Source organism: Streptomyces sp. NPDC005878 (assembly GCF_040629815.1).
Taxonomy (GTDB): domain Bacteria; phylum Actinomycetota; class Actinomycetes; order Streptomycetales; family Streptomycetaceae; genus Streptomyces.
In genome coordinates this window covers 1-56,095 of sequence record NZ_JBEXWK010000020.1, presented here as the reverse complement: position 1 = coordinate 56,095, position 56,095 = coordinate 1, and the positions used below count along the sequence as shown (strand labels likewise).

General features: G+C 68.9%; 52 protein-coding genes and 11 pseudogenes (1 of these 63 cut by a window edge). 33 read left to right on the top strand and 30 right to left on the bottom strand.

Annotated features, from left to right (window positions below):
• The 3 genes and pseudogenes from ABZ404_RS26130 to ABZ404_RS26120 all read left to right on the top strand — a co-directional run.
• Positions 1–148 carry the 3' end of an alpha/beta hydrolase gene (locus ABZ404_RS26130; protein WP_358834728.1) on the top strand. The gene continues 242 nt to the left of window position 1, outside the view, so 148 of the gene's 390 nt are visible here — the last part of the coding sequence; the start codon falls outside the window, past its left edge; it ends in the stop codon at positions 146–148.
• 94 nt (positions 149–242) lie between these two features.
• On the top strand, positions 243–902 hold the full coding sequence (locus ABZ404_RS26125) for an MSMEG_1061 family FMN-dependent PPOX-type flavoprotein (protein ID WP_358834729.1): 660 nt from the start codon (positions 243–245) through the stop codon (positions 900–902).
• A gap of 684 nt (positions 903–1,586) precedes the next feature.
• Positions 1,587–1,697: pseudogene (locus ABZ404_RS26120) on the top strand (transposase); the annotation flags it as partial.
• 79 nt (positions 1,698–1,776) lie between these two features.
• Here the strand turns inward: ABZ404_RS26120 and ABZ404_RS26115 are convergent.
• Positions 1,777–2,643 (bottom strand): hypothetical protein, encoded by an 867-nt coding sequence (locus ABZ404_RS26115; protein WP_358834730.1) that lies wholly within the window; start codon positions 2,641–2,643, stop codon positions 1,777–1,779.
• A 668-nt stretch (positions 2,644–3,311) separates the two neighbouring features.
• Between ABZ404_RS26115 and ABZ404_RS26110 the strand changes: the two genes are divergently transcribed.
• Both ABZ404_RS26110 and ABZ404_RS26105 read left to right on the top strand, forming a co-directional pair.
• A complete protein-coding gene (locus tag ABZ404_RS26110; protein WP_358990934.1) occupies positions 3,312–3,794 on the top strand; it encodes an NAD(P)H-binding protein in 483 nt (160 codons plus the stop codon).
• 84 nt (positions 3,795–3,878) lie between these two features.
• Positions 3,879–4,036: pseudogene (locus ABZ404_RS26105) on the top strand (IS5/IS1182 family transposase); the annotation flags it as partial.
• Positions 4,037–4,047: 11 nt separating this feature from the next.
• On the opposite strand, the gene ABZ404_RS26100 reads toward ABZ404_RS26105, so the two are convergent.
• A complete protein-coding gene (locus tag ABZ404_RS26100; protein ID WP_358835332.1) occupies positions 4,048–4,452 on the bottom strand; it encodes an SgcJ/EcaC family oxidoreductase in 405 nt (134 codons plus the stop codon).
• A gap of 196 nt (positions 4,453–4,648) precedes the next feature.
• Here ABZ404_RS26100 and ABZ404_RS26095 point away from each other — a divergent pair, with 196 nt between their 5' ends.
• From ABZ404_RS26095 to ABZ404_RS26085, 3 genes are all read left to right on the top strand, one after another.
• Positions 4,649–5,485, top strand: a complete 837-nt coding sequence (locus tag ABZ404_RS26095) for a helix-turn-helix domain-containing protein (RefSeq protein WP_358835346.1) — start codon at positions 4,649–4,651, stop codon at positions 5,483–5,485.
• Positions 5,486–5,566: 81 nt separating this feature from the next.
• Positions 5,567–6,037, top strand: coding sequence for a cupin domain-containing protein (locus ABZ404_RS26090; protein WP_358835333.1), 471 nt, complete (start codon positions 5,567–5,569; stop codon positions 6,035–6,037).
• Positions 6,034–6,753: a GDSL-type esterase/lipase family protein gene (locus ABZ404_RS26085; RefSeq protein WP_358835334.1), complete on the top strand. Its 720-nt coding sequence runs from the start codon at positions 6,034–6,036 to the stop codon at positions 6,751–6,753. Before ABZ404_RS26090 ends, ABZ404_RS26085 begins: the two co-directional genes overlap by 4 nt.
• A 184-nt stretch (positions 6,754–6,937) precedes the next feature.
• On the opposite strand, the pseudogene ABZ404_RS26080 reads toward ABZ404_RS26085, so the two are convergent.
• Positions 6,938–7,118 (bottom strand): annotated as a pseudogene (locus ABZ404_RS26080) (IS701 family transposase); the annotation flags it as partial.
• 236 nt (positions 7,119–7,354) lie between these two features.
• On the opposite strand from ABZ404_RS26080, the gene ABZ404_RS26075 reads away from it, so the two are divergent.
• The 5 genes and pseudogenes from ABZ404_RS26075 to ABZ404_RS26055 form a co-directional block, all read left to right on the top strand.
• Positions 7,355–7,963 carry a hypothetical protein gene (locus ABZ404_RS26075; protein WP_358835335.1) on the top strand — a complete coding sequence of 203 codons (609 nt, stop codon included), beginning with the start codon at positions 7,355–7,357 and terminating at the stop codon, positions 7,961–7,963.
• Positions 7,963–9,102 (top strand): hypothetical protein, encoded by a 1,140-nt coding sequence (locus ABZ404_RS26070; protein WP_358835336.1) that lies wholly within the window; start codon positions 7,963–7,965, stop codon positions 9,100–9,102. Before ABZ404_RS26075 ends, ABZ404_RS26070 begins: the two co-directional genes overlap by 1 nt.
• Positions 9,103–9,106: 4 nt before the next feature.
• Positions 9,107–9,580 (top strand): hypothetical protein, encoded by a 474-nt coding sequence (locus ABZ404_RS26065; RefSeq protein WP_358835337.1) that lies wholly within the window; start codon positions 9,107–9,109, stop codon positions 9,578–9,580.
• Between the two features lie 183 nt (positions 9,581–9,763).
• The gene (locus ABZ404_RS26060; RefSeq protein ID WP_358835347.1) at positions 9,764–10,234 is read left to right on the top strand and encodes a DIP1984 family protein; all 471 of its coding nucleotides are present in this window, start codon (positions 9,764–9,766) and stop codon (positions 10,232–10,234) included.
• A 289-nt stretch (positions 10,235–10,523) separates the two neighbouring features.
• A pseudogene (locus ABZ404_RS26055) lies at positions 10,524–11,453 on the top strand (5-methyltetrahydropteroyltriglutamate--homocysteine S-methyltransferase); the annotation flags it as partial.
• 72 nt (positions 11,454–11,525) lie between these two features.
• Here ABZ404_RS26055 and ABZ404_RS26050 read toward each other — a convergent pair.
• The 9 genes and pseudogenes from ABZ404_RS26050 to ABZ404_RS26010 form a co-directional block, all read right to left on the bottom strand.
• On the bottom strand, positions 11,526–11,804 hold the full coding sequence (locus ABZ404_RS26050) for a hypothetical protein (RefSeq protein ID WP_358835338.1): 279 nt from the start codon (positions 11,802–11,804) through the stop codon (positions 11,526–11,528).
• Positions 11,805–11,848: 44 nt separating this feature from the next.
• Positions 11,849–13,015 (bottom strand): serine hydrolase domain-containing protein, encoded by a 1,167-nt coding sequence (locus ABZ404_RS26045; protein ID WP_358835339.1) that lies wholly within the window; start codon positions 13,013–13,015, stop codon positions 11,849–11,851.
• 345 nt (positions 13,016–13,360) lie between these two features.
• Positions 13,361–13,915: a hypothetical protein gene (locus tag ABZ404_RS26040; protein WP_358835340.1), complete on the bottom strand. Its 555-nt coding sequence runs from the start codon at positions 13,913–13,915 to the stop codon at positions 13,361–13,363.
• A gap of 147 nt (positions 13,916–14,062) precedes the next feature.
• Positions 14,063–14,191: pseudogene (locus ABZ404_RS26035) on the bottom strand (hypothetical protein); the annotation flags it as partial.
• Between the two features lie 10 nt (positions 14,192–14,201).
• Positions 14,202–14,522 carry a hypothetical protein gene (locus tag ABZ404_RS26030; RefSeq protein ID WP_358835341.1) on the bottom strand — a complete coding sequence of 107 codons (321 nt, stop codon included), beginning with the start codon at positions 14,520–14,522 and terminating at the stop codon, positions 14,202–14,204.
• The gene (locus tag ABZ404_RS26025) at positions 14,503–14,949 is read right to left on the bottom strand and encodes a MerR family transcriptional regulator (RefSeq protein WP_358835342.1); all 447 of its coding nucleotides are present in this window, start codon (positions 14,947–14,949) and stop codon (positions 14,503–14,505) included. Before ABZ404_RS26025 ends, ABZ404_RS26030 begins: the two co-directional genes overlap by 20 nt.
• A complete protein-coding gene (locus ABZ404_RS26020; RefSeq protein ID WP_358835343.1) occupies positions 14,946–15,281 on the bottom strand; it encodes a hypothetical protein in 336 nt (111 codons plus the stop codon). Before ABZ404_RS26020 ends, ABZ404_RS26025 begins: the two co-directional genes overlap by 4 nt.
• Before the next feature lie 626 nt (positions 15,282–15,907).
• Positions 15,908–16,774, bottom strand: a complete 867-nt coding sequence (locus tag ABZ404_RS26015) for a GNAT family N-acetyltransferase (protein ID WP_358835344.1) — start codon at positions 16,772–16,774, stop codon at positions 15,908–15,910.
• 529 nt (positions 16,775–17,303) lie between these two features.
• A complete protein-coding gene (locus ABZ404_RS26010) occupies positions 17,304–17,636 on the bottom strand; it encodes a hypothetical protein (RefSeq protein WP_358835345.1) in 333 nt (110 codons plus the stop codon).
• Positions 17,637–18,352: 716 nt separating this feature from the next.
• Between ABZ404_RS26010 and ABZ404_RS26005 the strand changes: the two genes are divergently transcribed.
• Positions 18,353–18,940 (top strand): Imm21 family immunity protein, encoded by a 588-nt coding sequence (locus ABZ404_RS26005; RefSeq protein ID WP_358990931.1) that lies wholly within the window; start codon positions 18,353–18,355, stop codon positions 18,938–18,940.
• Positions 18,941–18,963: 23 nt separating this feature from the next.
• Here ABZ404_RS26005 and ABZ404_RS26000 read toward each other — a convergent pair.
• A pseudogene (locus tag ABZ404_RS26000) lies at positions 18,964–19,119 on the bottom strand (IS5/IS1182 family transposase); the annotation flags it as partial.
• A gap of 122 nt (positions 19,120–19,241) precedes the next feature.
• The gene (locus ABZ404_RS25995) at positions 19,242–19,403 is read right to left on the bottom strand and encodes a hypothetical protein (protein WP_358990928.1); all 162 of its coding nucleotides are present in this window, start codon (positions 19,401–19,403) and stop codon (positions 19,242–19,244) included.
• 377 nt (positions 19,404–19,780) lie between these two features.
• Here ABZ404_RS25995 and ABZ404_RS25990 point away from each other — a divergent pair, with 377 nt between their 5' ends.
• Together ABZ404_RS25990 and ABZ404_RS25985 are read left to right on the top strand one after the other, a co-directional pair.
• Complete coding sequence (locus tag ABZ404_RS25990) at positions 19,781–21,205, top strand: GAF domain-containing SpoIIE family protein phosphatase (RefSeq protein WP_358837312.1); 1,425 nt, start codon at positions 19,781–19,783, stop codon at positions 21,203–21,205.
• Positions 21,202–21,570, top strand: coding sequence for an STAS domain-containing protein (locus ABZ404_RS25985; RefSeq protein ID WP_358837311.1), 369 nt, complete (start codon positions 21,202–21,204; stop codon positions 21,568–21,570). Before ABZ404_RS25990 ends, ABZ404_RS25985 begins: the two co-directional genes overlap by 4 nt.
• A 661-nt stretch (positions 21,571–22,231) precedes the next feature.
• Here ABZ404_RS25985 and ABZ404_RS25980 read toward each other — a convergent pair.
• The gene (locus ABZ404_RS25980) at positions 22,232–23,359 is read right to left on the bottom strand and encodes a trypsin-like serine protease (RefSeq protein WP_358837310.1); all 1,128 of its coding nucleotides are present in this window, start codon (positions 23,357–23,359) and stop codon (positions 22,232–22,234) included.
• A 607-nt stretch (positions 23,360–23,966) separates the two neighbouring features.
• Between ABZ404_RS25980 and ABZ404_RS25975 the strand changes: the two genes are divergently transcribed.
• From ABZ404_RS25975 to ABZ404_RS25965, 3 genes are all read left to right on the top strand, one after another.
• Positions 23,967–27,338: an ALF repeat-containing protein gene (locus tag ABZ404_RS25975; protein ID WP_358990925.1), complete on the top strand. Its 3,372-nt coding sequence runs from the start codon at positions 23,967–23,969 to the stop codon at positions 27,336–27,338.
• A gap of 166 nt (positions 27,339–27,504) precedes the next feature.
• On the top strand, positions 27,505–28,008 hold the full coding sequence (locus tag ABZ404_RS25970) for a hypothetical protein (protein ID WP_358837680.1): 504 nt from the start codon (positions 27,505–27,507) through the stop codon (positions 28,006–28,008).
• Positions 28,009–28,146: 138 nt separating this feature from the next.
• Positions 28,147–29,298: a trypsin-like serine protease gene (locus tag ABZ404_RS25965; protein ID WP_358837679.1), complete on the top strand. Its 1,152-nt coding sequence runs from the start codon at positions 28,147–28,149 to the stop codon at positions 29,296–29,298.
• A 773-nt stretch (positions 29,299–30,071) separates the two neighbouring features.
• Here ABZ404_RS25965 and ABZ404_RS25960 read toward each other — a convergent pair.
• Positions 30,072–30,650, bottom strand: coding sequence for a TetR family transcriptional regulator (locus ABZ404_RS25960; protein WP_358831172.1), 579 nt, complete (start codon positions 30,648–30,650; stop codon positions 30,072–30,074).
• Between the two features lie 75 nt (positions 30,651–30,725).
• On the opposite strand from ABZ404_RS25960, the gene ABZ404_RS25955 reads away from it, so the two are divergent.
• Positions 30,726–31,916, top strand: coding sequence for an FAD-dependent oxidoreductase (locus tag ABZ404_RS25955; RefSeq protein ID WP_358831171.1), 1,191 nt, complete (start codon positions 30,726–30,728; stop codon positions 31,914–31,916).
• A 94-nt stretch (positions 31,917–32,010) separates the two neighbouring features.
• On the opposite strand, the pseudogene ABZ404_RS25950 reads toward ABZ404_RS25955, so the two are convergent.
• A pseudogene (locus tag ABZ404_RS25950) lies at positions 32,011–32,300 on the bottom strand (amino acid transporter); the annotation flags it as partial.
• A gap of 85 nt (positions 32,301–32,385) precedes the next feature.
• Positions 32,386–32,514: pseudogene (locus tag ABZ404_RS25945) on the bottom strand (zinc-binding dehydrogenase); the annotation flags it as partial.
• Between the two features lie 402 nt (positions 32,515–32,916).
• Between ABZ404_RS25945 and ABZ404_RS25940 the strand changes: the two are divergent.
• Positions 32,917–34,023, top strand: a complete 1,107-nt coding sequence (locus tag ABZ404_RS25940) for a lipase (protein ID WP_358831170.1) — start codon at positions 32,917–32,919, stop codon at positions 34,021–34,023.
• A gap of 170 nt (positions 34,024–34,193) precedes the next feature.
• On the opposite strand, the gene ABZ404_RS25935 is transcribed toward ABZ404_RS25940, so the two are convergent.
• The 3 genes from ABZ404_RS25935 to ABZ404_RS25925 all read right to left on the bottom strand — a co-directional run bounded on the left by ABZ404_RS25935 (position 34,194) and on the right by ABZ404_RS25925 (position 37,216).
• On the bottom strand, positions 34,194–34,667 hold the full coding sequence (locus ABZ404_RS25935) for a hypothetical protein (protein WP_358831169.1): 474 nt from the start codon (positions 34,665–34,667) through the stop codon (positions 34,194–34,196).
• A gap of 269 nt (positions 34,668–34,936) precedes the next feature.
• Positions 34,937–35,647: an NUDIX domain-containing protein gene (locus tag ABZ404_RS25930; protein ID WP_358831168.1), complete on the bottom strand. Its 711-nt coding sequence runs from the start codon at positions 35,645–35,647 to the stop codon at positions 34,937–34,939.
• A gap of 720 nt (positions 35,648–36,367) precedes the next feature.
• Positions 36,368–37,216, bottom strand: coding sequence for a class I SAM-dependent methyltransferase (locus ABZ404_RS25925; RefSeq protein WP_358831167.1), 849 nt, complete (start codon positions 37,214–37,216; stop codon positions 36,368–36,370).
• A 493-nt stretch (positions 37,217–37,709) separates the two neighbouring features.
• Between ABZ404_RS25925 and ABZ404_RS25920 the strand changes: the two are divergent.
• A pseudogene (locus ABZ404_RS25920) lies at positions 37,710–38,514 on the top strand (alpha/beta fold hydrolase).
• A gap of 621 nt (positions 38,515–39,135) precedes the next feature.
• On the opposite strand, the gene ABZ404_RS25915 reads toward ABZ404_RS25920, so the two are convergent.
• Positions 39,136–39,540 carry a hypothetical protein gene (locus tag ABZ404_RS25915; protein ID WP_358831166.1) on the bottom strand — a complete coding sequence of 135 codons (405 nt, stop codon included), beginning with the start codon at positions 39,538–39,540 and terminating at the stop codon, positions 39,136–39,138.
• Positions 39,541–39,990: 450 nt separating this feature from the next.
• Here ABZ404_RS25915 and ABZ404_RS25910 point away from each other — a divergent pair.
• Positions 39,991–40,503: pseudogene (locus ABZ404_RS25910) on the top strand (DUF4158 domain-containing protein); the annotation flags it as partial.
• Here ABZ404_RS25910 and ABZ404_RS25905 read toward each other — a convergent pair.
• Together ABZ404_RS25905 and ABZ404_RS25900 are read right to left on the bottom strand one after the other, a co-directional pair.
• Positions 40,444–40,572: a hypothetical protein gene (locus ABZ404_RS25905; RefSeq protein ID WP_358831233.1), complete on the bottom strand. Its 129-nt coding sequence runs from the start codon at positions 40,570–40,572 to the stop codon at positions 40,444–40,446. The pseudogene ABZ404_RS25910 and the gene ABZ404_RS25905 overlap by 60 nt on opposite strands.
• Before the next feature lie 310 nt (positions 40,573–40,882).
• Positions 40,883–41,893: a quinone oxidoreductase gene (locus ABZ404_RS25900; protein WP_358831165.1), complete on the bottom strand. Its 1,011-nt coding sequence runs from the start codon at positions 41,891–41,893 to the stop codon at positions 40,883–40,885.
• A gap of 460 nt (positions 41,894–42,353) precedes the next feature.
• Here ABZ404_RS25900 and ABZ404_RS25895 point away from each other — a divergent pair, with 460 nt between their 5' ends.
• From ABZ404_RS25895 to ABZ404_RS25875, 5 genes are all read left to right on the top strand, one after another.
• The gene (locus ABZ404_RS25895; RefSeq protein ID WP_358831164.1) at positions 42,354–42,506 is read left to right on the top strand and encodes a hypothetical protein; all 153 of its coding nucleotides are present in this window, start codon (positions 42,354–42,356) and stop codon (positions 42,504–42,506) included.
• The gene (locus ABZ404_RS25890) at positions 42,503–42,655 is read left to right on the top strand and encodes a hypothetical protein (protein WP_358831163.1); all 153 of its coding nucleotides are present in this window, start codon (positions 42,503–42,505) and stop codon (positions 42,653–42,655) included. The genes ABZ404_RS25895 and ABZ404_RS25890 overlap by 4 nt, the downstream gene beginning before the upstream one ends.
• A 478-nt stretch (positions 42,656–43,133) precedes the next feature.
• On the top strand, positions 43,134–43,409 hold the full coding sequence (locus ABZ404_RS25885; RefSeq protein ID WP_358831162.1) for a hypothetical protein: 276 nt from the start codon (positions 43,134–43,136) through the stop codon (positions 43,407–43,409).
• A 72-nt stretch (positions 43,410–43,481) separates the two neighbouring features.
• Positions 43,482–44,174, top strand: a complete 693-nt coding sequence (locus ABZ404_RS25880) for an ALF repeat-containing protein (protein WP_358831161.1) — start codon at positions 43,482–43,484, stop codon at positions 44,172–44,174.
• 338 nt (positions 44,175–44,512) lie between these two features.
• Positions 44,513–44,665: a hypothetical protein gene (locus ABZ404_RS25875; protein WP_358831232.1), complete on the top strand. Its 153-nt coding sequence runs from the start codon at positions 44,513–44,515 to the stop codon at positions 44,663–44,665.
• Positions 44,666–44,718: 53 nt separating this feature from the next.
• Here ABZ404_RS25875 and ABZ404_RS25870 read toward each other — a convergent pair whose 3' ends face one another.
• The 5 genes from ABZ404_RS25870 to ABZ404_RS25850 form a co-directional block, all read right to left on the bottom strand.
• Positions 44,719–45,102 (bottom strand): hypothetical protein, encoded by a 384-nt coding sequence (locus ABZ404_RS25870; RefSeq protein ID WP_358831160.1) that lies wholly within the window; start codon positions 45,100–45,102, stop codon positions 44,719–44,721.
• 735 nt (positions 45,103–45,837) lie between these two features.
• A complete protein-coding gene (locus ABZ404_RS25865; RefSeq protein ID WP_358831159.1) occupies positions 45,838–47,304 on the bottom strand; it encodes a phosphodiester glycosidase family protein in 1,467 nt (488 codons plus the stop codon).
• Positions 47,298–47,951 (bottom strand): peptidase inhibitor family I36 protein, encoded by a 654-nt coding sequence (locus ABZ404_RS25860; protein ID WP_358831158.1) that lies wholly within the window; start codon positions 47,949–47,951, stop codon positions 47,298–47,300. The genes ABZ404_RS25865 and ABZ404_RS25860 overlap by 7 nt, the downstream gene beginning before the upstream one ends.
• A 215-nt stretch (positions 47,952–48,166) precedes the next feature.
• Positions 48,167–48,508 (bottom strand): hypothetical protein, encoded by a 342-nt coding sequence (locus ABZ404_RS25855; protein ID WP_358831231.1) that lies wholly within the window; start codon positions 48,506–48,508, stop codon positions 48,167–48,169.
• 1,045 nt (positions 48,509–49,553) lie between these two features.
• Positions 49,554–50,765, bottom strand: coding sequence for an FG-GAP-like repeat-containing protein (locus ABZ404_RS25850; protein WP_358831157.1), 1,212 nt, complete (start codon positions 50,763–50,765; stop codon positions 49,554–49,556).
• Between the two features lie 270 nt (positions 50,766–51,035).
• On the opposite strand from ABZ404_RS25850, the gene ABZ404_RS25845 reads away from it, so the two are divergent.
• Positions 51,036–51,257, top strand: a complete 222-nt coding sequence (locus ABZ404_RS25845) for a hypothetical protein (RefSeq protein ID WP_358831156.1) — start codon at positions 51,036–51,038, stop codon at positions 51,255–51,257.
• Between the two features lie 179 nt (positions 51,258–51,436).
• Here the strand turns inward: ABZ404_RS25845 and ABZ404_RS25840 are convergent.
• Positions 51,437–51,853: pseudogene (locus tag ABZ404_RS25840) on the bottom strand (CPCC family cysteine-rich protein).
• Between the two features lie 598 nt (positions 51,854–52,451).
• Here ABZ404_RS25840 and ABZ404_RS25835 point away from each other — a divergent pair.
• From ABZ404_RS25835 to ABZ404_RS25820, 4 genes are all read left to right on the top strand, one after another.
• The gene (locus tag ABZ404_RS25835; protein ID WP_358831155.1) at positions 52,452–52,844 is read left to right on the top strand and encodes a hypothetical protein; all 393 of its coding nucleotides are present in this window, start codon (positions 52,452–52,454) and stop codon (positions 52,842–52,844) included.
• Between the two features lie 44 nt (positions 52,845–52,888).
• Complete coding sequence (locus ABZ404_RS25830; protein ID WP_358831154.1) at positions 52,889–53,638, top strand: hypothetical protein; 750 nt, start codon at positions 52,889–52,891, stop codon at positions 53,636–53,638.
• 701 nt (positions 53,639–54,339) lie between these two features.
• Positions 54,340–54,663: a hypothetical protein gene (locus ABZ404_RS25825; RefSeq protein ID WP_358831153.1), complete on the top strand. Its 324-nt coding sequence runs from the start codon at positions 54,340–54,342 to the stop codon at positions 54,661–54,663.
• A gap of 1,181 nt (positions 54,664–55,844) precedes the next feature.
• Positions 55,845–56,095, top strand: a 251-nt coding sequence (locus tag ABZ404_RS25820) for a hypothetical protein (protein ID WP_358990922.1), incomplete at its 3' end; no start/stop codon positions are given.

Below are 56,095 nucleotides of genomic sequence, written 5' to 3'. Positions count from 1 at the left end.
CGAGAACACCCTCGACCTCGCCGCACGCCTGCCCCGAGGCGAACTCGTCCCCCTCTACCCGGACGCCGGGCACGGCGGCATCTTCCAGTTCCACGACGCGTTCGTGGCCAGGACCCTGGCATTCCTCGAAGCACGGCCCGACGCCTGACCGCTGATGCCACCGTCAAGGCCCTTGGGCGGGACCTGGTCCTGGGTGAGTCCAGCTGCCATCGAGAACAGGTCAGCCCACTAGGGTCGGGGCCATGACGACACCCGCTGCCAGTAGTGCATTCGATTCACTCCGCCTCGACGCCGTGCACGACCAGGAGGCGTTGCGCCGGACCTACGGATTGCCCAAGGATGCGGCTTTGCGCAAGCAGATGCCCGAACTCACCGACCAGACCCGGCGGCTGATCGGCTGCTCATCGCTGGTGCTGGTCGCCAGCGCGGATACCGAGGGCAACTGTGACGTATCCCCGCGCGGTGGCCCCGCCGGGTTCGTCTCCGTCCTGGACGCACGAACGGTGGCGATACCGGACGCGACCGGCAACAAACGCCTGGACACCCTGCAGAACGTCATCGCCACCGGCCGGGCCGGACTGCTGTTCGTCATCCCGGGTCGCACCACGACGCTCAGGGTGAACGGCCGGGCCTGCGTCTCCACTCGGCCGGAGCTGCTGTCGCAGCTGACCGCCGTGGGCAAGCCGCCGGCCAGTGCGCTGGTGGTGGGGATCGAGGAGGTCTACCCGCACTGCCCCAAGTCGCTCATGCGCAGCGGGGCCTGGAAGCCGGAGCAGTGGCTGCCGATTGATGCGCAGCCCACCTCGGCTGAGGTGACACTGGCGCAGTTGCGGATGCCGGAGTTGACGATCGCTGACATTGAGCAGGCCGAGGCGGACTCGTTGAAGTACAGGTACGCGTAAGAACCCGTCCTGCGGTTACTGAAACCACCAACCGCCCGCAACCGGCACATGAACACACTCCAGGATCAACTGCGGATCAGCTGCTTGCCCTTGTGCCTGGGCGGGGGAGGGAATTCACCTGCCTCGGAAACGTCAATACTCATGGAAATCGGGGCAGTGCCGCGCGCCCGGCGGCACCGCCCTGCGGGTCCGGCCATGGTGAGCGAGGCGCGCTCCGCATAGGTCCAGCAGCCGGTGCGGACCACCGGTCCAGGTGGCCGCCCGGTCCGCACCCGGTGATGGGCGGACTACCGCCCGACGGAGTGCGAATCTCCGGCGGCGCCGAGGTGATCGGCCCCGGTTTGCTCGGTGCCGGTAGCCAAGTCCTCGGCCCGATCTACGCCCGCTCGGTCGATTTGGCTGCGGGCCGCCCGCACACCTACCCCGACCCGGACCACCGAGGAGCCGTCCTCAAAGGCTTCGGCCGCGCTCAAGGCATCTGCTTGGGCACAGGTGAAGTCCTTAACGGCGCCGGCGACTTCGCCGCTGTACCCCTCCAACGCCAGCGCCATTACCACCCCGACGCCCCGCACCTGCCGGGGCTGTAGCGCTCTGGGCCGTTGCGGACCGACTGGTGCCAGTCAACGGCACACCAACCAGCGATCCGATGATCTGAAGGAAACGGCCGACCTCGTTCCTGGGGCGTGGGTGATCGACGACGTGTCGTTTCCCCACCCGTGTGGCAACGCGTCGGCCGGGGTGGCGCGCCCGTACTGTGGAGCGGTCGGTAAACGGGTGAACTGCCAGGTCGCGGTCGGTGCCCATGCTGTCCCCGAAACCGCCGCGTGCACGTTGGAGTGCAGTTGAAGGTACCGGTCGTGGTCGCCGATGCCGGCTACGGGTGCGGGACCTCTTTCGTGCCGTCGGACTCCGGCCCCATGGTGTGCTTCTCGCGGGTGTGCCCCTTGAGGAGTTTTTCCGCGACTTCGTGGACCCGAGCCGGGTCGTAGACCATCACCGTCTTGCCCGGCGAATACATCGCGGCACCTCGGGGCGTGTACTGATAACTGCGGACGCCGTGGCGGACAGCCAGCGCGTCGACCGAGCCGACTGGCACGTGCCACAGGGCAGCCAGGGACGATGGCGCCCACCACTCGTCCGGGCACACGAAGTTCCGATCAACCTCCGTCCGGTACTCCACCGCTACGTGCGCCGGGCGGAGTCGGGTGGTCAACCAGTCGAGCAGTGCCTTCGCGTCGACCCGGGACATCGGGGCCTGAAAGCCCGGCTCGCAGTCCCTCTTTCCTGCACGCGTGTACAACACCACTTTGAGTGACTTCCGTTGGCCCAGCCTGATCCGCTCGACAATGACGACGCGCTGCAGGTCAGCGACGGAAACGGTCGACGAACGCAGGAAGGAAGCGATCACGAGTTGCTGTGCATTCCCCTGAGGACGGAACTCGACCCAGCGGACCGTCGTGGTTGACACCACGAGTATCGACGCCAGGAAGAGACCGATCATGGCCAGGACTGTCAGCCCGAGACCAACCCAGAACAGGGCCCAGACCACCCCGGACTCCGTGAGCACGGCGATCACCAAAGCCGGCAGCAGGAGGGGGGCCGCGATCCACAGCGGGATGAAGAAGCTCCCGCCGAGCGCGACACTGAACTCCCGGACTCGGCTCGGCACGAACACCAGCCGCTCACCCTTTGCCGTCGCCGACACAACTCCCGCCAACGGATCCGTGCTGCGTTTGGCCATGAATCAAATGTAGATACGAGCAGCGCAATTGGTAAGAGGCTGGCACGGAACGGCAGTTCCACACCCGCGAGGGACCCCGTCCTACCTCCCGCGCAAGGCTGTTGAACGGATCACCGAGCCAGCCACAAGCACATCGGGCCCCAAGGCCTGTTCTACGCGTTCGTGTGCACGCAGCACTCCCGGCCCGAGCCTTCGACGGCTTTAAGCGGCAGAACGACGAGGCGCTCCGCGCCCTCGTGTTCCTCCCCCTATGACGAAACTATTCCGCTCCGGCCTGGGCGGGGGGGGCATCGATACGGCCGTGACGCCCCGCGACAACACCTTGAGCTCCGAGAGCCGGCGCGGGACGTCCTGCAGGCACCGCCGGATCGAGGCCCCCCTTGTTATTCACGCGGAACGGCACCAGCAGGGGCCGGGCAGACGAGCTCGAACGTCTCAGGGTCCAGGGACGTCGTCCGGTCGGCCCGCAGCTTCGTCGTGATCCGTGATCCACACCGTAGGGCTGGTATCCGATCGGAAACCAGCCCTCGGCCTACGCTCCCTTCCATGGAAACGAACAGCAGCAAGATCATCATCTTCGGGGCCGGCGGCCGGGTCGGCCGGCGGCCGAGGCGGAGGCCCGGCGGCGGGGCCACGAGGTCACAGCGGCCGGGCGGGCCGACGGCGAGGTGACGGACCCAGCAGCTGTAGCGCGGCTCGCCGCCGGGCACGACGCGGCGATCGTCGCCGTCTACGACCCCGCGACAAGCCCCGGCGAGTTCTTTCCCGCAGTGGCCCGCGCCCTCGCTCAAGGCCTCCCGGCTGCCGGGGTGACGCGACTGGTATCGGTCGGGCTGGCATCCGTACTGCCCACCGCGACCGGGGACTTGCTGATGGACACGCCCGGATATCCCCAGGAGTGGCGGGAGTTCTACGTCGGTCACGGCGCCGGGACCGAGACGCTTCGCGCGGCCGCGCCGGATTCGCTGGACTGGGTGGTCCTGAGCCCGGCTGGAGACTTTGACGACGAGGCCGAGCCCTCGGGCGGTTACGCGCTCGCCCCAGCTGCTGCCGAGAGCCGGATCACAACCGCGGACTTCGCCCGCGCGCTGCTGGACGAGGTCGAGGTGACGACTCTGCACCGGACCCACGCGGGGGTGTCCGCCGCATGACCAACATGAGCCACGACAACCCGAACCCTTGGATCGCCGAGCACATCCGCCACTTCTAGGAGACCGGCGGCGATCCCCGCCCCCGGTTTTGACGAGTAACGGTACGAGAAGCGCAACACCGTCGAACGGGCCATCAATCGGTTGAAGCAGCACCGGGCGGGGGCCGCCCGCGACGACAAGCACCGTTACGTCTATCTCGGCACCGCCCCTGCGGCAGCCCCCTGATCTGGCTCCGAACGTGATCGGCGGCAAGCTAGTCGGGGACGACCCCCGTGTTCTGGCAGGCGGTCAGCAGCCAGCGGCCATCGGCTTGCTTCGAGATCACGTACAGCGGGGCGCCCTCGCTCTCCTCGCCCGGGGCCAGGTAACGCTGACGGACCTTGACGGCAGCGACGTCGGGACGGATGAAGAGCACGTGGACCACCTCATAGGTGACCTTGCCGTCCCAGCTCGCCGCAGGGAGGACCTTGCGGGTGAACTCCGAGATCGCGTCGAGGCCGATGAGAACCTTGCCGTGGGCCGTCGTCCAGATCGCGTCCGGGTGGAAGAGGCCGAGGAATTCCTCGGGGTCCTTGTTCTGCTGAGAGTGCTCGACGGTGGCGACGAGCTGGCTGATCGCTTCGATGTCTGCCGCGTGGGATGTGGATTCCGTGGTCATGTAGATCACCGTCGCACCTCAAGCATGATTGAGGTCAAGCGTGCGATCGCAAGGCGCGGTGCGAGGCGTCCGCCGCTGACGGCAGCAGCGCCGCGACGAGTTCACGGGGCCGGGCGGCGACGGCGAACGTGTCATGGCTGCCATCAGTCGCTGGATGGTGATCTTCCTGGGCGGGGCGGCTCGTACACTGTCGAAAATGGAGGACCACACGGCCACCGGGATCGGTGCACGCCCGGCGCCCGTCTTGCGGCAGTACGTCGACTCGTATGTCGGCTTCGACCTCCGCAAGCTCCCGACGGGGGTGCACTGCGGCCCGCCGAGCCGCGCGCTCACTGCGGTGATCAGCCTGGCAGATCCTCTGGAGGTGGCGGCCGGCGTTGACGACGGGTCACCGGTCACCCGATTCGGCAGCGTGGCCGGTGGCCTGATGTGCCGGTCCGTCGCGATTCATCACGACGGACGCCAGCAAGGTGTTCAGGTAGCGCTGACACCGCTCGGGGCTCGGGCCATCTACGGCATGCCCGCCGCTGAGCTCGCCCACCGACTGGTCCCGCTTGACGAGCTTCTCGGGGCGCTTGCCGGCGAGTTGGTCGACCGGCTCCGATCGGCGACAACATGGGCGGCGCGGTTCACCGCGCTGGACGAATTGCTCCTCCGAGCTGTCGGCCGTGACGCCTGCGGCGACCATGCGCGCCGGGTGCGCCCCGAGGTGGCCGAGGCGTGGCGTCGCCTCGTCGCCGCGCGGGGTTGCGTCCAGGTTGGTGCGGTCGCCACGGAACTCGGCTGGAGCCGTCGGTACCTCACCGAGCGGTTTCGCGGTGAGATGGGCCTGTCGCCGAAGACCTTCGCCCGAGTCTTGCGCTTCGAGCACGCGCACGAACTGGCGGCGGCGCGGAACCCGCTCCCATGGGGTGATGTGGCCAGCGTCTCTGGCTACGCCGACCAGGCCCATCTCGTGAGGGACTGGCGCGAGTTCACGGGCCGAACGCCGACGGCCTGGCGTCGCAGCGAAGTCCTCCTCGGAACCGGGTAGCGCCAACCGTCTGCCCGTCGCGTCGGCATCTCTTCCCTTTTCTTCAAGACCGCCCGATCGCTGTCGTGGACGATCTTCGGCATGAGACTCGTAAACCACGCAAGCAATACGGCGGACCTGCGGACCACCCCCGTGCATCTCGGTTTGGGATCGAGAGCGCAACCCGTCGAGGGCTTCACCTGGGACCCGGAGGTGCTCCAGGCTTACAGCGCCGCGGTCGCGTCAGACGGCGCCGAGGGCCGGTTGGTGATGATCTTCGACGGCGACGGTCTCGGTGACCATTGGGAGAGCCACCCTGCAGGCGACGAACTGGTCGTTTGCCTCAGCGGGTCCGTGACGGTGACCCGCGACGTGGACGGGGTGCTCGACCGCGTTCTGCTCGGACCGGGCGAGGCCACCATCAACCCGGCCGGGGTATGGCACGCGGTCGACATGGAGGGGCCGACGTCCATCCTGGCCATCACCGCGACCCTCGGCACTGACCACCGTCCTCGGACCGACACCCGCCCGACCGAACACGTTGGCACGCCCAGCCCGGAGGAAGCGCCGTGACGACACGCATCGCGTGCCTCGGCGACAGCCTCACCCGCGCGCAGTTCAGCGTCGACTACCTGGATCTTCTCGGACGACGCCACTCTCCCGGTGACGTGCAGCTTGCCCGTTTCGGCGCCAACGGCGACTTCGCCTACAACCTCTTGCAGCGCCTCGATGCCGTCGTCACGAACCCACCCGATGTGATCACCGTGTTGATCGGGACCAACGACGCCCGAGCAAGCATTGCCGGCTACCCCGTCGAGCAGGCCATGAAGCGCAAGCAGCTCCCCGAACGCCCGTCGGCCGGCTGGTTCCAACAGTGCCTGGAAGCCGTCGTCGCACGGCTGCGAGCGGAGACCGACGCGACGATCGGTCTGCTGTCGCTACCGGTACTCGGCCAACAACTCGACGGAGCGGCGGCACAGGCGTCGCAGGCGTACAGCCGGATGATCGCCGAGGTCGCCGACAGCAACGAGGTGGCGTACCTTCCCCTCCACGAACGCCAGATCGAGGAACTGCGTCAGGCGGACCCGCCGCCGATTCCATACCGGGAGGTGACGCCGGCAGCGGTCGTCGGCGTCCTCGCCCAGCACACCTTGCTGCGCCGCAGCCTTGACACGATCTCGCGGCGGCGAGGTCTTGTGCTCACGACCGACCACATCCACCAGAACAGCCGCGGCGCCACCCTCATCGCTGAAACCATCGACGCCGGCCTGCTGACCCGGAGCGCATAGTTGGTTCCGGCACCTGGCCAGTCGGATGCCATCGACCGCGGGGGAGGTGGCATCCGATCCAGGCGGTCAACGCCTACGACATCCGGCTCGTCGGGTTGCGTGACCACCAAAAGGTGAGCGGTATCAGCTCGTCGGGCGAGGGATGACCCTGGTGTTCGTTCGCGCGGATGACAGCGAGGAAGGCACCGTAGACCCCGTCTCCCGCGACCCAGGCGGCCCGAGAACCGGTATCGAGGAATCGGGTGACCAGTCGCTCGGCCAGCTCTGGCTTGGCCGCGAACTCCGTATGGTCACCGAGGCCGGCGGCCCGGCAGCCCGGCAGCCCGGCAGCGACCGGGATCGGAGGTCCAGGAGCGCGGAGCATGATAGCCACGGCTTCCTCGGCGGAGGTCCGGCGGTCTTCGGGGCGCTCGTCCCAGAGGCAGGAGGCCCCAACCCCAGGCCAGGCATGCGGGGCAGGAATTCAGGCCGCCCGTGGGCACAGTTGCGGTAGAGACCAGCCGTCCCGTCGGCACGGGACCACCGGCAGGGCTGGCCGCGATCTCGGCCCTGGCCAGCGGGTAGGCTGCTGGGCGCAGGCGTACCACACGGGGGATTTTGCATGAGCGACGACAAGCTGCCCGAACCGTCCCAGCTGCCGCTGTCGCCGGACGAGCTGAAACGGCACCACTCCGAGTGGGCCGCCGGCACCGTCAAGGCGCCGCCCGCCGACAGCTACGTGGACCCGCTCACACCGATCCCGCTGCGCCCGGCTCCGCCGCTCGGCGGCTCGCCCCTGCTCAAGCCACCACTCCAGGGACCTTCTCTCCAGGGCCCTCCGCTCGCGACTACCCCCGACTTCCGGCTCGGGCCGTACCCGCCCCTGTCGCCGTCCGGGCCGCCGCAGGACATGCTCCGTATCGCGCCCGGCGTCCTCACCGCGGCGGCGGGCCGCGCGGACGAGATCCACACGGCCTTCACCAAGCCCGCCGCGGCGCTGGAGGACCCCGCACAGAAGGCGTCGGCGGCGATGGACGGCTGGGAGTCGGCCAAGGCCATCCGTACGGCCGGCACGCAGTGGGAGAAACAGGCCGGCACCGTGGCGGGCTGGCTGGCGCGGATCGCTGAGAGCCTGCGGGTGGGCGCCCGGGACTACCACACGACGGATCACGCCGTGGACGAGTCACTCCGTGGCATCGCGCCGCGCCGCTCGAAGCTGGAGGGGCTGTAGTGCCGTCGTTCTACCGGGAGATCCTGGACACCGACCTCGGCCCCCTGCAGAAGCTCGCCGACCAGTGGCGCACCACGCACAAGGACCTGACCGGGCTGCCCAAGCGTGTCCACGACGAGGTGCTCACGCCGCTGCGCGACAAGGGTTACTGGGAGGGCGCGGCCGCTCCGTACGCCTGGCGGATGATCGACGACATCGAGCGGCAGATCGAGGCGGCGGTCAAGGTCGCGGAGGCGGCCGTCGGCGTTCTCGACGACGCTCTGGGCGAGCTCAAGGCCGTACAGAAGGACTTGAAGGACGCCGTTCGGCGCGCCCAGGACAAGGGCCTGTACATCGACCCCAGCGGCACAGTCTCCACCGACGTGGTCAACGGCGTCTGCACAGTGGTCGAGAAGGGGTCGGCGGACGCCAAGGCCATCGAGGACGCCCAGCGGGAGATCGTCGACCTGGTGAAGCGGGGCGCCGTCGCCGACCGGAACCTGGCATTCTCCCTCATGTCCGACATCGGGCTCGGTGACTGGTTCAACACCGCGCCGCAGCACAAGAACATCGACACGACCAACACCATCAGCCAGGCCGACTACAACGCCCTGGGCCTGGCGATGCAGGGCAAGAACCCGTACCCGAGCACGCAGGGCGACGACCCGTACTCCCTCGGCTTCGACTGGGTCACCGGCAGCGGGGCGCGCGAGCGCGAGTACCACGACGGCGACCGGATGACCGAGCTGATCAAATCCAGCGTCAGCATGGAGCAGTTGCGCGCGGACACCCTCGCCAACTGGCGCAAGGACGGAAACGACGAGGGAACCGTCAGCTACTCCATCTCCAAGGGCGGCAAGATAGGCGCTCTGGAAAAGCTCGTCCTCACCGATCTGCCGGCGATCGCCACCGGCGACGAGGACCACCTGGGTGAGGCGTTCGTCGGCTCGTACTCCCTCGACTACGCGGTCAAGGGCCAGGACCCCGACGGCTCCCTCGTCGTCGAGTACACCCTCAAGAACAAGACGAGCAACGAATCCTTCCTCCACTTCGTCGGCTACTACGACTGGCTGAAGAAGGTGAACCGCGACGACGGTGTCTTCTCCACCGTCGGACAGCACATGACCTGGACCGAACGCATCCCCGCAGCAGGAAAGTAACCCCGTGCCCCCACACTCCCGGCGCGCCCTGGGCGCCGTCGCCGCCCTTGTACTCCTCGCCGCTCCACTCACCGCGTGCGGTTCCGACGCCCTCGAGCGCTGCGTCCCGGTTGCCGCCGACTCCGCCACCCCCGGCGAGCTCATCGGCAGTTACGAGGGTGCGCATGAGGCGGACGGCGTACGTCTCACGCTGTCCCCGGACGGTGCCATGCGCGCGGAGAAGTGGCCCACCGGTGACTACCACCGTGCCACGCTGGGCGCCACCTTCAACGGCTCCGGCACCTGGGAGGTCGAGCGGGCCACAGGGACCGAAGACCGCGCGCTGCTGCGGCTGCACTTCACCAAGCCCACCATGTTCCTCAAGGGTGACACCCTCGACAAACTCACCATCGGCATCGACGCCTCCCGGGCAGTGCTCTACGAGGACTTCGACCCGGACGTCTGCCCCGACTTCCGCCTCCAACGGCGAAAGCCGTGACCGGCGACACGATGGTCGGCCTACAGGACGGCGGTATCCGTGCCCTCTGGCTCGCAGGTGTCGGAAACCCGCCGGGGCTCGTGAGTGCCGCCGGGTGACGTGCCGCGCGAAATCCAGATGCACCTGCGCCAGAGTGCGCTCGTATACTTGTGCGAACTGAATGGAGACGGGGGAGTGACGGCAGTGAAGCTTGCCGAGGCGCTGGCCGAACGTGCGGCGGCGACGCGTCGCGTAGAGCAGTTGCGTGCGCGCGTCGTCAGCAACGCCCGGTACCAGGAAGGGGAGACGCCCGCCGAGGACGCGACCCAGCTTCTGGCCGAGGCCGATGAGGTGCTGGTGACCCTGGAGGGGCTCATCCGGCGGATCAACCGGACCAATGCCACCGTGGACATGGGCCAGGACGGCACCCTCACCGATGCACTCGCGCGGCGGGATGTCCTGCGGTTGCGGCACTCGGTGGTCACTGCTGCGGCAGACGCGGCCGCCGGGACGGGGGATCGCGGATACGGCAGGCAGCTGCGGTCCGAACTGATGGTGCTCCCCGCGCTTCCGGTCGCGGAACTGCGCGCCCAGGCCGATGCGCTCGCCAGGGACATCCGCGAGGTCGACGTGCGTATCCAGCGCACGAACTGGGAGGTCGACCTGCTGGACTGACCAGTCCGGCAGACCAGGACGATGTGGAGCAGGTAGCAGCTCCGGAGGCGTGCACACACCGAGGGCCGGCGGTTTTCCGGCCCACCTGTGGTGCGTGAAGAGCAACGCGGGGGTTCGACTCCCCATCAACAGTGCAGCTCAACACGGCGTACAGGTAACGGTGCACAGCGCACAGCACATCACCACGTGCAGATCCGGGCTGCGAGGGCGGGTTCGGGGCACTCCACATCCCAGCAACGTCGGCGGCGAAGGCACCGGGCCCTGCGGCCGTATTGTCCTGGCGTGGCTCCGGATCGACATCGCCGGCTACGAGGCGCGCATCAAGGACGAGATCGAGGAAGTGATCTCCTTCCAGGAGAAGACCGGCCTGGACGTCTTGGTGCACGGTGAGCCCGAACGCAACGACATGGTGCAGTACTTCGCCGAGCAGTTCACCGGCTACCTCGCCACGCAACACGGTTGGGTCCAGTCCTACGGGACCCGCTACGTGCGCCCGCCGGTGCTGGGAGGGGACATCTCGCGCCCCGAGCCCATGACCGTCCGCTGGACCTCGTACGCGCAGTCCCTGACGGACAGGCCGGTCAAGGGCATGCTGACCGGGCCGGTCACGATGCTGGCCTGGTCCTTCGTACGGGACGACCAGTCGCTCGGCGAGACCGCCCGGCAGGTGGCGCTCGCCCTGCGGGACGAGGTCGACGATCTCGAGGCCGCGGGTACGTCGGTCATCCAGGTCGACGAACCGGCTCTCCGCGAGACCCTGCCGCTGCGCGCCGCCGACCACGCGAACTACCTGGCCTGGGCCACCGAGTCCTTCCGGCTGACCACCAGCGGGGTCTGGCCGGACACCCTGATCCACACCCATATGTGCTACGCCGAGTTCGGCGACATCGTGCAGGCCATCGACGACCTCGACGCCGACGTCATCAGCCTGGAAGCCGCGCGCTCCCACATGCAGGTCGCCCGCGAACTCGCCGCCCACGGCTATCCCCGCGAGGCCGGCCCCGGCGTGTGGGACATCCACTCCCCGCGCGTCCCGAGCGCTGAGGAGGCCGCCGGTCTGCTGCGTACCGGTCTGGAAGCCATTCCGGCCGGGCGGCTGTGGGTCAACCCCGACTGCGGCTTGAAGACCCGTGGCTGGTCCGAGACCCGTGCCTCCTTGGAGAACCTGGTCGCCGCGGCCCGTGAAGTCCGAGCCGGTCTCGTGGGCGACAACGCCTGACGCGTACGGCCGGGGCCGGACACGATTTCCGTGTCCGGCCCCCCGGTCGTCGAGCGCTGGTGTGGATCTGGCTTACTGGTGCGGATCTGGCTGAGCCGAGAGCCGACGCCGTGCTGGGCGCGGGTGCTTCCGCACTGACGGTGTCGGTGCGGGTGGCCAGCAGTCGCTGGGCGAGGACTCGGGTCTTGGCCGCGTCGGTGTTGTCCGGGAGAGGACGAGGAAGGCCAGGCCAGCGGCGACGACGAAGCCGGCGCCTGCGATCAGGGTGGCGTTCCAGTTGCCCAGGCCGGGTGCCAACCACCGGCTCAAGAGGATCGCGCCGCCGCCGAGAAGGATGCTGAGCAGGATCATCAGGAAGAAGCCGCGCGAGTCACGTGCGTTGGCATGACGTCACCTCAGTTGCAAAGAGCTGCCGCCCGCGCCTTCGTCAGTCCTTTGCTTCGTGGGACGGGCGGTTGACCTTTCAGGTCCGCTCCGAGGTCGTAGACGTTGGCTGCAAGGACGAGCTGCCGCGCACCGTCGGCGGTGGCTAGGGACACGCTGGTGAAGCCGGGCCCGCCACCGTCCGTCTCCCAGACGCTGATCGGCCTGGTACCGGGTTCCGAGCCGCAGGATACGTCCATGCGCTGCACACCGAGTCCGTACGCCGGTGCGTCGGGGAAGTGCACCGTGGTCAGGAGTTCGCGCTGCTGGGCGGGGTGCAGCAGTTTGCCGGTGAACAGCGCCCGGTGGAAGCGGGCCAGGTCGCTGACCGTGGAGATCATGGCGCCGGCGGTCCAGTCGTACGACGGGCTGAATCGCGTCACGTCACGTCCCATGAGGTCGTATCCGTGCAGATGGGAGCCGCGAATCGACGGGTCGGTCAGAGGGAAAGACGTGTCCTTCAGGCCGAGCGGTGCAAGAATCCGCCGATGGATCTCAAAAGGTGCGCTGTGATGGGTGGCTGCCTCGATCACCAGACCGGCGAGCAGGTAGTTGGTGTTGGAGTACGACCAGCTCGCGCCCGGCATGAACATTGGCTTGTGCCGGACGGCGCGGGCGATCACCTCCCGTGGCCGGTATACGTGATCCCATTCGTGTCGTTCCAGGTAGGGAGCGAAGAACTCCGGCTCGGTGGTGGGGTCGTAGATGCCCGAGGTGTGGTTGAGCAGTTGCCGGATGGTGATGGACGCTCCGGCATTGCCGTTTCCCTGGACCATGCCGGGCAGCCATTTCTCCACGCTGTCGCCGAGTGAGAGGCGCCCTTCGCCCTCCAGCTGCAGAAGCACCGTTGACACAAATGACTTGGTGTTACTGGCAATCCGGAACCGCTGGCCCGGCCGGGCTCGTTCGCCGCTCGCCGTATCCGCGAGCCCGGCCGCAGTCCGTGATTCGCGCTCTCCACGCCTGACATACGCCACGACGCCTGGGAATCCGTCCGTGACCGTCTGCTCAAGGGCCTCCTGAAAAGCGGCGGGCGGCGAGGCCGACGCTCGCTCCGCCGCGGCCACCGGGACGATCCCTGAGACCGTCGCGGCGCAAATGCCCACCCACAGGCCTGCAGCCCCTGCACGTACCTTCACCGATTGCTCCTGCCTTCTGTTGCCCGTGCCGTTCTGCCCTCAGCGTGCCGGGCCGCGCACCACTCGCCCATCCAGCTGACGCCCGTATCGCAACGGGGGCTGCCCCCCCTCCTCACCGCCCTGTCCCTCGCCACGTCTGTGCCGGACAAGGTCCTGTGCCCGGGCCGGCTGGGCGTAGTGCCCGGAATGACTGGCCGGTGCCGGTCATCGCCGCGAGCAGGTGATCCTGTGTGCTGTCGGGCCGGTAGGTGCCCCGCAGGGTCTTGCCGTCCACCGCGAGCGAGCTGCAGGCGTCCAGTTCCAGGCGGTGCCAGCGAGATCTCACCGGAGTTTGAGTGACCGGAGTCAGCGGGTGGGCGGTGTGGTGATGCCGAGGTCTTGGCGCATGGCGCGTTGCATCGCGCCGATCACATCCCATAGCTGGATAAGGTGCGTGTGGACGTCTTGCCATTTCTCCAGGTCGAGTGTGGTGTCCTCCAGGAGCGCAGTGAGCTGCTTCCTTGCGTCCGCCAGCGCCACACGGACCGCCTGGCACGTCTCCAGGACCGCGTCGGGGACCAGCATCTGTGCCTGGGCATAGATGCTCTGAAACTCGACGCGGGAGGCTTCCGTGTCGCCGTTCGCACCCGGGTGAGCCCCTCTGCGCAGGGCCTGGAGATCCTCCATCAGTAAGATCCGGTACGCACGGGCACTGGTGTTGAGGGCGACATAGGTGTCGCGTCGTCGTTCCAGGTTCTGCTGCGCTTCTTCGAAGAGCCGTGCAGCCTGGTCGGCCCGCTGTTGGAGTTCGAATTCCTGGAGGCGGGCGCGCGAGCCCACCCACGTGGTGGTGACCGGAGCCAGCAGAGTGCCCGCCACCCCGACCACCGCAACGAGCAGCGCTATGCCCCCTGAGTTCATTTCTCCCCCTCGATGGCTTCAGCCCAAGCATTCAGCCTTGGTCTTTGGCCACGGTCGTGGCAAGGTCGCTGCCTCAACACACGCCGGTACCTGAGCCAGGGGGGCACCGAGGCGTGCCAGACCTGCCGCCCCGGCAACGCCCTGGGGCGCGGTGACGCCGGCGCCGATCCAGGCCCAGCCCTTGTGCTCGCGGATGCGCTGCCAGACCAGCCGGACGCCGCCGATCTCGAAGAGGGCGGCGGCGACGACCAGGGCAACGGGACGAGCGGCAACCATGCCGGCGTCCCTACCGGCGGCCCGTGCTCGTGATCTTCAGCGGGTCCGCGGACGCCTTGCAGCCGCACCCGCCATCACCTGTGGCCTTCGCCGCGCAGGAGCAGGGGCTGGAGCGGCGGCGCTGGCCGAGCCACCAGGTCCCGGCGGCAAGCACGGCCAGCACGACGGCAAGGGCAGGCAGCCGGCCCGCTACCGCTCCGGCCCCGGCGCCGACGACACCGGCGGTGATCAGAGCAGGCAGCGCGCAGCACGCCACGCAGGCCAGGGCGGCCAGGACCCCGAGCGCCTTCGGGGCGCGGTGGGGGCGCAGGTCAGCAGCAGGGTCCGGCATGGCGGCTCTCCTCGGCAAGGCCGGTGAAGGGGATGGGACAGCAGGTGCTGGAGGCGCAGACGGTCAGGTCGTCGCAGCCTGCTTCGACGGCAGCGGCCAGGGTGGTGCGGATAGTGGTCAGGTCGGCGATCTTCACATCGACCTCGGCGAGCTTGGCCGCAGCACGTTCCCGGAGGCCCGCGACGGGGCGGCCGTGGCGGTGGCGGCCCGCCTCCAGGAGTTCGGCGACCTCCTCCAGCGTGAAGCCGAGCCGCTGGGCGGCCTTGATCACCCGGAGCGCGGTCACCGCATCCTCGCCGTACAGGCGGTGGCCGCCATTGCTTCGTTCCGGCTCGGCCAGCAGGCCTCGCCGCTCGTAGTAGCGCAGCGTCTGCACGTTCACCCCGGCCGCCTCGGCGACCTGCCCACTGCGCAGGCCCGAGCTCACCGCGACCCCTGCGAGGCAGCGGTCCGCGTGGCGAGGGCGTCCAGGACGGCCTCGTGTGCCGGGTCCACTGAGATGTCCAGAACGATCAAGTCCCCGCCCGGGGTGGTGGTGAAGGTGAAGAACGAGCAGCAGCCGTTCTCGCGCTCCACCAGATCACGGACCCGCTCCTCGACGCCCCGCTCTCCGGCCAGTTCCAGACGCAGCCTGAGCGGCTCGGGCCGCAACAGCGAGGTCAGCCGCTCGGAGAGCAGCGCGTCCCATTCCGCGACCCGCAGAGGCCGCTCCTCGGTGGGCAGCGTGCAGGACTGCGGCACCCACGCCAGATCGCTCATCGCACTCACTCCCGTCATCACGCCCCGAGGGCGGGGACACCTCCGAGGGTAAACCTGTACCTAGGTACAGGCTGCAAGTCCTCGGCGCGACTACACGTACGGCAGGGCTTCGTTCCGGCTCCTGAGGACCCGGATCCTCAGTCTGGGAAACTGAAGCTCACCGAGCCCACGGGCCCCACCACTTTGGCGGCAGCGGGTCTGCCGGCGCTGACGTCGCCTGGTCAGGATGCAGACCGAGCCGATGGAGAGCGTCAGCGCGGAAACGAGCAACGATCGTGCCGTGCCAGTGACCGTCTGAGCGGACACCACACATCAGGTCGATCCGGATCTCATCGTCGGTGAAGGGGTGCCAATCGATACCCCGGTCCCGCAGTCAAACCGCCGTCAGGGGGTGGTGGAGGATTTCTGGAGGGGGCAGGCATTCGACCCCTAGGTACAGCACAACAGAACGAATGCGCAGCTCCGTGGGGTTGCGGGGCCTGCCCCATCTGAACCACCCCTGTGGCGCGTTCTGCTCGGCGCTGCCCGGGACGCAGGGGCTGGACGCCTGGTCTGCTCGCGGCCACTGTTGGCACCGGCTGCGCCGTCCACCGGCGCGTCGAGCTGCGAGACGGCTCGGCGGAGAGTCAGAGGAAGTGGCCGCTGGGGAGGTAGGGCGCGGGGACGGGCATGCCACGGACGGCGATATAGCCTTCCTGGCCGATGTCGAGACGTGCGGCCAAACCGACATCGACTGCCCACTCGTTGGGGGTGGTGATGCAGTTGACCAGGGTTGTTCCCCGTGATGAGGCCAGGGCTTCCCACAACAGTTTCTGTGCGGTCTGCGGGTGTGCGGCGGCCAGCAGGGACGCTCGACCCCGATTGTCGAGATAGGCGTATCCCGGTTTGGCCTTGTCCCTGCATACGACCAGTCGCAAGGTGTCGAGCATGTAGCTGTGGTCCGGGCCGTGCCCCGCCACACGCAGGTTCTGGTCCAACTGGTCCATCCACGCAACGTCGTCAGTTCGGCCCTCTCGAAGGCCGTCGACCACAGGAAGCGTGGAGCGGTCCACGGTGCCGACCATCCGCATCTGTGGGTGGAGTGAGAAATCTGCCATCCGGTATCGCCGTGTGGCACCGGGGTGGACGCTGGAGGAGAAGATGCCGGGGCGCCCGTCGGCATGGGTGAGGGCGGCGTCCAGCAGTCGCTTGCCAATGCCCTGTCCCTGATGACTGGGCAGCACTCCGTACGTGGCGAGATACCACAGACGGCCGCGGTTCTGTGAGATGGCGAAACCGACCACTCTGTTGCCGTCTGTTTTCTCGTCGACTGCGACCCAGCACCCTGCTGGGTCCACGCTCAGGTAGAAGCGCATACGCTCGATCCACTGCTTTGAGGCGGCGGCCGACCGCGGATCGGCCTCCGGATCGCTGACTCGCCTGGTGCTTCGCTCTGCCTCGAAGAACGTCACTGCTGAAGCCCGCTCTGCCGAGGGGAGGTCGTTCTCCTGCATCGGCCTAACCTGCACAGGGTCCATCACTGCAGCGTAAGGATCAGCCGGGCCGGGACGCACTCGATTTTCCAACTGGTGGGGTGCAGTACTCGGCTCGCGTAAGGCCCCGCAGTCGGCTGCGGGAATGGGCGCCGATTGCCGTTGGGTGTGAGATGTGTGCAGGGCGGCGGGCTGCCCGATGCCGAAGCACCGCGCAAACGCTCGCGGAGGCGGAGCGCATGAAGGCGGAGACGCAGACAGGAGGACCGTTTGGGCCGGGTGCGGGACAGCGCGGCGAACTCGTCGATGCCGCACTGAGCCAGGTTGGCCAGGCTGTTCTTCAGATGCGCCCACACCCCCTCGGCCGGGTTGAGGGCGGGTGTGGAGGAGGGGAAGCGGAACACGGTCAGTCAGTTGCGGGCCGCGATGAGCTCGCGCATCGCGGCGTAGACGTGATGGGTGTACGCGTCCCACACAGATCAGCACCAAGGGACCGCCGAGCTGCTGGTGGACCGGCGCCGGCGATGTGCGCCCGCTGCACGGCCGCTGTCTACAGGCCCAGGGTCAGCAGGATCGTGGCTGTCGGCGGGACCAGTGCGGCCCATCCTGCCCAGCGGCCCGGTCTGGTCAGGGCGGGGCGTCGCAGGGACAGCCGGAAGGCCACCATGAACAGGGGGGTGGCCGTCCAGGACGCCCACCAGCAGGCGGTGACGAGCGCCACGGTCCGAGGGTGTGCCTCCGCTGCCATCTGGGCCAGACCCCCGAAGAGGAGAGCCATGGGGATCAGGGCCACCGCCAAGGCCGTGGCCCACGTCAACGCCTTCTCGACGGCAGGGGTCTCGGTGGCGCTGTCGGTCCTGTGGGCGGGGGTTGTCTCGTGCATGCGTACAGCCAATCGGCCCCTGCGCCGGCTTGCCTGCGCGGGCATACTCAGTGCCGGCCGGTCCTCCTACTCAAGATGCCACGGTTTATCTGGTGCGTTGCGCGCGAATCTGCATCTCATGCCGGGCGTAGCTGGCGATGAGGCCGGGCCCGTCGAGCTTGCTTTGGTGTACTGCGCGCCGGGTTGCGCAGTGCAGTCTCGCGGCCGTGTCCCGATCCCCCGCGCGGGGTGCAGCGGCCGGGGATGCCGATACCTCGGGCGGTTACAGGTTCCTCGCCTTGCACGCCCAGAGCTATGATCCACCCCAGAACTGAACGCGTTCAAAAACAGGGGTAGGTTGTGTCAGGGCACGACATCAGGGAAGCCACGGCGTATCGAAGTGCCCGGTCCGGCCTCCACTCCTGCGTCATGGAAGGGGCGTGACGCCGTGGGTGCCGGTCTTGGGCTGCTCCTTGTTCCCCTTGCCCTCTATTTCGTGCTGGCGCTGTCCCTCTGCCGCAAGCTGGCCGCCCGCACCACTGCGGCGGTCACGTGGATGTTCACCACAGCGCTGCTCGTCCTACCGGGCGGGCTTATCGTCGCTTGGTGGCTGACGGGGGTAATCGCGCAACCAGGTGTCCCGTAACTGGTGCTTGCCAGAGGCACTGCGCCTTTCCCTGCTCTGAGTTCCGAAGAGCGCGGGAGCGTTGTCAGTGGGCGAGGGCACACTGACGTGCATGATCACCTCTTCATCCACCGCAGACGATGCCTGCGACCCCTCCCTTGCCTGGGTTGAATCGATGGGAGGCCCTCTGATCGTCGTCCCCGTCTCCGCCCTGGCTTTTTGGGGCGGGTGTACGGAGAGTGGGCTTATGGCAGGAGACGCCACCGCCCCAGACGACTACGACCGGGCCTGCGCAGTGGACGATCTGGCCGGTGTGATCCCCATCGACGAGAACGGTGCGCAGGCGCTGGTGCTGGCGGACGAGCCGACGACCAGCTGCTATCTGCCCCAGTACCGTGCGTTCCTGCGGTGGCGCGCCGCCAACTCCGAGGCCGGACTGAGAGCCGCGGCGGACACTGTCCTTGCAGACCCGGCCACGGTATGGGAGGAGTGCGGCACCTGGGTCTCGGACGGTCCGGCGGTGCTCATGGACTCCGCCGAAGCGGGGTTCGACCTGGGCGTCGAGTACCCCGATGGGGGGATGCCCGCTGAGGCGTCGGTTCCACTGCCCGCTGGCCGCTGGAGGGTCCGCGCCACGCAGAGCAAGGTGGACGGGGGGAACTGGGTCGGCTTGGTTCAGCTCCTGCCCGCCGAATTCTGAACGGACAGTGCTTCGCCAGGGCGTCAGTCTCGGCGCCCGACGTTGCGCACATGGGCGATGCTGAGCATCGCGTCGTGCACGCCATCGCCTATGAGGCGGCAGTCGCGCAGGATCTTTCAGGTCTTCATCCGGGCGAAGGCACGCTCGACCCGAGCGCGGACCATGCGGTGAGAGGCGTTTGTTCGTGAAGTTCGGCTAGAGGCTTACGCCGGTATGGGCGCCGGACCCGGGGCGTAGGGAGGCGAGCGGTGAGCGCTGGCCCTTCTCCACCGTGGGTAGCTGCTCCCAGTCGGCCTCGGGGTTAGGCGGGCACCCCGTCGACGGAGGCCGTGGTGTAGAGCGTGGTGTGGAGCGCGAGGTCGACGGCTCCGGCCCGGCTGGAGCCGAAGCGGACCTGGATCGACTGCGGGCGGGAAGCGGACCCGTCCGAGCCGCACCATGTGGTCGAAGCCGGCAGTCGCACCCGGAGCGGGCGGCGGCCTGCTCGGGTCCGAGCGGGTTGTCGGCGGCGACCAGGTCTGCCAGGTCCTCGCGCCGGCAGACCTGGTCGACCTGGCCGGGGTGGTGCAGCGTCGGCGGCCGGGTCCTCGCTCGGGCCGCCCAGCAGGCTGCGGTCGACGAACGCCGGACCACGAAGGTCGTCACGTTGTGTCTTTCCGTGATCACTGCGCCGCGTGGTGGCTGTTTCCGCGAAGCTCGTTGTCGGGTCGGGTGCGCTGAGGTCTTTCGATACAGTGCTGGGGTGCTGACTGTCTGGTCGGTGCCTTCCTGGGGGGGATGAGCGAGACGAGGGTTATGCCGGAGCAAGCGAGTCCGCCTGCGATAGCACCGAGTGGGCTTGTGGCCGATTCGGCCGAGGCGGCACGGTTGGCGGCGGTGCGCCGTTACGACATCCTCGATACCCCGCCGGACGGCGCCTACGACAGAGTCGCGGCGCTGGCGGCACGGTTGTTCGAGGTGCCGGTGGCGACGGTGACGATCGTGGACGAGGACCGGATCTGGTTCAAGGCCGCGCACGGACTGGAGGGTGTCAGCGAGATCGGCCGGGATCCGGGCCTGTGCGCCTCGGCGGTCCTGACGGATGACACCACTGTCATCCCCGACACCCTGCTGGACCCGGTCGCCTGTTCCAACCCGCTGGTCGCCGGCCCGATGGGGGTGCGGTTCTACGCCGCCGCTCCGATCATCACCGCCGACGGGTATCGGCTGGGCACGGTCAACGTCCTCGATACCCGCCCCCGCGAGATCAGCGAGGCGGATTCGGCCACGCTCGCGGATCTGGCGGCGGTCGTACGTGACCAGCTGGAGCTGCGGCTGTCGGCGTTGCGCGTGGTGCGCGCCGAGCAGGAGCGCCGCAAGGTCGAGCAGGAGAAGCGCCAGGCGGAGGAGGAGGCCCGTCGGCGCGCGGAGCGGGACAAGGCGGCCATCGCCGCGTTCGCCTCCACCCTGCAGCGCACCCTGGTGCCTCCCGCGTTGCCCGCGGTACCCGGGCTGGAGCTGGCCTGCCATTACAAGACCGCCTCCCCGCAGGAAGTGGGCGGTGACTTCTACGACGTCTTCCCCGTGGGCGGGGGCCGGTGGGCGTTCTTCCTGGGCGATGTGTGCGGCAAGGGCGCCGAAGCCGCCTCGATCACCTCACTGACCCGCTACACGCTGCGGGCCGCGGCCCTCGTCGACGCGGATCCCACGGCTGCGCTCAAAGCCCTGAACACGGCGCTGCTGCTGGACCCGGCGGTAGGGACGCGCTTCTGCACTGCCGTCTTCGGCCTGCTCGACCCGGCCCGGGAGGGCGGTTTCACGGTCACCCTGGCCACCGGCGGCCATCCGCCCGCCTACCACCTGAGCCCCATCGAGGAAGGCGGTGTACGGGTGGAGGCGGTCCGCGCCCAGGGCGGCATGCTGGTCGGCGCGTTCGCCGAGGCCGCCTTCGCCTCGCGCGCCCTGCACCTGGCACCCGGCGAGGGCCTGATGCTGTACACCGACGGGCTGACCGAGGCCCGCACCGCTGATGGCCGCATGCTCGCCGACACGGGCCTGACCGACTTCCTGGCCCGGCGGCCGGCGCCGATCAGTGCCGGCGCCCTGATCGACGACACCGTCGCGCTCCTGGACACCCTCCCCGACACCGAACGCGACGACGTGGCCCTGCTGACCCTGTCCGTCCCCACTCCCGATGCCGCTCCCGCCGGTATCACCACCACCGCCCACAGCGCCGCAGCCCCGACAGCCGACGTCTCCGTCGGGCAGGAGAACCCACGCCCATGACCGACGCATTCCACATCGACGTCCCGCACACCGACGGCGCCTTGGCCGTGATCGCCCTGTCCGGCGAGTTCGACATCGCCGCCGCACCCGCCGTACGGGCCCGCGCCCTGGAACTCATCGCGAACGGCCACCCTGACCTGGTCGCTGACCTCTCAGGCGTCACCTTCTGCGACTCCTCGGGGCTGGGCGCCCTGGTCGGCATCTGGCGCTGCGCCAAGGACGCCGACGGCTCGCTTACCCTGGCAGCCATCCCCGACCGGCTGAGCCGCCTGCTCAGCGTCACCGGGATGGATACCTTCCTGCCCACCTTTGCCAGCGCCGACGCCGCGCTTGCCGCACGCCAAAGCAACCGCACCACCGCCTGAAACCCCCCTCGCTAGCCAGGGCGGCGCCAACAGCTGGCCGGCACTGCACGGCCCTGCCTTTCCTCCCGTAGGGCACGTACGGGGGAGTTCGGTCGGTTGCGGACCGCTGCCATGGCGGGGAAGGTGTGGGAGCTCAGAAAGCCTGATTCCCGCGCACGCGGGGCGAACCGGGGCGTGGACCATGTCGACCGACCGCTCGTCGGCCAGACAGCAGTTGTGGTCCCCGCGTGCGGGGGGACCACAACGGGCTGCACGGTGTCGAACAACTCGGTTGGGATCACCCCGGAGGAGCGGAAACCACCGGTCTGGGGGAGCGCCGACACCTACGAAGAGAGCGCCGGCGCCACCCTGGCCGAGCTGCGCGGTGCACAGGGCGCGGTGACGCGAAGGGACAGTTGCCCCTCCTCGGCGCTTGCGGGCAGGCGGCCATGCGGGGGGCGCGCGCATGGTCTCGGCTGACCGGTCCGAAAGGATCACCTCTGCCGGCACCGGGTCGACCGTCGGATCCATGCCGCTGACGTCGGACCCCGTCCTGACCCGTCGCGGTCGGTTCGCGAGCCGCCAGTGCACATTTGGCCATTCGCACCTGGCCAGGGGGCCGGGCCCTCGAAGCGGGGTGTCGATTCCGTCCAGCGTTTTTTCCCCGACTGGTGGTGGGCGGTCACGTGGTGCAGTCGTACCAGTCGCCCCAGCCTCGGCCACCGTAGGTGCGGCACCATGAGCGGTTGTCTCCGCCCAGTGACTGGAGGGTGGGGGTCTTGTCGATCCATCGCACTCCGTTCTGAAGGTCGTGACCGCCCATGCTGCCCCAGGGGGCGAATGTCCCGTTTCGTTGGTCTTGCCAGGATGTCCAGACTGCGTGGTCGGTTCCCAGGCCGGTGTACTCCTGGCGTCCGTCGTTCCAGACGGCGTGGGTGTAGGTCGAGCCGCACAAGAAGACGCCTGTGTCCGCGCCGGGGAAGGTGTGACTGCATCCGGTCGTGCCGTCGTAAGTGCCCGGGATGTGACCCGTTTCGATGTCCACCACGTGTTCGGTGGCCGCCTGGAGGAGTATGTGGCTGATCCATGGGGCTGCGTTGTCGATGCGGACGTCGACCGCGCTCGTGCGGGTCTCGGCCGGGTTGGTACCGAGGCAGCCACCCTGCCAGGAACGCGAGTTGATGGCCGCGAGCTCCACCCCGCCGTCCTTCACCCGGAGCGCCGGGCCGCCTGCGTCACCGCGGCATATCACCGCTCCGCCGGAGGGATTGAGGGCAAGGGTGCCGGCGTCGACCGAGGCCACTGCGAACGTGCCGGAGTGCAGCTTGTCGGGTATCCAGTCCGTCTTCGTCCGCCCGAACCCCAGTGATGTCAGCTGCTCACCGGGTGTGGGGGCGCTGGTGGCGAGTTTGACCGGGTCCACGCCGGTGGCCGGCCAGGTGAGCTGCACCATCATCAGGTCACGGTCCGCGTGGGGAACGAGGTTGGCGACCTCGATCACATCCCCGCCTGTTTGCGTCAGGTCGGTGCGGCCCACTGTGGCGGTGGTCCTCACCGCGGGCCTGCCCGCTGCGGCGGGCTTGCCGTCCACGGTGAAGCAGCTGGCGGCGGTCAGCAACCACTGCGGGTCGACGAGTACACCCGAACAGGCCGACCTCTCGCCCATGTTGAGCTGCACCGCGAAGGCGTAGACGCTGGTGGAGACCTCGCCGCCCGAGAGGGCGGAGGAGGGAGGGGAGGTGAGGACGAGGGTACCCAGAGTGGCGAGCAGCGCGGTCGCCCACGATAAGCGTGAACTCTTTCTGGACATCTCACTCCTTCGGATGGCGGTCGGGGGGTCAGGCTCAGCCCGTTGGTGTCGTTGCCGTCACCGTGGCGGGCCGGGTGCATTGGCCGCAAGAACGTTCGGTATCTGAGCAGGTCAGCGGTGAGGGAGAGCGGACAATGCGCAATTGTCCGCCGACTTGGAGGGACAGCTGAGGCACTGACCCGTGGGAACGGGCCGGCTCGGGACCATGGGCAGGAGCCGCGCCGCCAGGCGGGTGTTGCTGCTGAGACGTGGGACCGCGACCTCGGAAAAGCCACTGTTGTCCGTCGTGTTACGGGACTTGACCTGCACGCCTGTGGCGCGAGGGTTGCGGACAATGTGGGCTCTCGTGAGGGTAGTTGCCGCCGGGCCATCAGCGGCTTTCGTCCCGCCCGTACTGCTCGCCCTCCACCCCGGCGCTCGTACGACGGACGGCAATCGGCCCTGCCGGTGACCGCTGATGGCGACGGCAGACGGCCTGGGCCGGCACGTCCGAGGACCCGCGGCGCCAGGTCGCACCGCACGCAAGGGCCGCCAAAACCATCATTGCGTCCGCTGATACGCCGGCACACGCAGGCGCCCCGGCGGGCACTGATCTCGAAGGGCCGCTATGGACACCATCTACTGGAGCCGGCGCCGCATGCTCGGGGCCCTCGCGGCCACCACGGCTGCCGCCGCGACTTCCAACCTCCTCTTCGCACTCCCCTCCGCCCGGGCCGCCATCGCGTCGGAGGGCGACGGGGGTGACCCGCTACGGCTTCCGGACACCGAGCGGGCCAAGGTCGTCAAGGCATGGCTGCTGGGCGGCAAAGCGGTTCGCGCCTCCGCCGCGACGGCCCTCACCGGCACGGACGCCGATATACAGAACTTCCTGGCCGTCAGATACCCGGCCGACTCGGCCGCGGACAACCGTGCCTCCCTGATCAACTCCCTGACCGCGGCCGGCAAGGGAACCCGGCGTGAGGCCACCGCGGCGATCAACGACGGGGACTCCGCCATCGCCGCTTTCCTCGGGGGCGGTTTCAAGGCGGCGCTCATGGAGGACCTGCGCGTGGCCACTGCCGTCGCCATGGCCAGCGGTGGAAGAGGGGTCAACCGGAAGGGGAACGCCGCGCTCAATGACGGCTCCCAGGCGGAGCTGGAGTCCTTCCTCCTCGATGGCCAGTTCACCGCGCGTCTGGAGGATATGAGGGTCGAGGTGTCGAAGCTGCTGGTCCAGGCGGGCCCGGAGGTGCAGAAGTACGCGTCCCGGGCGCTGTCCGGCAGCGGCGACGACGTCGAGTGGTTCCTGGAGACCGGTCAGCACATCGCGCGGGCCCGCGACCAGGAGGCCATGCGGATCCAAGAGCTCGTCGCGGTCGTCCAGCGCGAGGGCAGCCGGGCCGACGCGATGACGAAGCAGGCCGAGGACGCCTCGGCCCGTGCCGTGACAGCCGCGGCGCAGGCCAAGGAGGCGGCGCAGAACGCCGCCGCCGAGGCCCGGGCGGCCCAGGACGATGTGGCGAAGGCCGGCCGGGCGGCCCGCAAGGCGGCCACGGCCGCATCCGGCGCCGCGGACTCGGCCCGGGTGGCCACCAGGGCCTCCCAGGCCGCCGTGCAGGCCTCCCGCCGTGCCTCGTTCGCGGCCGCGGCGGCCGGCCAGGCGGCGGCCAACGCGGGGGCCGCCGCCGCACAGGCGTACAACGCGGCCTCCAAGGCCGCCAAGGATGCCTCCCAAGCCCAGGCGGCAAAGGATGCCGCTGTGGTCGCCCGTAACGCCGCAGCACAGGCCCGCACCGCCGGGGATGCCGCGGACAACGCTGCGAGGGCGGCCGCCCAGTCGGCCACCGCGGCCGCGGCCGCGGCCGGTGCGGGGCGCGAGGCGTCCGCCGCCGCTCAGGCCGCCGCCGACGCAGCCACTGCCTCGGGCGCCGCCCAGTCCGAAGCGGCGCTCGCCCAACGCGAAGCGAGGATCGCGAGCACCAACGCCCAGATCGCCACCAACGCCGCCGGCACCGCCCAGCGGCTCGCGAACACCTCCTCCCAGGCTGCGCGTACCGCCCGGGACGCCGCCTACGGTGCGGCCGCCCATGCCGAGAAGGCGGCGGCCGCGGCCGACTGGGCCGTGCAGTACGCCGGCCAGGCGGTCGACTACGCGAACAAGTCGACCGAATTCGCCAATGAGGCCAGCAAGGCCGCCGACACCGCCACCAGTGCTGTGGGCCAGGCCGTCGCAGTGGAGCAGGCCGCGCGCGAGGCCGAGTGGGAACGCCTGGACCAGGACACCAAGCAGGCAATGGAGGAGATGCGCCTGCTCGCGCAGGTCGAGCAGCGCGACCGGGCCGCCTACGCCGAGAAGCGTACGCAGGCCCAGCAGGCCGAACAGGCGACGAAAGACCTCGTCGCCCAGGCCGAGTCGGCGCTGAGCACCGGCGATCCGCGGCTGGCCGCCACCGCGGGTCGCAAGGCGGCCATGGCCGTCATGGACACCTCCCGCGGCACCTGGTCACGCGAGGCGGCACGGTTCGCCCTGGCCGGGGCGGACGAGGACATCCACATCTGGATCGACACCGACCGCCGACTCGCCCAGCACCAGGACGACCAGGAGACCGTCCTCCACCTTGCGCGGACCTGTTCGGCGGACGTGGCGACGGCCGCGTGCACGGCGCTGACGAGCACCGACCCGCAGGCCACGACGCAGTTCCTGACCGCGGGCGCCATCGGGGCGGCAGCGATGGACTACCGCGTCACCATCGCCCGGATCCTGGCCGCCACACCCGGACGGGCCGTGACCAAGGCGGCGAACGAAGCGCTGGACAGCGGGACCGCCGCGGCACTGTACGGGTTCTTCAGCGCGTCGTTCCAGAAGGCGCAGCAGGAAGACGACGCGGTCGCCACGGCCACCCTCCTCAGCACCGCGGGCCCCTACACCAAGGCCGTTGCGCAGGCGGCGATGGAGGGACCGGCATGGGTGCGCCGCAACTTCGTGGCGACGATCCAGCACACGGCAGCGCAGCTCGACCTCGACTCGGCCAGTCACATCGCCGCGATGCAGGGTGCGATCTTCGCGGCCGCGAAGATCGCGCACAAGGCGCAGGAAGACGCTGCCCGTGCCCAGCAGGCCGCCGCTGTCGCACGTGAGGCGGCCGCCGAGGCCGTCGACTGGGCGAACAGGGCGCAGAACTGGGCCGCGCAGGCCGCGACCTCCGCGCGGCAGGCGAACTCGTACGCGGACGCGGCGGAGAAGTCCGCCAGAGACGCCCAGGCATCGGCCGCCAAGGCAAGCCAGGCCGGTGCCACGGCCCGTGCCGCCGCGCGGTCCGCGAACCACAGCGCCAACCGTGCCGTGGAGTCGGCCCGCACTGCGCTGACGTCCGCCACCCGCGCCCAGGCGTCGGCCGCCTTCGCTTACGGCACTGCCCTGAACGCCGGTGAGAGCGCCAAGGAGGCGGCGGAGGCCGCGAGCCAGGCTCACAAGATCGCGAAGGTGAAGCGGGTAGAGGAAGTCGTCGCCACGGCGCTCAAGGCGGCCGAGGAAGCCAAGGCGGCCCGGGACGCCGGCCGCAACCCCGCCGACACACCGGGCAATGACAGCGTCCAGGGCGGCGTTCCCTGGTGGCAACAGTCGGCGCGGGACCTGGCGCACGACGCGGAGTTGCTCAGTATCTTCTCCGGTCTCGCCGGCAGCGGTTTGACCATCGCCGGTGCGGCGACCCTCCCGGAGGGCGGCGTGGGCCTGGTCCTGGAGGGGCTGGCCCTGGAGGCGAATCTCGCCGCCATGGACTTCGCCGTGCTCAACGCGCTGCTCACCGGCATCGGTTACGGCTGGACGAGCAACGAGTTCCAGCACGCGTTGGGCAGCGCCGCCCTGCACGTCGTGACCTTCGGACAGGTCCAACTGATCAAGAAACTGGGCGGGGGCAAGGTTTTCACCGCGGTCACGGGCGGTCTGCACGAGGCCGTCTCGCCGATCACCGGACTTCTGCACCATCTGGGCTTCTAGCCACTGCGCCGCGAGGCGCGGCGGCCGACGTCCCGGACCTGTCCGGCATCGGGAAACGGCTGCTCCACCGTACGCAAGCGCTCCGCAGAAGACCGCACATCGACCTCCGCGAGTCCCCTCGCGGATCGGCCACGGCAACTCTCCCCGACCACAGACGAGGACCGTGATGAACGCACGCCGAACCATCATCCGTACGCTGGCCGCGACCGTGGGCTCCGGCATCCTGGCCGCGCTGGCGATCACCGGCGGTACCCCGCACAACAGCACCGCCATGACGGCCGTGGCGGACGAAGGCCCTGGCTACGCCGTCGAGGACTTCAGCTATCCCAACGCTGACAAGATCCTCGCCGAGCAGCACATCACCCTCAAGCGCGGCAACGGCCACATCCTGCTCGCCGACTGCGCGAACGGCACCGACCTGCTGGAAGTCTGGTCCCGTATCAACAGCAAGATCTGCTTCAGCATCACCGGCAGCAACGGCTACCTCACGCTGGAAATCCCCGCCGTCTTCGTCATCAAGGGCAACACCTACAGTACGGAGGTCGACATGACCACCGGCACCGAGGAAAAGTCCTTCACGGTGAACAAGAACACCTGGACCCCGGTCGGCGAGAGCGGCGACCCGCAGGGACGCGATTTCATGCTCATGGAAATCAGAGCCAGCAAGTAAGACCGGCGCGCTCCCAGCCGCGCCGGCAAAGAACTCCTCTGGAACCCGTCGGTTTCAGCGGCCGACCCACGCTCAGGAGTACGCGAGGCCGGGCCCGCGTATTCCTGCCCGCCTTCGAAGGACCTCTAAGGATCTCTTATGCCTGCTCTGCGTCCGCGCGCCGCGCGGATCTCCGGCCTGCTGGCCACCTCGGCCCTCCTGTCGACCGCCCTGATCACCGCCAACCCTGCCGCTGCCGTCTCCGGCCCCGAGCCGGCCCCCGGCGCACACCCCTACACCGTCCGGCTCAACATCGGCGACGAGGCCACCTCTCGTGCCTGCACCGGCACCCTGGTCGACCGCTTCTGGGTCCTGACCGCCGCGAGCTGCCTCGCTACCACCCAGGGCAGCTCGGTCTCGGCCGGCACGCCGGCCCTCGCGACCACAGCCACGCTCAGCGACGGCACAACGGTCGAGGTCAGCGAGGTCGCGCCACGCACCGACCGGGATGCCGCCCTGGTACGCCTCGCCACCCCGGTCACCGGGATCGCACCCGCGCCCCTCGCCGGCGCGGCCCCGGCAGCCGGCGCCGAGCTGCAAGCCCTCGGCTTCGGGCGGACGAAGAGCGAGTGGGTCCCGGACAAGCTCCACACCGGTGCCTTCACCCTCGACTCCGCGGCCTCCACCACCCTCGCCATCACCGGCAAGGGCGCCGCCGCGATCTGCAAGGGCGACGCCGGCGGCCCGCTCCTCAATGCTTCCGGCCAGATCGTCGCGGTCAACTCCCGCTCCTGGCAGGGCGGCTGCCTCGGAATCCCGGCAACCGAGACCCGTACGGGTGCGATCTCCGCTCGCACCGACGACCTCGCCCCCTGGTTGCAGGAGGTCCGATTCACCACCGCATCCCTCCAGAACACTCTGAGCAACCTCTGCGCGTTCGTCGGCTGGCGCACCCCCGACAACGGCGCCCCGGCCCAGCAGGCCGACTGCAACCCGCGGTACGCCGACCAGGTCTGGAAACTGGAGCCGGTGCAGGGTGGCTACCAGATCCGCAACCACTACAACAACCGCTGCCTCGTGGTCTCCTGGCGCACGCCAGAGGACGGCGCGCCCGTCACGCAGTACGACTGCCACCCCGAGTTCGCCGACCAGGTCTGGAAGCTGGAGGCGGTCACCGGCGGTGGCTACTCCATCCGCAACTCACTGAGCAACAAGTGCATGTACGTCTCGTGGCGCACCCCGGGCGTGGGCGCACCCGTGGCCCAGGTCGACTGCGCCCCCCAGTACATCGACCAGGTCTGGAAGATCTGAACGGCTTGCACTTGGCAGGGAGCCTCCGTCGGTGACCTTGCCGACCCGCGAGAACCGGGACGGGTGCTCGAAGAGAACCCGCCCCACTACGTAGGACCCAGTCGCGTGTTTGTGCTGACGGCCCGCCCTCCCTGGGCGGGCCGTCAGCACTGGAGGGCAGCGACGAGGAACGCGTCGGCTCGCCGCCAATGACGCGCACGCGCCGCGCGGCCGCGTCAGCGTCTGTCCTGGCTGAGTGAGTCAGGAGATCGAACGGATCGCTGACCTGCTGGCACTCGCCCTGAGGCGGCGATTGAGGCGACGCCGACTTCACCGCGACGACTGGACAGGCGTACGCGGCTCTCGGCTTCGCCGAGTATGACGAAAGCAGGAGTCTGGTGGAGTGCGCAAGACAGGCGGCTCGGCCGTCGCGCCCCGTGCGCTGACGTCAGCTGCGCCGCGCTGTGGAGCAGTGGGCGCGACGGCATCCGTTGCCTCCCGGCATGCCCCGGGAGACGGCTGTACGGGAACTGGGGCTGCCCGATCCTGCTCTGCTCGGCCCGCTGCTCCGGCGCAGCCGGTCTGCTCCACGACGCGACGGGCCTCCACCACCCCGATGTGCGCCCCGCGTTGCCGGAAGGCGCCGCACGTACCGCCATAGCGGTCCGCCGCCTCGTCGTGGCCGACGGCACCCCGAACCGGCCCGCGATCGCTTCCTCGCCGTCAGGTGTGCGGTTGGCGTGCGGCCAGGGACTCTCCCCTCACGCGAGGAGTAAACCTCCCCAATGCACCGTTCAGTCCAAGGCCGCGTCCACCATGCGGCGGGTGGCGGTTGTCAGCTCGTCCAGGTCCGGGGTCGGCCGGGACCGGGCGAGGGCGCCCGCGAGGCGGTCGTAGAGGAGGCCGTCGGTCCAGGCGACCAGGAGCTCTGCGGACTCCTCGGGCCGATCCGCTCCCAGGCCGCCGAGAATCGCGGCGACCCGGGCTCGTGCGCCGAGGCCCGCCTGGTGGAACTCAGTCTCCAGTTCAGGGTGACGGGCCGCCTCCAGGCTCAGCTCGAAGCGGGCCAGTTGCCGGGCGCGCCCTGTGGTCAGCCAGCGGTGCAGCAGCGCGGCGAGCGCTGCCGCCACAGCATCCCGGTCCGGCAGCGGTGCGGGGCCTTTGCCGTCGAAGTCGTCGAGGTCCAGTTCGGCGAGCCGCTGGTAGCAGGCGCCGATCAGCGCCGTCCTCGTACGGAAGTAGTACGAGGTGCTGCCCGGAGGCAGTTGCGCCGCGGTGTCGACTGCCCGGTGGGTCAGCCCGCGCAGGCCCGCGGCAGCCACGAGAGCAATCGCGGTGTCGGCGATCAGGGTTCTGCGATCAGGGGTGGACATGCCCTCACTCTACAGCTGTAGAGTGAGGGCAACGCCTCTACAGATGTAGAGGTCATGAGGGCGGAGGGATGTGCCATGTCGAAAGCTCTGCGTCTGCGTCATGCCGTCGTGGTGGGTGCCGGGATTGGCGGACTGACGGCGGCGATGGCCTTGCACCGGCGCGGCTGGCGGGTCACTGTGTGCGAACGGGCGCCCGGACCGTCCGTGGCCGGTGCAGGCATCGTCCTCGCCCCCAACGCGCTGCGCGCCTTCGGTGCCGTCGGCTTCGATGCCGCCGGCGTCGCCGGCCACGCTGTTCCGGCCGCGATGGGACTGCGGCGCCCCGGCGGAGACTGGTTGAACCGCGCTGATACGGCCGCGATGGAGGTCCGGTACGGGCGGCCTCCGCTCGCCGTGTACCGCCCGGCTCTCGCGGCCCGTCTGACCGCCGCGCTCCCCGAAAACGCCATCCAGTACGGCACCGCTGTCACCGCCGTCGACCACGCCCACGGCAGCCCGGTCCTTCACACCCCGGCCGGGGACCTCACCGCCGATGTCGTGATCGCCGCCGACGGCATCCGCAGCGTCCTCCGCCGCCAGCACTTCCCCGACCACCCGGGCTTGCGCTACAGCGGGGAGACCGCCTGGCGCACCGTACTGCCCGCCGGCGCCCTGCCGGATCTGGTCGCCGCCGAGACCTGGGGCCGAGGCGAGCGTTTCGGCGTGGTCCCGCTGGCGGACGGCCGGATCTACGTCTACGCCACCGCCGTCGTACCGGAGGGATACAAGCCGCCCGACCTGCGCGCCGAACTCCTGCGCCGCTACGGCACCTGGCATGCCCCGATCCCGGCGCTGCTGGAGCGGATCGTCCCGTCGGCTGTGCTCCAGCACGACCTGTACGACCTGGCCGTCCCACTTCCCTCCTACCACCAGGGCCGACTCGTCTGGCTCGGCGACGCAGCCCACGCCATGACCCCCAACCTCGGCCAGGGAGGCTGCCAGGCCATCGAGGACGCCGTCGTACTCGCGCACCTGCTGGACAGCGACGACATACCGGCCGCCCTGGCCGCCTACAGCCAAGCCCGCCACGCGCGTACCGACGCCATCCGCATCCGCGCCCGCCGCGCCGGCCGTATCGCCGCCCTCACCCACCCCGTCGCGGTCGCCGCACGCGACCTCGCCGTCCACGCCACTCCTGCCCGCGTCACACAACGTGCCCTGGACGACCTCTTCAAAGGCTTCAGCCTTCCGGCTGCGACGGCAACACCTGGCCGCGCCCAGCGGTGAGAGGTTGAGGGCCGGCTTCCTGACCCTCGCCTGAAGCGTTACCTCTTGCGGTCGCCAGCCCTTCGGTCACCGCGTTGGGTGGTGCGTCAAGGGGGTCCGGCTCCGCCTCCCGCAGGACCTCACGGGTGACGGGCGCGACCTCGCCGTGCCCGAGGAGGAAGAAGCGGCGGAAGTTGGCGAAGGGGTTGCCTCGGTCCACTCGAAGTAGACGGGCGGGCGGACGCCGGTGAGGTCACGGGCGTGGAGGAGCAGGGCGGCCGGCGCGCGGGGGAGGGAGGAGGACTCCAGGGTCAGGATCCGGTAGCGCTTGTGCAGGACTTCGCCCCGGACGGTCGGCCCGGCCTCGACCTCGGACGGGTCGGTGACGGTGACCTCGATGAAGACGGGGCACGACGATCCCGGTAACCGCTGATGGGCCCTCCGCGACCTCGCGCGGTAGGGGTTTCGGCGGTGTGGACCGTGGCGGCCCTCAGGCCATCGCCATGACGACCTTGCCGGCCTCGGCGCGGCCCTTCTCGGCGTACTCCATGGCTTCGCGGGTCTGGTCGAAGGGGAAGACGCGGTCGCCGACTGGGCGGATTGCTCCGGCGTCGATGAGCCCGGCAGGCACCGGATTCACGAAGAAGCACGCCCTTCCTGGGCATCGCGTCCCCCGTCGGGGGCGGGAGCAGCCACCGCGCTCAGGGGTGCCTGGCGGTAGCGGGGCTGGGGCAGGCAGCCGTTGTGGCCTTCGCGGGCGGGTGCCTCGGGCGCCGCATCGAGGGGGCGGGCGGTGACGTTGGAGCGGACAGACGGCACATCGGGCTTCCAGCGCCAAGGGGTCTAGTCTTGAAGGAACTTGACGACATACAGGCCGGACGATGGTGTTCCCTTTACCGTTTTCGCTGTGCGCCTCGGGTCCGGCCACGGAAGGAGCGCAGTGCCTCCCGTACGCCCGAATCGCCGTTCCCTCATAGCCGGTGGCCTCGCAGTCGCCGCCGCAACAGCCGTTCCCCTGTCTGTGTCCACGCCCGCAGGGGCGGCCGGTCTCATCCCCATCCGCCTGGCCGGGCCGACCGGTCCCGCGCCGGTGGGCGCCGTAGAGCTGCACCTGGTCGACCCGTCCCGGACCGACCCCTGGTCGGGGCAGCCGCGCGAGGTGATGGTGACCGTGACGTACCCGGCCGCCGACGTCCGTGGCCGCGCGATGCTGCCCTGGCTGCCGTCTGGTGCCGAGAAGGCCCTCAAGGCCCGCTTCGGTGGCGCGGTGGACGGCTACGCGCTCCCGGAGACCCACAGCGCGGACCGCGCGCCGGTCCGGCCCGGCCGCCGGCCGGTGCTGCTCCACTCGCCGGGATATAACTCGGACCGCACGTTCAACACGCTGGTCATCGAGGAGCTGGCGTCCTGGGGCTATGTCGTGGTCGCGGTCGACCATCCGTACGACTCGGGCGAGGTGGAGTTCCCGGACGGCCGCGTGATCGTCAACCGCCCCGACGACGCGAGTCACGATGCCCGCACGGCCGTGGTCGCGGTGCGTGCCGCCGATCTGCGGTTCGTCCTGGACCAGCTGACCGTGCTGCAGCGGGGCGGCAACCCCGACGTCGAGGGGCGTCCGCTCCCGCCCGGGCTGCCTGGGACGCTGGACCTCACACGGGTCGGCGCTTTCGGGCACTCCCGGGGCGGCGCCGCGTCGGCGGCGGTGATGTATCTGGACGAGCGGGTGCGGGCCGGCATCGATCTGGACGGTGCGCTGTACGGGCCGGTGGTTGAGCACGGTCTCGACCGGCCGTTCCTGCTGATGGACACGGCGGTCCACGACGGGCTGAACGAGGACGGATCCTGGCCGCCGTTCTGGGCGCACCTGAGCGACTGGCACCGCTGTCTGCGGCTCGCGGACGCCGACCACAACTGCTTCACCGACATTGTGGCCATCGGCCCGCAGGTCCCCGAGTCGGTGCGCAAGACGCTGCAGATCGGCACGATCCCCGCCGACCGGGCGGTGGCTGCCGTACGAGCGACCGTGCGGGCCTTCTTCGACCTCCAGCTGCGCGGCCGCCCGGGCGCCGGGCATCTGCTGTGGGGGGCTTCGCCGCGCTACCCCGAGGTCGACTACATCGCCGGATAACAACCGACGCCGGACGCCCTCAGACTGTCTGACTGCGCCCCCCGCCACCAGTAGCGCCCCCGACTGGGCGGGAGGGTCCGGTACGTACGCGCACACTCTGGTGACGAGGGCTGGGGAGCGGCCGGTTCGGCGGTCGCGGCACCAAACAAACCAGAGTGGATCAGAGCGGATCAGACGGGCTCTCGCGCGAACCGCAGCCACAGCCCGCGGATCAGGGCGCCTGCCACGAGAGCGGCGATGACCGGGCCCGCCAAGAAGATGGTCAGGCCCGCACCGATGTTGGCGCCGATCACTCCCGCTGTGACGATGCGCCAGCCCACGCCGAGCAGCAACCCCCCGACGAGCAGCGGCAGGAGGACCTGCCACCAACGCGGGTCGAACCGTTCGCGCCGGGAAGCGTGGAGGAGAAACGCCACCGAACCGAGGGCCACCAGCAGCGAGATCACGCCCAGTGCCCTCTCCAGTCCCGGTCCGAGGGAGAGAGGCCGAACGGCATAGTCGAGTTCAGCCGACGGAATCCCGTCCACGTCCTGCTGCCCGGTCAGCCACCAGGCGACGACCGGCACAGCCGCGACCAGACCGGCAGCGGCGGCGGCGACCGAGGCGCCCCGGGGAGAGCGGGCAGGTATCGAAGGGGTGAGCATGCCGCCATCGTGGCTGCGCAGTCACGACGGCGGCATGAGTACGGATACTTATTTCATCGACGGTCACCCAGGAGCTGGGCACCGTCTTCCCACCGTGCAACCGCCTGGATCGGCTGGAGGCACGCACGGTCTATGCCGCGACCCGCGATGGTCGACGGGCGGGACCGCCACGTGGACGGTTCGGCGACGCGGCGAGCGCGTCGACGCCGCGCGGCAGACAGGCACGGGACCACCAGCCCCAATGACGCGGGGGACCATTGTGCCCCCGATCAGGCCCCAGGACTCCATGAGGGACCCCCCCCGCGCAGGCTCGGGGAGCACGCGTGTTCGGCAAGCTCGTCGTCCGAACGCTCGGGATCACCCGCGCAGGCGTCGGGACCACCAGACTGCGTCTCATCGACGTGTCGGCAAAAAAGACTTGCTGCCCGACGGCAAGCGTTTGGCCGCTTCAAGGGGCGCCAGGCGGGCTGCTGGGAGTCAGGGGCGTGGCCTCGTTCGCCGGGGTGCTCAGGGGGCGGGGTTGGAGTCCCAGCCGAATTTGGAGCGCATGCGGCCTGCGGCGATGTGGTGGAGGGCTGCGGCGTGGTAGGGAACGGTGTTGGGGGGATGGTATGGAGGGGGAACCAGTCGAGTCCGTCGCATTTAGCGGGTTCGGCGTTGTAAGGCTCTCCGTGCCAGGTGCGGGCCCGGTAGAAGACGCCGAGGCGGGGTTCTTCGCCGGGGGCGCGGTGGTCGATGAAGTGGGCGAAGTCCAGCTGGTGCTCGTCGACGCGTACGCCGACCTCTTCCCAGCCTTCGCGCACGCTGCCGGTGTCGGTGGGCTCGTCTGGTTCGAGGTGGCCGGAGGGGACTTGCCACAGGCCGGCAGCGTATCCGCCCTTGCGGCGGGTGAGGAGTACGTGGCTGTCGCGAATGAGGACGAGGTGGACGTCGCAGATGCGGCGGTGTCGGACGGGCTGGGTGGTCAGCGGTGCGGTCATGTTGATCGGGCTTCTGTCGTGGGGCCGGTGAGGACACCGATTATGGCGGGGCCAGCGGTGTGACGAGGGCCCTGTCACCGATCGGATGAAGTGCGTCTCAACAGGGTTCGCCACGCAGGAATGCCTGGGTCCGTTCAAGTTGCAGGTGGATGAGCGCGTGACGTGCTGCGGTGGCCTGGCGAAGAGTTCGTGCTGTATGGTGCGGGACTTTTTGTCCCAGGCCCAGGTGTCGGCGATGCGGCCCGCCACGGTGATGGTGTGGCGTACTTCTCCGATGGGATTGAAGGCGCGCGCGGTGTGAGCGGGTTTGTGGCTCAGTGCCATGTGCTCTATGTCCAGGCCCTCGACACGCACATCTCTTGGCGAAGGGCCGCGAGAGCGGGGCGATCTGGGTGCGGGGCAGGCCCGACCACCACAGGAGGTCGCCTTGTGAGGTGGGGCCGTAGGCATGCAGGTAGCGGCGGACCGGGCGGATGGTCGCGGTCGAGAAAGGCCTCGTCCTGCGCGGTAAACGGGCGCAGGAGGAGCACTGGCTCGGCGATGTCGAAGGCATCGACTGGCCCCTGACCCTTCTCCGAGCCAAACAGGCCGAAGCCGCCTGCCTCGTCAAGAGGCCGGCCACCAACCTGGGCTTCCCCCGCCCCTGCCCGAGGAGCTCCAGTGAGTCACGCTGACGCCCCATCAAATGCATTCCAGAGAAGAGCAGCGGTCCTACATGGGCTACTTTCGGCAGGCAACGCTGATGATCTCCCGGCTGTTGGCGTCGATGGCCCCTCCGTGCCAGTCACCGTACTGCGCCTCGATCGCGAAGCCCGCGCCGGCGAGGAAGTCGTTGAGCGCCTCAACGTCGAGGAAGCGCAAGCTCGCGTGATCGATACGAAGCACCGTGCCGTCCCGCGCAGCCGTCGTCCCGTGAAAGGTGACGACATCGCCGATGACGGAGTCGACCTCGTGCCACACGCGCAAGGCTCGTCCATCAGTGTCGACGAGATCGACAACATCGTCCGGGGACGACGCGTTCCACCCCTCCCAGGCGCGTGCCTGGGGATGCCGTGTCTCGAACACAAAACGGCCGCCCCGACGCAAGGCCCCATGGATGGCAGCGAGCGAAGCACGCAGTTCCTCGTCAGTGACGAGGAACTGAAAAGCGTGGCCGGTCATCGTCGCAAGATCGAAACCTGCTCCGCTGCGCGCCTGCGCAGCGGTGCCCTCGATCCATTCGATGTCAGCCCGACGCCGAGCCCGGTCCAGCGCGGCTCGGTCTGGATCCAGACCGACAAGCCGACCGGGATGACCCTGCTCGCGTGCAAGGTGGAGCATCGCGCCCGTGCCACAACCGACATCCAAGACAGCGTCCGCAGCCATGACCAGGTTGTCATAGAAGCGATCTCCCGGGTGGCGATCTGGGGCCCACGGGTTCAGCAGGTCATACAGCGCGGCAGCGTCAGCGTCGGAGAACACTGCGGCAGTGTCCGCCAACACCAATGCGCCTTCAACCGATTTACCCGTGCTGTCCGCCGCTCGATCGAGTGAAATGCAGAGAAGGTCCCACTTGGGTAATGCGTTCACCGCGCGTTCTCCCGGCCATGCTCGGAGTACAGCACGCCCTTGGCGATGTCGGCCAGGGCCGTCTTCGTTTAGGGGGCGATGCGGTCGGGGAGGGGGCGTCGGCGCTGAAGAACTCCCAGCCGGCGCTCCTGGGCCTGCCGGACGAGGAAGCCCCGAACAGTCCGAGTGGCCGGCGCGACGGTGGCGAGGGCCGCGCTCCGTTTGCGGTCGATCAGGATCCGCAGCGGAAGGACCCTTCGGACACCGGCTCAGGCCGCCTCCGGAATCGAAGGGCCTGCCCCGCGTGAACCTCCTTGCCGGTACGCGGCGGCGCGGTGGGCAGCAACGGCTGACTTCACAGCAGGCTCATCCATCCCCCCCGGGGAACGGGACACCCAGCCACGCAGCCGGTTCCGGTGGATCTAGTGATCCTCGGATGAGCCGAGGCCGGGCCAACCAGCGCGCGGTTGCGATCCACGGATGAACCATGCACCCTGCGCGGTATCCATCCCTCATGGAATACACGCACACGGTCGTCTCACCGGACGGAACGCCTCTCGCCTACGAGCGCATCGGAGAGGGGCCGCCGGTGATCCTTGTCGGCGGGGCCTTCTGCACCAGAGACACGCACCGGGAGCTCGCCGGGCTGCTCGCCCCCGGATTCACGGTCTTCAACTACGACCGCCGGGGCCGGGGCGGCAGCGGGGACACGTTCCCCTACGCGGTTGACCGCGAGATCGAGGACGTGGCGGCCCTCATCGACGCGGCGGGTGGCACGGCTCTGCTCTACGGGCTTTCCTCCGGCGGCGCCCTGGCGCTGAGGGCCGCGGCGAGCGGGCTGCCGGTCACGGCGGTCGCCGTGTACGAGCCGCCCTACGCCCTGGAGGCCGGCGGGCGGGCCGGGAACGCCCGCTACGGTGAACGGCTCGCCGCATTGCTGGCCACCGAACGACGCTCGGAGGCCGTGGAGTTGTTCCTGTCCACCATCGGCCTGCCCGCACCGGTGATCGAGGAGTTCCGGCACGCCCCCACCTGGCCGGCAATGGAGGCACTGGCCCACACCCTCGCCTACGAGCACGCCGTGCTCGGCGACGCGCGCCTTCCCGTGGAGCGCCTGGCATCCATCACCGTTCCGGTACTCGCCCGTGTGTGGAGGAGCGAGCCCGCAGTGGCTGCGCGCCCCGGCCGCCGCGATCGCCGAAGCCGTACCGCTCGGCCGGGCGCTCACGCTACCCGGCCAGACGCACGAATTCTCCGCGCGGGCGCTCGCCCCGGTACTCGCCGCGTTCTTCGGCAACGGCCAGCCCCCTGTGCCCTGACTACCGGATACCGGATCCCGATGATGACCATGCGGATGACGGCTTTCCCGCTGGTGATCCACCGCCCACCACTACGGCCGAGGAGGCGTCGCGGTCGCCGCTCCGGCACAGCCACTGGACGACCGTGGCGCCCGAATTGATTCGAAGGACCTCTCGCGGCGCACATGCCGCTCGTCCTGCCGCGGACCTGGGCGAACCCAGTGTTCTGGTTCACGTCGAAGTACCAGGCTGGTTCCGGCTCGTTGTCACAGCCCTACGCGGCCAGCTGGGCAATGGTGTTGCGTGGACCTGCGGAGCAGCCAGGCACTCGCCATTGCTCCAGTTTTTGAGCTGACAGCTGCCACGGCTGTCCGGGAGCGGGTGGAGACCCGGTACTGCTCGTCTGCCGCCGTACCAGACCATGCGATGAGACGGGCGTCACACTCTGCTGCGACCGCCATCGCCGATGGGTGTGGTTCCTCTGCCGGGCGAGCGTTGAGCTGGAGGATGCTCACGGGGAAGGGTTCGGTCCAGTCGGTCTCTGTCGGGGCGGGGGAGGCGGAGGGGTGCCGGGCGCGCGTTGTTCGAGGAGCTGGAGGCCCGAGGGGGTGGCTGTCCGGGGTCGGGGAGGTTGAGGTGGAATTAGCCGATTTCATTGGCGATTTGATTGGGCAGTTGGAGACGGCCCGGGAAGGCTGCGGTTGCGGATCTCCCGGGAGGGGGGACCGGCCCCAGAAACGGCTCTGAGCGCCCGGAGGTAGGCCAGATTCCTGAGGAAAGATCCTGACGAGCCCCGAGGAAGTAGTCCACTCCTTCCTCGAACAGAGCCATCTCGATGACTGCCTTTAGCGGGGCCTGAACCTCGGGAGGAACCGGGTAGTCGCCGCACATCATCCACTCGTCATTGCCGAGTTCAAACAGGCCCCTGACCTCCAGGAACTGCTCTCGCGTCACCGTGACGGACGAGCAGAGCAACTCGTCGGCGCCGAACCCTTCCAGTGTCCACGAGAGGTTGCGGCCGTCGTCGAAGGGATAGTCCTCAATCACCCGCGAATCCTACGCGCTCCAAACTCGACCAGCCTGAGGATTTCTCACGCTCAGTAGCCGGCCCTCGGATCGTCGAAGGAGGCAACTCCGCTACTCTGCGCTGCCGACCACACAAGGCGAGCCAGGGCCCGGTCTCATGGGGACAAGCTACGGCGAAGAAGTGCGCATCGAGCCGGGCGGTCTGCTGATGCACGCGGTCACGTCGCTCATCGACAAGTGGCCGTGGTTCGATACCCAGAGCGAGTGCGACGGTGGCGGTAGTGGATGAGGTGATCGGCCTCGGGGAACATCGGTACAGCGGTTATCGGTGAGAATGATCACGGCCGTCTAGCCCAGTGATCCCTTCGCCGTCGAGGTTCGGTGAAACGCCTCTGCCCCTGGTCCGGGCCTGGCTACGGTCCGGCTCGTGCCGTGGAATTTCTGAGCGATTAGCAGGCTGAGGCGTACGGGATGTTCGCCGAGGAGCCGACCCGCCCCGACTGGAGCGGTTCTTCTCCTGGACGACGTGGACCGCAATCTGATCGCGCAGCGCCGTTCGGCTCACCACCGGCTCAGCTTCGCCCTTCACGTACGAAGGAAGCGGAGTGATCGCGGCGGTTCCGTTCGTTCCTGCACGGGCGGGCGTGGACGCACGCCGAGGGCTGGAAGGCGTTGTTCGATCACGCGGTGGCCTGGCTGCGCCGTCACTGGGCCCTGCTGCCCGGGCTATCCGTGCTGGCTCGGCAGGTGGCGGAGGCGCGGACGGTCGCCGAGAAGCGGCTGCACGCACGGTCGCCGGCGCCGTCCGCCGCGCAGACCCGGCGCTGTTTGGGGATCCGGCGGTGACGCTGAAGACGGCGGGGGGCTCGCGGGTCTCGGAACTGGAGCGGCTGCGTCGGCCGCCGACGCGGACGACGACGGGGGTCAGCCGGACTGGTCGTGGCCGACCAGCGCGGTGATGAGCTTGCGGGCCCTCGCCTTGGTCAGCCTTTTCGCGGCCGTCGCGCACCGCTGCCGGGGAGCGCGCGGGGCAATGTCACTGCCCTTGATCACCTTGGCGAGGTCGGCGTCGAACCGGCTCCTTGCCGACCTTCTTGGTGAACGTGGTCAGGTACTTCGCCTGCGTGGCGATCGTTGGCTCCGTCTTGTGGTGAACCAGGTTTTCCGCCTGGGGAGGTTGCGGACGGACGAGCCAGGTCTCGGCTGGGGGATCTTGAAGGGGTGCGACCCAGGTATGCCAGAAACCCGCCAGAACTTGATCTTGGTCGGCTGAGTGCCTGACGCTGTTGGGGATCTTGGCGATGACAGTCGGCCATGACCTCGACATCTCAGTCTTCAAGATCCCCGACCTCGTCACCCGCGATCAGCTCTGCGTCTCCTGGCGGCGTCCAATAGTGGCCGCATCGGGTACGAGGAGCAGCTTGCCGGTGGTACGCCGAGCCTCCAGATCGCTGTGGGCCTGGGCGGCTTCGGACAATGCGTAGCGGCCCGTTATGGTGACCTCAAGCGCCTTGGAGCGCACCCACTCGAACACATCGGCGGCCCGTCGGAGCAGTTCGGACCGGTCGGTGATGAAGTGCCCGAGGCTGGGCCGGATCAGGGTCAGCGAACCGCCGTCGGCGAGCCGGATCGGATCGAACGGGGGCACGGCACCGCTTGCCGCGCCGAAGAGCACGAGATGGCCGCGGGTGCGCAGGCTGGCGAGGCTTGCATCGAAGGTGTGCGCGCCGACGCCGTCGAAGACAACTGGCAGTCCCTGACCGCCGTTGAGCCGCCTCACCTCGGCTGCGAGATCGTCGACCGCTGAGGAAAGGATCACTTCAGCGGCCCCGGCACGCTTCGCCAGCTCGGCCTTCGCCGTGGTCGAGGTCGTGCCGATCACTCTGCCGCCGAGATGGGTGATGAGCTGGGTCAAAAGCAGCCCCATGCCACCGGCGGCCGCATGTACGAGCACCGTGTCGCCCCCCTGAACCGGGTAGGCGTCCTTGACGAGATAGTGCGCGGTCATGCCTTGGAGGAGCACGGCGGCGGCTGTCTCGAAGCCGATATCGTCGGGCAGCGGCACCAGCCGGGAGGAGTCCACGACGGCCCGCTCGGCATACGTGCCGGGAATCTCCACCCAACCGACCCGGTCCCCGACTGCCACGTCAGCGACGCCGGGTCCCACTTCGACGACCGTGCCGGCGCCCTCAGCGCCCGGGGTGAAGGGCAGCGGGAGGCTGTACCGGCCTTCGCGGTGGTAGACGTCGAGGAAGTTGACCCCGGATGCGGCGACCTCCACGACCGCCTCGCCAGGACCGGGCCGCGGCTGGTCCACCTCGGCCTCCTGCAGCACCTCGGGACCGCCCACTTCGTACACCTGAATCGCTCTCATGACCCCTCCAATAGCGGCTTTCCCCCACCAACCCCGTTGATGGCGATCCGATTCCCGGCAAGCCGACCAGCCCGCCGCCCCCGCCGAGAGCTCGCCACCGTTTGCCGACTGGCGACCGAAGCGTCCAATGAACCCCCGCAATCCGGGGGTTCGCGGCGCCGCGAACCCAAGCAGATCCGATGGTGATAGCTGACAGGGTTTGCCGACAGATAGGGTCCGATCCTCCGTACGGAAGGGTCCCCTCGGTGGCGAACCTGGTCTACAAGCGGGTCTCGACCGACCAGCAGTCCAGCGCCCAGCAGAACCTCGTCCTGGACGAGGCCGGCATCGAGGGGCATCGAGGACCCGGTCGTCTTCGAGGACGACCCGGGCACCTTCAGCCGCCTCCACCCTCTCCAGGGCCCGAAGTTCTGCGAGCTGCTCACGTACGCGCGGCCGGGCCACACCCTGCATCTCCGAGATGTTCCGCCTCGTGCGCGGCACCGGTCACATCCTCGACGCGCTCGATGTCCTCCACCGCGACCAAGTGGCGCTGCGCATCCACGACGGCGTGTTCTCCGCGATGGATCCCACCGCCCGCCCCCGGGCGTCGGCGAGCTGCTGTCCACTGTGAAGTTCACGGGGCAGACCCTTGCGGCCACCGGCGAACGTCAGCGCGACCTCCAGCGCGAGCTGACGTACGACGGGCTGTGCGTCGCCGAGGCCAAGGGCAGCAAGGGTCCGGGACCGCCTGGCTGGCCACCCACCCGGGCGTGGAGGTGAATCGTGGTTTCGGTGACACTACGTGGCTCTGCACGGAAAGTGATCCACAACCATTCTTACGGGAGCAACGACACCTGGATCCGCCGCAAGGCGGCGGTGCCACCCCTTCGCCCTGCCGCGCACGGCCAGGCCCTGGCCCAGACGATCCCTCGGGGCAGCCCTCTCGCTCTGCGAGGGTCCTTGCGTGAAGTGTCGAGAAACTCTGCACGCCTCGCACATCCCAGGTAGGTGAACGCGCCTAAATTTAGGGGGCGTTACACACGGCGACCGCGTCAATGACGCCGTGCTCATCCTGTGGACCTGTCTGGTGGGAGAGAAGGAGGCTGCTTCTATGCGCACCCGACCGCTACCCGTATCGCTGCCACGACCGCCGCCCTACTCGGATTCGCTGCGCCCAGCGTCTCCACCGCGCAGGCCGACCAGCTGTCCGGCGCGTCGCTGGGGACCGCCGGCTTCGGCATCGAGCGAATGCTTCCGGATGCTCAATCACGCGTCAGCCCAGTGGATGCATGCGAGTGCCGACGGCGGCCTTGGCGCGTGGGTGACGGAGGAGTACGGCGATCAGAATGCGTCCGATCAGCGTTGGCGCTGGACCTTTGGCGGGCAGGGCCGCAAGGTGCTGCCGAGCGGTGTGCGCGAGGTGACCGCGACTTCAGCGGCTGCCTTTCGGGTTACCGTGCGGTTGCTGGTACGGGCGCATTCGGTGCCGACCACCGCACCGGAGGGCGCGCGGATTTCGTCGCGCACAACATGAGCATCAGATCAGCAGCAAAAGTGGATGAAGTTCGCCGCGATCCGGCCATGAACTCTGGCGCCCTCCTATGTCATGATCATCATGAAGGGGTGTTCGGATGATGGGGACTTGACCGCCCGGACCGCTCTGTGGGCCGGGCACGCGCTCGGCAACTACTCAACCTTTGGGGGATTCATGAAGCTGTGCCGTGCGGCACTCGTTGTGGCTACCGGCGCGCTGGCGCCTGCCCTACTGCTGTCCACTCCGGTTCTCGCCGCCACCGGTTCGTCCTCGTCATCCGGCGTCGCCGCAGTCGTGGCCACCGATACCGGCTCGCCTTACGACACGATGTCAGAGGACGACCTGCGGATCGCGGTCCTGCGCATCCTCGCGGACCCCGCCACCGGCAGGGGCGTCGACCGCGAGGCGCGGAAGGCGCTCGACGGCACCGTCGAGGACCTGCGGAACTTCTTGAAGACCGGACGCGCGATTGCACAGGACGAGGACAACAGGGTCGCGATCTTTACTATCCTCGGGCAGTCCACCTCGGGCAAGGCCGTGAAGCGCGAGGCGTCGAAGGCGCTCGAAGGTACCGCCGCGGACCGCGCGTACTTCCTGCAGACGGGTCTGCGGCTCGCCCAGGCGGAGGACGACCGCGTGGCGATCTTTAGGATCCTCGCCGACCCGTCCAGCAGCCAGGCGCTGCGCGTGGCGGCGCAGAAGGCATTGGAGGGCACTGCGGAGGAGATGCGGTACTTCCTGGAGATCGGCCGCTACCACGTCTGACTCACCGGGCCGCCTGCCATAGCGCTACGGCAGGCGGCCGTGGCTCTCCCTAACGTCAGCGACCCACGTCGCATCGCGGCGCTGCGTCAGCTCTCCTCCCCTTACAGGACGGGGAGGTGCTGGAGGAGGCTGTTGGCGAACCCAACGCGGTTCCAGGGGTTCCGCAGGCTGAGTATCGCCGACGGCGTCCTTGCCCGGACGGTCTGGACCGCTGCCGGGCGTAGCGGTCCACCGGGCCTGGGCCTTTCGTTTGGATCTGCGGGCTGAATCAGAGGAGGATGCCCGCGATGTGGAGGCCTGCGAGGTAGATCGTGGCTGTCTTTTCATAGCGGGTGGCGATGCCGCGCTACGCCGTCACGGCCGGCCTCACCTTGGAGCGGAGTTTCGGCGTCGTCGAGGGCAACGTGAACAGAGTGATAACGGTCAAGAGGAGCATGTACAACCGGGCAACCTTCCGGCTCCTCCGGATCCGCATCCTCACCCCACCATGAGCGACCGATAGTTGCGCACGCCGGACGAAGCCGTCCTTGCTGCCAAACCCTTGCTACCAAACCCACATCCCGCCGCGGACAGAAGTATGGCCGCTCTCGTCGATGCCGACGATGTGAGCCGACTCGGGGCCCATGCTTGATTCGTCGTCCAGAGGAATGACGAAGCGGTGCTCCCCGAAGCGCAGGGCGAGGCTCCGTTCCGGGTCCTCTTCGTAGCCGTCGACGGTCTTGGCGATATAGCAGCGCATGAGGTCCAGCGCCCCTGGGGCGGGGAAGTGCCATTCGACGCCTCCGTATACGCCCCATGGGTTGCTCAAGGCTCGCAATACCGGCCCGTCGAAGTGCAGCTCGACGTAGTCGCGCGCGAAGGACACGGCGCCGACCTCCAAGCCCATCAGCTGTTGCAGTCCGCTGTCTGAGTCGCTCGCGATGTTCACGAGCCCATGCTGTCAGAGGCCGCTGCCCTCCCGATCACGCAGCCACCCGTCGGCCGACTCGGGATCGGAAGGGTCGACTACCGGTGACGTCGTAGCTTCACGGAACTGCGGCCAGAACCAAAATGCGAGATCGGCATCAAGCTGCCTCGCGCCGACCATGACCGTTTGGTCGCAGCACCCCCGGCGGCCCAGGGGGCAGTCCGGTCATGACCGGCGAAGCGCGTAGCCGCCCTCGCATCTACGTGGCGGCGTTGGGGCCCGTACAGATGATCGCGTCGCGCCTGCGGTACGCCAGCGCGCTCAACCGGGCTCTCGTGGAGGCGTATGGAAGGGCCCCGGGCGAGCATCGTGGAGCCGTGCTGGGTGCTCACGTCCGCATCCCGAACAAGGCGGCTGTTCACGTGCCATGCCCGGTGCCTCTGTCCTCCACTGCTCAGTCCTGGAGGCGGGGCGCGATGGACCACGGATACGCATACCCGGCTGAACTGCACGGCCAGGTATGCGTATCCGTGCGCGGCGATTGCCGCGTCCCGGCGTCGATGGCGTGAGGGAGATTCACGCGTCACCGCAAGGCACTGGCCCGGTGAGGGCCGAGCTGTTCCAGCTGGAAGGACCGCCGTCGTTGCACGAGGAGGCGGTGGCGCTGCCATCGATGCCGACGAGCACGCTGTCCGCTGTGAAGTCGCCGAGACGGCCCCTCGCGGGGCCGACAGCGGCTGGGCTCCACCCGGAGAGTTACGGCAGGGGGTAGCCGCCGGCCCCGGCGTAGACGGCGTCGCCGATGGGGCGTTCCCTTTCGGTGTCGGTTCCGTCGGAGGGGTGGTTGGCGACGGCGTTCTGCCATACCAGGGTGGTGGAACCGCCCCCGTCCATGTTGAGGGCGTCTATGACCCCGAGGTCTTTGAGGAGGGTCGCCATTTCCAGTCGCGTGGCGCCTTTGCTGATGGTGGTGCGTCTCCCGTCGACGGTCACCAGGACGGTACGGCCGTACCCGTCGGTGCCCACTGCTGTGCGGGGCGCTGCGTCGGGAATGTATGCGGAGCCGTCGCTGTTCGTGGCCGGCTGTGTGTAGGTGATCGCACCGTCGCGTAGCAAGAGGTCTCCACCTGCGGTGACGTACATCGAGGGCTCGAGGGCGATCGTGTCGCCAAATCGGGTGTCCGTCACGGTTTCGAGGAGCTCGAGTTCGGTGCCGGCCGGGGCGTTGGTGCGCAGCCATGCGGCGTCCTGGCCGATGCCCTGAAGGATGCGGCCACCGGGCGGCACGGTCCGCCCGCCCCTGTTGGCCTTTTGACAGGTGCTGCCGGGGGCTGGGGCGGAGTCATAGCAGGCGGTAACGGTGCTACGGGCATCGAGGATCAGCTCGATGCCCTCGTCCGTGCTGATCGCGGCCTGCACGGGCGCGCCGGGGACGTCGGGATCGTTGGCGGCGACGCTGAAGGCGGTGCTCGGCGTGGGCGCGGCGTATTCGGGCGTGAAGGAAATGATCTCGGAGGAGTCCAGGCAGACGCTGTCGACGATCACCTCGTCCGGGTCGTTCGGTGTGACTCCCTCGCAATGGGCGTTGCGCCCGGGCACGCGGTTGATGCCGTCCAGCTTCCTGGGTGCGATGGCGGAGTTCTTGGGTCTCACGGTCATCGTGGTGCTCAGCTCGGTGATGTAGGCGCGGCCGTGCTGGAGTACCAGTGAGGAGCCGACGGGGTTGGTGCCCTTGCCGCGGGAGGCTTCGCTCAGGAGCTTGCCGCCACGGACCAGGATGCCGCTCACGTCGCCGTCGTTGCTGTTGGACGCCGGATTGTTGATGTTGCCGTCGAAGAAGGAGCCGTTGACACCGACCCGGGGCTGACGCAGCGCGTCGACGGACACACCCTGCAACATGGCGGAGGTGGTCTGGGAGGTGGCCAGTCCTGTGCCGAAGGTGCCCTTCAAGGTGAGGGGGGCTTTGTCCGGGTCGATGACCACCACGTTGACGTTCCACGGTCCGGCACCACCTGTGTAGGTGGTCCGGGTGATGCCCGCAACGGTGGTGTCGACTGTCTTCTGGGAGCCGGACTGCAGGACGGCGAGGGTCAGGCCCGTCTCGGCGGCTGCCGCCTCCGGGACGGCGAATGCGGTGGCCATGACCGAGGTGGCGAGGACCAGCGCCAAGGCGCCTCTGGTGGTGGTGTGCTTCACGGCGTACTCCTCCTCGGTGTTCAGCACTGGCTCGTCCCGGTGACGAGCTTGTGGGAGGTGAAACTTCCTGCGTACGGCTGGGGGATCACCGTGCTGTCGGTCTTGAGCACCACGTACTTTGTGTACGTTTTGCCGGCGTCAGTCCACGAGCCGGTGTGGTTGGCGTCGGGATAGAAGCAGGCGTGCTTGTCGGTGTAGTTGGCGACTGAGACCGCCCGGTCGTTCCACGCCGCGTCGTACAGGGCCATGTCGTTCTGTGTCGCGGTCATTTCGCCCCGGCCGCCCGGCTCCTTGAACAGGCACAGGTAGCCGTTCTCGCAGCGCTCGAAGCCGGTGAAACAGCCCGCTTTGGACTTGGCCAGCTTGTGGGAGGAGACTTGCTCGTTCAGGTTCGCGCTGGTGTCCGCCAGGTTCCCCCGGTAGCCGGGACGCAGCGCCTGGAGGGTGCCGCCGTATTGGCTGTCACGGTAAATGCAGGCCCAGTACGGCGAGTTGTTGTGGACCGAGCTGACTTTGTCGTTCCATTCGGGGGCGTAGAACTGGACCGGGTTGTCCGGGCCGAGGGCCAAGGTTGCTCCCTGGCCGTCTGGGTCGGTGTAGATGCAGAAGCGGCCGGTGTCGCAGCCCTGCCACTCGGTAGCGCTGGCCCGGGAGACGACGAGAGTGGAAAACATGAGTGTCACGAGCGAGATGCCCATGGCAGCCCAGGTCAGAGACTTTTTCACAGAGGGAACCCCAAAAAGAGTGTGTTGCTTCCGCAAGGATGGCTGGCTTCGAGAGCGAAGCGATCACGATACTGGGAAGCTGCCGACGACGACCGCGTGGGCAAGGCGCCCACGGACAGCACCGCAGTCCGCCTGGGCTCGTCTGAGGCTTGCCTGTGGTGATGTCACCGGACTTCGCGCATGGGCTGGCCGTTGCGGGCGGTGTGCACGCCGGGGCAGGTCAGCGTCATTTTGACGGGGTCCAGCAGGCACTGCCCCTCGCTCAGGCCGGTGAAGCCGTGCCAGTCGTCGATGGGGTCGAGCTCCCAGCACGCCGACTCGGTTGCCAGAAGCGCCGGGGAGGCGTCGGCGAACGCGATCCGGGCCCCGGTGTCCGGCTCGACGACGCTCTCGGGCTGCCAGACGCCGAAGAACCAGCTCGGCCGGTCGCCCGCGGCGGCGATACGGCGCCCGGTGCGCGCCATGGCCTGCCGGAAGCGGATGGCCTCAGTGACGGCTTCGTTGATCAGTCACTCGCCCTGCGGGCCGTCAGAGATTGGGGTGAAGCGGCTGGATGAGGCGTCGGGCAGGCGCGACGGCGCAGCTGGCCCTGATGGGTGGCATGCTGGCGCTCAGAGGCGCTGATGGCTCGGCCGGCCAAACCATCAACGGGTGGCCACCGAGGACGGCCTGCTGCACCGGTCGGGGGCGGGCTCTGGGGTGTCGTAGGCCTCGGCGCGGGGGTGTCAGCCGAGTGCGTACTGCTGCCCCCGGCAAGGACTTACGCGACCGCGATGACGGCGGCCGCCGCTGCGGACGCGGCCGTCAGACGCTCGCCGACGGAGCCAGTGACGAGCAGGTAGCCAGTCGACGTCACGGGTTGCGACCTCCTTCGAGAGGCAGAGAGCAGCGCACGGCTACGCCTCGGCGTGATGATGGGAGATCACGCGCACCGTTCGCGCTCGGGGTGCCCTCGGCCTCCCCTGCCAGCCTCTCGGGATGGGGGACTCTCGCGGAGTGTCCAGTTCTACTGCCGTCAAGCAGCGGGAGGCACGGTGCGCCTCAAAATTTCCGCCGCTCGCCGAGAAGACCAACGCTGCCGTCCGATCCATCCGGGCTGTAGCGAATGAGTTCAGGGCGAAGCGCGAATGACCAACCGTCTACCCCTGCCTCTTGGTGGGGGTAGACGGCGTTCAGAGCCCGAGCTCCTTCCTGTAGTCCGCGAGGGCGACTACGGCAGCAGAGTCCTACTCCGCTACGGGCTCGGACAGTTCGATGCGCATACGGCGCCGGTCTCCCTCGGCCACCAGCAAGTTGCCCCTTCGGTATTTGAGCGGCACCCCCCTCCCAGCTCTCACGCGCTCGCCGAGTGTTATGAGCTGTGCCTTCTCATGCACGAGCGTCCGATGTAGTGGCCAACCGTGAACGGGAGGCACTCCCGTTTTTTCCTGCCGCACGCTTACTCAGCACGTCGTGCCCGGGCAGCCGAGGTATCAGCCGCTATGCCCTTCGCTTGGGCCATCGGCCGGCTCGTGCGTGCCGGGAGGCTCGGCGTGCTTTCCAGGGGTTTGGTCAGAAGAGGGCGTCGGTGGTGTCGGCGAAGGTGACGGTCTCGCCGGCGGCGAGGCGGCCGCCGTTGAGGCCGTGGTAGACGCGGACGGGGCTGTAGTCGCCATTGTTGCTGGCGAGGAGGTCGGGGCGGCCGTCACGGTTGTAATCGCCGATGCCGATCAGGGTCCGGTAGGTGCGCCAGCCGCCTGTGCCGACCATCGTGCGGTTGGTGAAGTTGCCGTGGCCGTTGCCCAGGTAGAGCCACAGCCTGCCGCTGGTGTCGCTGACGACGAGGTCGTTCTTGCCGTCGCCGTTGAGGTCGCCGGGTGCGGCGAAGGCGTCCATGGTGTTCCAGCCCCCGCCCACGAGCCGCCGGTCGCCCAGGGAGCCGCGGCCGTCGCCCGGGTACATCCACAGCTTGCCGCCGGTGTCCCGGGCCAGCAGGTCGCCCCTGCCGTCACCGGTCAGGTCTCCGGCTGCCTGGATGCGACTCATGGTGTTCCACCCGCCTCCGATGAGCCGGCGGTCGCCGAAGGAGCCCTTGCCGTTGCCGGGGTACGTCCACAGCTTGCCGCCCGTGTCGCGGGCGAGCAGGTCTTCGGTGTCGTCGCCGTTGAGGTCGCCGTGCCGTGTAAGGGCCGTCATGGAATTCCAGCCACCACCGACCAGTGTGCCGACCTCGTCCCCGGGCAAGAACCACAGCCGACCGGCACGGCTGCGGTGGAGCAGGTCTGGGATGCCGTCACGGTTGAGGTCGCCGAACGCGGCGGCCGGGCCCGGTCCCATGCCGATGGACAACCAGGTCAGCGGCTCCGGCTGGCCCTCGCACTCCCGCCAGGTGTGCGCCCAGCGGGCCGAGCCGAGGTTGTTGTCCAGGTGGCTGTTTCTGTCCTCGAACATGGACAGATTCACACCCCGGTGTCCGGAGTCTTCGGCACGGACGTCGTGGACCCGGTCCAGGTACTGGAAGTTGGTCCGGCTGTAGAGGCACAGATCCTCATAGCCGGTGCGGTTGACGACCGAGGACGCCTTTGATCGCCAGGGCCCGAAGTCGCGCTGCGGAGTCGAGTACGACGCCATCGCCCCCTGCCCGTTGGCGCCCTCGAAGACACAGAACTTGCCCTGCGGGCAGCGGTCGTAGCCGCTCGCAGCCTGTGCCGGTATGCCTGGAGTGGCGACAAGACCCAGGGCAGCGGCAGCCGACACCAGGGCAGCACGCAGCGAGATGCGCATGGAAGGTTCCCCCCTCAGGCACACTTTCTCTGCACGCGCGTACAGAGAAAGGCCACACCTTACCCCCCCCGCCGGTGTCGGCTGACGAGGTGGGCGCGGTCAGCTGACACGCACAGGGCCGCTCCTCGTCGAGACCGGGGCTGTGGCATCGGCGACCCCGACTCCTGGGACCTGTACAAGCTGAGTAAGGTGCAGCTCCCCTGGAGGGACAGCGACAGGAGGGCGCAATCCGATGGCCTCCTTCGCGGCAGAGCGCGTAAGGTCCGTGGGATGACACACGGCACGGTGGATCCGGCAGCAGTCACGCTTGAAAAGGCCGCGCAGATTCGCAGGTGGCGAGTTGATGAGGACTTCACCTGGCGCGCTGTGGCCCAGGCCGCGTCGGAGCTGTGGGGCTCCGGTGGGGGCAGCAACCAACTCCACGGCGAAGACCTCTGTGTGACCGCCGCGAAAGTTCTGGGCGAAGACCCCTGCCGGGAACCATGGAATTGACCGTCCCCTGGCAGGCCGGGGCTTTCGGATATCGCCGACAACTGGCGTGTGTTTTCCGACTGGGACAAACCCGCCGACGCTGGAAGCGCACCGGCCCGCAGGATCACCCGGGCGCCCATCCACGTCATCCACCACGACTCGATCGGCCAAACCGTTTCCCGCGCCCCGGGGGGCGGCGGTCAGTCGACGGGCGGGGGAGTGGGGGTCTCGTGGCGACGCCAGTACGTGGCCCGCCACCAGAACAGCGTGGTCAGGTCATCCGGGTACGGGGTGTCCCTGTCGCACTGCCACTCGACCGGATCGCGCTGCGGGTCGACGGGCCGCCAGCCCGGATCCAGGGGTTCGTCCTCGGCCGGCGGTCGCACATGGCGCACCACGTAGGCGCGTACGGCGCCGATCCGAAGGAAGTTCCCCTGCGCCTCGACCAGGCTCACACCGCCGTTGGCGCCGACCTGCGATCACGGGTAGCGCAGTTGGAAGAGGTCGTCCTGCCAGAAGCAGACGCTGCAGATGTCGTCCGACCACCACTCCGGGAACATCTGGTGGCCACAGCACGGGCAGGGCAGCCAGCCACCGGGCGGCGCCGTAGCGACCACCGGCTCCGGCACCTAGAACAGGCCGTGCTCCGCGTGGAGCGCGGCCTCCATCGCCTCCAGCTCGACGAGGTCGACGGCGTCCTGGGCCTCCAGTCCGGCCGGCTCGCGGCGATTCCGGGGTCAGTGCCGGGGGCACCGGCGTCGCCGGCACCCGGGGTCTTCGGGACGTTCATGCACCTCACTCTAGGCAAACCCTCCTTATGGGCTGATGTCAGGGGGGATACGTACAGAACCGGCACCCCCCCCGGGGGCTCCCGAAGCACTTCATGGCCCCTCCCCGGCTCCTACCGCCTTCAAGTCACCGGCGACGAGGCACTCCCGTCTGGAGTGAGAAGCACAGGGCGCGTGCGCAGCTATCTGATGGCATCCAAGTCGGGCCCTCCACGAGCGCAACTCGCGCTGACTCTCCGCCTATTGTGGGCACATGGTTCATCCAACGCGGCCGCAGCTGTCAGGACTGGGGCGGAATCCGGCTGCCCCGGTGGATGTGATGGTGCGTCTGGCCAGGCATGCTGCCGGCAGGCACGGGCTGGCGAGGCGGGAGGGGCGGCTGCCGGATCCCGCGGCCGAGGCCCTGCTAAGGCACGGCGGCAGTGACTTGGATATCTTCCTACTCAGGCGCCGCGTCTCCCCGAGGATGCGCCGCCGGATCGCCGAGCACCCCAACCCGGCCATCCGCGACGCCTGCGCGCATTTCGTCCGGGACATGGTGGACGCCGGGGCGCCGTTGGGCATCGAGGACCTGGTCGACGTCCTTGGCCGGTCACCGGCGGAACTTGCGGCCGACCCCGGCCCCGAACTACGCGCGATGGTCGCAGAAGCCTGGCGGGACCGGCCGATGGCCGTACAGGTGGCACTGCTCAACGACGCGGACCCCCGGGTACGTGACGCGGCCACGCGGGCAGCGAATCCGGGTGTGCCTGCGGAGTACTACGAGTGCTGCCTCTCCGAACCGGCCGTGCAGGCCAACGTCGCCGGCCGGACCCGCTGACGTCAGAGCAGTTCGAGCAGTTACTGGAGACCGGGAGCGAGGCGGTGCTGCACGCCGTAGCCGGCAACCCGCACTTGGCCGCCGCCATGGTGACCCGCCTGCAGGACAGCACGGATCCGTCCGTGCGCGTCGCGGTGGCCTGCAGCCGCCATGTCACCGCCGCGACGCGGGACCATCTGCTCGCGCTGGTGCAGGCGGAGGACGCGGCCGGCAGCACCCCGGCACATGTCGCCCTGCACTGGTCGTCGTACGAGCCGGACTGGCTGCGGGAAGCACCGCTTGCCGAGCGGTTGACCTACCTGGACTGCCCGCACGCGGTGTTCCGGAACGTACTGGCGACAAGCCGGGATCTGCCGAACGAGGCCTGGCAGATGCTGGACGACGACCCCGACGCTTCCGTCCGCCGCACAGCCGCCCGCCGACCCGACACACCACCACAAATCCTGCTGCGCCTGCTCCGCACCCACGGCGAGACCTTCCACATCCGACCGCTCCTGGCGGACCACCCCAACTTCCCGCGCCAGGCGCTGCGCGGCTTCGTGGAGGAAGCGGACCCGCGGATACGGGTGCTCGCCCTGCAGGACCCCGATCTGCCCGTTCCGGAGCTGCGGAGGCTTGCCGTCTGCGAAGAGCCGGACGTACGCGGGGGCGCGGCACGCCACCCCAACATCAGCGTGGAACTGCTGGACCACCTGCTGACGGACCCGGACTCCAAGGTCGCCGACGACGCAGCGGCCAATCCCGTACTGCCACGGGCCCAAATGGACCACATACTCACCGAAGCCGGCCTCTGACACCCGCCCGGGGCGCATCATGGGATAGCGAGGACGACGCGGTGGCAGTCGTGGAAGACGCATGGAACCTGCCCTTCACCTGCCACTCGGCCAAGGGGCCGCTCCCACCACTGTGAGACGAGGAACTCCGCCCCGCCGCTGACCTGTCGTCGGGCTGCGCGCCTACGGTGGCGTTACCGCGAACCGGCCCGCCCCAAGGTGCTTCGGGAAGGGGGCCGGTCGATTTGGACCCGCTAAGGGTCCCTTCCACCAGACGCTGCTGCTCCAGGCACCGACTCGCGAGCTGTCCCGCCCCGGCGGGCGCGATGCGGGCCGCTGCGATACGGGCAAGAACGTCGGTGATGTCTCCGCGGACCCCGAAGTAGACGTCCGCGTCCATGCGGCACTCCAGGACGTCATGAGAGGGATTGTTCTCGAAGACCGAGTGCTTGGTCGGCCGGGCGCAGGAGTCACGGGGCCTCGTCAGGACGTGTTCCAGTCCCTCCAGGGCTATGAGGCGCGCGATCACGGCACGCATGCCCTGCTCCTCCGCTGCTCTGCGGGACGAGGTCTGGGGGCAGGTGGCCTGTGCGCGCAGTTCCTGCGCTGCCGGCTCGCGCGTGCACGCCGTTGCCCGTCCCGCCAGAGACAACGCCAGCAGGAGCCCGCCCGCCTGCGTGTACGACTCGCGGCTTCGGCGCCACCGGTGCGCCATGCCTGTCATGTCCTCACATCCGGGCGAGATGACCGCCCATGCCGAGGAGGCCGCACCCCACCAGCCGACCTACGGCGGTCTGGGACCTCGGCCGCTGCCCCGCTACCGCACCAGCCCGTGCTCCTTGCGCGAACACGTCCTGACCGCGGGCCGCGACAGCGGCCGGACCGTGACCTGGCGCAAGGGCTCGAAGGCAGCGATGAGTTCACACTTCGTGTTCCTGCGGGTGAGGCTCGCCGGGCGCCGTGCCAAGCCCGCCGACGACGGAACGATCCCGTTGGTCTGGCTGATTGCCCAGTCACCCGAGGGCGAGAGCGAGCCGGTGAAGTAATGGATCTCGAACCCGCCCGTCGGCATGCCGGCCAAGGACCTCGTCCGGCTGGCGAAAGCCCGCTGGCGGGTCGAGCACGACTACCGGGAACTGAAACCGACCTGGGTCTGGACCACTTCGAGGGACGCTCGTTCACCGGCTGGCACCGCCACGTCACCCTCGTCACCGCCACCCAACTGTTCCTGACCGAACAGCGGAACAGCCCAAAAGCCCCGGCCAGGGCCTGACCCTCTACCAGGCCCTGGACCTCCTCCAACACCTCATCGCCACCTGGACCGGCACCTGCCCCACCTGCCAGGCACCAGTGCCATGGCAGACCTACGACACCACCTAACAAAGCACTACTGGCTGTCTCCTTGAAAGGCTATGGGCGCCATTCCTGCTGGCAGGTGGGGTGTTCGGTGTAAGCCTGGCCAAGGACTGGCAGCGCGTAGGCCAGGCCGGCAGACCGGGAGTCTGCGGGTCCATGGCTTTGTAGCCGTTCGCCAATTGCTCGATCGAGTCGAGCAGTCCCCGACCACGGACCCGCAGCCGTTCCCGGCCGAGCACCGCAACAGCTGCCGGTTCGGCGCACAGACGTGTGCTTGCGACACCGGTCAAACTCGGCCCGATCCGTCCTTGAGACTTGGCCAGACCTGTCCGCACTGAAGACCCTGTGGGCATGGTACGCCGTGGGCGGGGGCCAATGGCCGCCTCCGCCCAGGCATCCCCGGCCGTGCACACCAACGCAGCAAAAGTACCGGCTCCTTCGGGCGCTGGAGCAGCAATGGCAGGAGGTACCGCTCAGGCATGTGGGCAGCACCGCGTACACAATCACGCGATATGAAATAACGGTAAAGAGGGCTCGGGCAGAGGCTGCAATTGGGCGAGCAGCGGGCCGTGCGGCGATGTGATCGTGACTTTCCTGTGCCCGACTGGTCCCGTAAGTGTCCGCGGACAAACCGACTTGTCCGGCCTCAACTGCCTCGGTGACCTGCGCGGATCACGTCACGGTCGCACGGCTAACTCTTTGGGCGTGCACGGTCGGACTGCGGACCGCCGCCCCGGCCCCCTGCCCCTTGTGGGGGGACAGCGGCCGGCCGGGTTCTCGGCAGCATCCGGACAGGGGCACCGACTTCCCGGCTTCCCGCAGCAAGAAATGACCGGTTCCAGAAAACAGACTCAAGACAGAAGAGGGATCCATGAAGATGCGAGTCAAAGCCTGGCTGGGCGTGGCATTCGCTGCCGGTGCGCTGGTGCTTGGCGGCACCGGCACCGCGAATGCCTCGGTGAACTGGGACTTCAAGTTCATCCAGAGCAATCACGACGGCTACGCCCTCTACAACAACTACGGCAGCTACCTCCTGCAGTCAGCGCCGACCCAGAAGCCGACCTCGCCCTCCATCAACACCTGGCGGATCGTGTCCGTCGCACCCGACACCGGCTACCCCAA

Coding starts and splice junctions, on each gene's coding strand:
- ABZ404_RS26125 (WP_358834729.1), top strand. CDS start 243: ATGACGACACCCGCTGCCAGTAGTGCATTCGATTCACTCCGCCTCGAC.
- ABZ404_RS26115 (WP_358834730.1), bottom strand. CDS start 2,643: ATGGCCAAACGCAGCACGGATCCGTTGGCGGGAGTTGTGTCGGCGACG.
- ABZ404_RS26100 (WP_358835332.1), bottom strand. CDS start 4,452: ATGACCACGGAATCCACATCCCACGCGGCAGACATCGAAGCGATCAGC.
- ABZ404_RS26095 (WP_358835346.1), top strand. CDS start 4,649: ATGGAGGACCACACGGCCACCGGGATCGGTGCACGCCCGGCGCCCGTC.
- ABZ404_RS26090 (WP_358835333.1), top strand. CDS start 5,567: ATGAGACTCGTAAACCACGCAAGCAATACGGCGGACCTGCGGACCACC.
- ABZ404_RS26075 (WP_358835335.1), top strand. CDS start 7,355: ATGAGCGACGACAAGCTGCCCGAACCGTCCCAGCTGCCGCTGTCGCCG.
- ABZ404_RS26050 (WP_358835338.1), bottom strand. CDS start 11,804: ATGATCCTGCTCAGCATCCTTCTCGGCGGCGGCGCGATCCTCTTGAGC.
- ABZ404_RS26040 (WP_358835340.1), bottom strand. CDS start 13,915: ATGAACTCAGGGGGCATAGCGCTGCTCGTTGCGGTGGTCGGGGTGGCG.
- ABZ404_RS26030 (WP_358835341.1), bottom strand. CDS start 14,522: ATGCCGGACCCTGCTGCTGACCTGCGCCCCCACCGCGCCCCGAAGGCG.
- ABZ404_RS26020 (WP_358835343.1), bottom strand. CDS start 15,281: ATGAGCGATCTGGCGTGGGTGCCGCAGTCCTGCACGCTGCCCACCGAG.
- ABZ404_RS26015 (WP_358835344.1), bottom strand. CDS start 16,774: ATGCAGGAGAACGACCTCCCCTCGGCAGAGCGGGCTTCAGCAGTGACG.
- ABZ404_RS26010 (WP_358835345.1), bottom strand. CDS start 17,636: ATGCACGAGACAACCCCCGCCCACAGGACCGACAGCGCCACCGAGACC.
- ABZ404_RS26005 (WP_358990931.1), top strand. CDS start 18,353: ATGATCACCTCTTCATCCACCGCAGACGATGCCTGCGACCCCTCCCTT.
- ABZ404_RS25985 (WP_358837311.1), top strand. CDS start 21,202: ATGACCGACGCATTCCACATCGACGTCCCGCACACCGACGGCGCCTTG.
- ABZ404_RS25980 (WP_358837310.1), bottom strand. CDS start 23,359: ATGTCCAGAAAGAGTTCACGCTTATCGTGGGCGACCGCGCTGCTCGCC.
- ABZ404_RS25975 (WP_358990925.1), top strand. CDS start 23,967: ATGGACACCATCTACTGGAGCCGGCGCCGCATGCTCGGGGCCCTCGCG.
- ABZ404_RS25970 (WP_358837680.1), top strand. CDS start 27,505: ATGAACGCACGCCGAACCATCATCCGTACGCTGGCCGCGACCGTGGGC.
- ABZ404_RS25965 (WP_358837679.1), top strand. CDS start 28,147: ATGCCTGCTCTGCGTCCGCGCGCCGCGCGGATCTCCGGCCTGCTGGCC.
- ABZ404_RS25960 (WP_358831172.1), bottom strand. CDS start 30,650: ATGTCCACCCCTGATCGCAGAACCCTGATCGCCGACACCGCGATTGCT.
- ABZ404_RS25955 (WP_358831171.1), top strand. CDS start 30,726: ATGTCGAAAGCTCTGCGTCTGCGTCATGCCGTCGTGGTGGGTGCCGGG.
- ABZ404_RS25935 (WP_358831169.1), bottom strand. CDS start 34,667: ATGCTCACCCCTTCGATACCTGCCCGCTCTCCCCGGGGCGCCTCGGTC.
- ABZ404_RS25930 (WP_358831168.1), bottom strand. CDS start 35,647: ATGACCGCACCGCTGACCACCCAGCCCGTCCGACACCGCCGCATCTGC.
- ABZ404_RS25900 (WP_358831165.1), bottom strand. CDS start 41,893: ATGAGAGCGATTCAGGTGTACGAAGTGGGCGGTCCCGAGGTGCTGCAG.
- ABZ404_RS25895 (WP_358831164.1), top strand. CDS start 42,354: ATGTTCCGCCTCGTGCGCGGCACCGGTCACATCCTCGACGCGCTCGAT.
- ABZ404_RS25885 (WP_358831162.1), top strand. CDS start 43,134: ATGCTCAATCACGCGTCAGCCCAGTGGATGCATGCGAGTGCCGACGGC.
- ABZ404_RS25880 (WP_358831161.1), top strand. CDS start 43,482: ATGATCATCATGAAGGGGTGTTCGGATGATGGGGACTTGACCGCCCGG.
- ABZ404_RS25875 (WP_358831232.1), top strand. CDS start 44,513: ATGCCGCGCTACGCCGTCACGGCCGGCCTCACCTTGGAGCGGAGTTTC.
- ABZ404_RS25860 (WP_358831158.1), bottom strand. CDS start 47,951: ATGTTTTCCACTCTCGTCGTCTCCCGGGCCAGCGCTACCGAGTGGCAG.
- ABZ404_RS25850 (WP_358831157.1), bottom strand. CDS start 50,765: ATGCGCATCTCGCTGCGTGCTGCCCTGGTGTCGGCTGCCGCTGCCCTG.
- ABZ404_RS25845 (WP_358831156.1), top strand. CDS start 51,036: ATGACACACGGCACGGTGGATCCGGCAGCAGTCACGCTTGAAAAGGCC.
- ABZ404_RS25825 (WP_358831153.1), top strand. CDS start 54,340: ATGTCCTCACATCCGGGCGAGATGACCGCCCATGCCGAGGAGGCCGCA.